Genomic DNA, 56,116 nt, shown 5'->3' on the forward strand with positions numbered 1-56,116 from the left:
CGTGCTACCAGGCCGTCGACGCGGCGAGGGCGGCCTGCATGCTGACCGAACGCGGGCATGCGATGGTCAGCGGCGGCATGGCCGAGACCGTGGTCGCGGCTGTCGGCGCGCTGCCCGCTGGGCTGCGCGACGTGGCGATGGACCAGCTGGAGGGCGAAGCTCGGCAGGTCCTCGGTGACTGGCAGGGCGCGATGGAGTGCTTCGACCGGATCATCGAGCCGGAGGGCGAGATCCCGGTCGCCATCGCCTGGCGGCTGGGCCTGATCCATCACCTGCGTGGCCAGACCGACGTGGCGATCGCGACGTACCAGCGTGGACGGATCGACGGACGGCACCCGACGGACGAGGCGCTCCTGCAAGCCTGGTGGGCTGGTGCGCACTGGCTGCGTGGCGAGTTCGATGAGTGCCGCGCGCTCATCACCGCGGCGTACGAGACCGCCAAGGTTTCCGGCGACGACAGGGCGCTGGCAATCGTGCACACGGTCCTCGCGATGCTGGCAGCGGTGGACAGCGACCCCCGCGGCAACTCCTCCCACTACGTGCGCGCGCTCGAGTATGCGGAGCGTGCGGGCGACCTGCTGCAGGCGATCCGGATCCGAGTGAACCGCTCCTCGCACCACATCTCCGAAGGCGACTACGCACTCGGCCTGAAGGAGCTGGACATCGCGCTGGAGCTCGCAGATCGCGCGGGCTTCGCAGTGTTCCGGGCGCTGGCGTTGAACAACCGAGGCGAGGCACTGCTCAGGCTCGGCCGGCTGGACGAGGCCATCGGCGAGCTGGAGGCGTCCCGCGCGCTGTACCAGAAGCTGGAGTCCAAGCGGGTCGCTCAGCCGCTGTCGGTCCTGGGCGAGGTCTACCGCCAGCGTGGCGACCGCGCCATGGCCAGAGCATGTTTCGAGGAAGCCATCCCGATGGCCGAGGAGACCAGGGACATGCAGTCCCTCGTACCGTCGCTGGCCGGACTGGCCAGGGTTCTGGCTGTGGAGGAACCGGAGCGAGCCGCTGAGCTGGCCGCCCTGGCACGCCAGGCGGTCGACTACGGGCCAGTCCTCGGCCTGTCCGGCGCACTGGTCGCTCTCGGCTGGGTCACCCTGCACGCCGGCAATCAGACCGAGGCGGCGGCGACCGCATCGGAGGCTGCCGCGATCAGCCGCAAGCGCCGCGACCGGGCCGGTCTCGCCGACGCTCTGGAGCTGTACGCCGCAGCAGGCGGTGGCGAGGTCCTGCACGAGGTGCTCAACATCCGCAGTGAGTTGGGCGACCAACTGGGTGAGGCGCGGGCCGAACTGATGCTTGCCGGCCGCACCAATGGTCCAGAACGTCGTGAGCTCGCCCTGCGCGCACACCAGCAATTCCTGGCGGCAGGCGCAACGCGCTACGCGGCAGCCGCGCTCGCGACCAGTGACGCGACCGGTCCGGCTCCGGTCCGCATCGAGTGCCTCGGCGGCTTCCGCGTACTGAGGGCCGGCAAGGCGATCCAGCTCGGGGAGTGGCCGTCGAAGAAGGCACGCGACCTGCTGAAGATCCTGGTTGCCCGCCGCTGCCATCCGGTCGCCCGCGTCCAGTTGCTGGATCTGCTCTGGCCGGACCAGGACGAGGCGGTCGCCTCACCCCGCCTGTCGGTGGCGCTGTCGACCGTCCGTTCGGTGCTGGACCCGAACAAGAGGTACCCGCCGGACGGCTTCGTCGGAGCGGACCGTGCGACGATCTGGCTGGATGGGGAGCAAGCGGCCGTGGACGTGGAGCTGTTCCTGCACGACGCGCGGGAGGGCCTCAACACCGGCGATCTGCGGTTGCTCCGCGCGGCCGAGGCGGCGTACAGCGGGGACTTCCTGGAGGAGGACGTGTTCGCGGACTGGGCCGCGGGGATGCGGGAGGAGGCGCGGGCGCTCTATGTCCGGGTGGCACGGGTGCTGGCCGAGCGCGGGCGGCGTGACCCCGACGCGGCGGCCGGGTATCTGCTGCGGATCCTGCATCGGGACCAGTACGACGAGCGCGCGCATCTGGGCCTGGTGTCGGCGTTCCAGGCGAGTGGTGCGCACGGTGAGGCCCGTCGGGCGTACCGCACCTATGTGCAGCGGATGGCCGAACTCGAAGTCGAGCCTGCGCCCTATCCGGCCGTCCCGGCCCGGCTTTAAGGCTGCCTGAAGGTCCCGCGTCACGATCTGAGGATGGCTGCGCCGGTGCACAACCCTGTGGTGGTCCGCGAGTTCGGGGACGCGGGTCATTCCGGTCGCGACTACCGCACCGAACCCGGTACGGCGGTCAGGGCGACCCTGGCCGGTGTGGTGATCCAGGCCGGTGCCGGTGGGGTCGTGATCGAGTCGAACGCCATCTGGCACGTCTACGACCATCTGGGCGATGTCACGGTCAGCCAGGGGGAGACCGTGGAGACAGGGGACCGGCTGGGGACTGCAGCCGGTACCTACCTGCACTACGAGGAGCGGGCGGCGCCGTACGAGGCGGACGGCCACCGGAGCCCGCAGTTCGACCTGCACACGAATGCGCGGCGCTACGGTTGAGCCGTGATCACGCCCTTCCGGACCGCCCGCCTGGCAATGCTCCCCTTGAAGGTCGAGTACGCCGGGCAGATGGCCAAGGTGCTGGCCGATCCCGCGCTCTACACCTTCATCGGTGGTGAACCGCCGACGGTCGAACGCATCGAGGCCCGCTACCGGCGCCAGCTCGAGGGACCGGGCCGTCCCGATGAGCACTGGCTCAACTGGGTGATCCAGCACGACGACGAGCTCGTCGGCTACGTGCAAGCCACCGTCACCGGCAGTACGGCGGAGATTGCCTGGGTCATCGGCACCCAGTGGCAGGGGCGCGGCTACGCGAAGGAGGCCGCTCACGGCCTGGTCGCCTGGCTGAACGCGCAGGGTATGAAGCGCATCATCGCCCACGTTCACCCGGACCACGCCGCGTCGGCAGCAGTCACCACGGCCGCCGGTCTCACCCGCACGGACGAACTGGACGACGGCGAGTACCTCTGGACCACATGACAGCAGCCCCGGCCGAGGATCGGCCGGGGCTGCTGTGTGCTCAGGTCAGAGCGGGCGGACGTTCTCCGCCTGCGGGCCCTTCGGGCCCTGGGTCAGGTCGAACTCGACCTTCTGGTTCTCGTCCAGCGAGCGGTAGCCGCTCGACGCGATCGCCGAGTAGTGCACGAACACGTCGGCGCCGCCGTCATCCTGGGAGATGAAGCCGAAGCCCTTCTCGCTGTTGAACCACTTCACTGTGCCGCTAGCCATGATCTGTTCCTTCTGTGGGTCCTGATGGGTGTCGGTTGCCGCAACCAGCCCTCCCACACAAGGCCTCGATCAGGCCCGGAATGAGAAAACGCCCGGCGGATCACAAATCCGCGGGCGTCTTGAACGTACGTGGAACTGCAAAACTGCAACCGCTGGAAACCGTAGCACACCTGAGCGTCCGAGGCGTGATCACCAGGAGCCACGGTGGTCGGGCACGAACAGGGTCAGCGGCAGGATCAGCAGCAGTACGACGGCGAAGACGACGAAGCTGTTGGCCTGGGCCAGCCCGCCGTTCTGGGCGTGCGCCAGCAGCGCGGTGGTGATTGAAACCGCGACGATGCCACCCGACTGCCTGAACATCCCGCGCAGCCCGGCGATGGCCGAGATCTGCGCCGGCGCCAGCTGCAGACTGGCGTTGTTCGACGCTGGGATCGACAACCCCATCCCGATGCCGGTGATCCCCGCCGCCAGCGCCAGCCACGCGTACGGCGTCAGTCCGTGCGGGGCCACCGACATCACCGTCATCCCGGCCGCGACCAGCACGAACCCACCGATCATCGGCGTCCGGTACCCGGTCCGGCGCAGCGCGAAGACAGCGAGGCCGGCCACACAGATCATCCCGACGGCCCTTGCCGTGAGCAACGTTCCGGCCTGGAGCGGCTGGATCCCGTAGCGCGATTCGGCATAGAGCGGAACCAGCGCGCCGAAGCCCAGGACGGCGGCGCCGAACAGGAAGTTGATCGCGTTCATCGCCCCGAAGCCGCGACCGCGCAGCAGTGAGATCGGGATGAACGGCGCGGCCCGGCGGTTCGCGTGCCGGACGAACAGGACACCGAGCACGATCGCGATCACCTCGGCGCCGATGAAGAACGGATCGGCGGGCGTCGCGCCGTTCCCGCCGAGCAGCGTGATCCCGTACATCCCGAACAGGATGGTCAGCCCCAGCAGTACGGCGCCGACCCCGTCGACGCGCGCGGCGCGTTGCGGAACACCGCGCGGGATGAACCGCAGACCGAGCACGATCAGCAGAACGCCGATCGGCACGTTGACGATGAAGATCTCCCGCCAGGACCAGTAGGTGACGATGATGCCGCCGATGATCGGGCCGAGGATGCCGCCGATCGGGAAGATCGAGGTGAACATGCCGATCGCCCGGTCCCGTTCGCGCCCGAACTGTTCGGACACGATGCCGGTCGCGGTCGGCATGAAGGCGCCGCCGCCGATCGCCTGCAGGGCGCGGAACACCACCAGCAGGTAGATGCTGTCGGCCAGGCTGCACAGCAGTGAGGCGATGGTGAAGAGCACCGCCGCGCCGAGGAAGATCCGCCGCCGGCCGAACTGGTCACCGAGCCGGCCGGCCAGCGGCATGACGATGATCTGGCCTAGCGCGTAAATGGTGATCGTCCAGCCGCTCCAGGTCAGCTCCGCGTTCAGGTCGCCGCGGATGGCGTTGAGCGCGGTCGCCACTATGGTCTGATCAATCGAGGCCATCAGGAGAGCGATCGAGACGATGCCGAAGACCACCCGCCGGTGGGCCAGTGGTTCGTCCGCGGCCGGTTCGGCGATTTCCTGGGGTGCACTCGACGATTCCATCGATGAACAGATTACATTGCTTGCCGGCAGGCAATAAAGGGGTGACATGACGGACACCGAGACGTTGAGCCGGCTCCGCGGCGTGATCTCCAGGCTCGCGCGGGAGCTCAACGCCACGGCCACCGGCGAAGGCCTGACGCCGACGCAGGCCTCCGTGCTGGGCCTGATCGCGTTCCGCGGTCCGCTCGGCCTGACCGAGCTGGCGCAGCTCGAGGGCGTCAACCCGACGATGCTGTCGCGGGTCGTGGGCCGCCTGACGGAGCTCGACCTGATCCAGCGCGACCCGAACCCGGAGGATCTGCGGGTGATCCAGGTCGAGGCGACCGAGGCCGGGCGGGAGGTGCACGAGCGGGTCAAACTGCTGCGCACCGAGGCGATCGGTGCCTGCCTCGACGAGCTGCCGGACAAGTCGGCCCGGCAGATCATCGACGCGCTGCCGGCGCTGGAGGAGCTCGCCCTGGCCCTCCGCGCGACCCACTCCTAATGCGTGACGAGTAGCCCGTCGATTGCGTCGTACGCGTCGGGTGTCCCGGACCAGGTCTCGGCGCACCCGGAGGTGCCGCACTCGCATGCGAACGGGTACGGCGGCAGCTCCGCCAGCCCGATGTCCGCCTGCCACAGTCGTCCCTGACGACAGGCAGCCGCGTTCTCGAACTGCCGTTGCGCGCTCAACGCCGTACCTGCGGGCAGTCGCGGCAGCTCGCCCAGTGCAGACTCCACACCGCGGGCGATCCCGGCCCAGTCCGGTGTGGCCGGCACCTCGATGAGTGTCCGCCCATGCTCCACCGCCTCACGTCGTACCAGCTCAGCCAGTACGGCGTCCCGCGCCAGCAGACCCTCCAACCGGGCACGCCCCGCCGGATCGTGCGCCCGGGCCAGGCGCTCCTCCCGCGCCTGCCGCGTCTGCTCCGCATCCGGCACCAGCCACACCGCTGCCATGACCGACTCATCGGCCATCGACGGGTACAACTGCGGCCCCTCCACCAGAGCCGGTACGTCGCCCAGCCCGCGCGCCCGCACGTCCTCGGCAACGAGCTCCAGCCGCGTCCGCGCGATCCGCACGAACGCGTCAGCGGCGTACTCCGGCCCCTCGGCCAGATCCTCAGCCAGCGACCGCATCGGTGGCATCCGCCCGACGTGGTCGTACGTCCACAGGTCCACCGGATGCAGCGGCAGGTCCGAGCGCCGCGCAAGGTCCCGCGCGATCGTCGACTTCCCTGCTCCGGGCGCCCCGCCGATCCACACCATCCGCGGCCAGGTCATCGCACCATCCTGCCAACACAATGGTTCAGTGACCGTCGAGACGCGGACGGCGCCGTGCCGGGCCCCGGATTAATCGGGCGAGCGCTTGCCAAGAATGTGATCTGCGTCATGCCTTGACCGGATACAGGCGCCCGCCTACTGTATCCGGTATACCAAGCCCCTCCGGAAGGTGGGACACGCATGGACACCGCACGGTTCGCCGTCAACTGCTCGATCCTGTTCACCGAGCTCCCGCTGCTGGAGCGGCCCGCCGCCGCGCGCGCCGCCGGATTCGCGGCGGTGGAGTTCTGGTGGCCGTTCGACACTCATCTACCGGGTGACGCGGAGGTGGACGCCTTCGAGCGCGCCATCCGCGACGCCGGTGTACAGCTGATCGGACTGAACTTCGCCGCCGGTGACATGCCCGGCGGCGATCGCGGCCTGGTCTCCTGGCCGCAGCGCTCGCTCGAGTTCCGCGACAACATCGCGGTGACTCTCGGCATCGGCGAGCGCCTTGGTTGCCGGGGCTTCAATGCCCCGTACGGCAACCGCATCGAGGGCGTCAGCCCACAGGACCAGGACGACCTCGCGGCCGAGAACCTTGCGCTTGCCGCGACTGCGGCCGGTTCGTTCGGCGGCGTCGTACTGGTCGAGCCGGTCAGCGGCGCCGACCGCTATCCGCTGCGGACGGCGGCCGACGCGGTGGCCGTGATCGAACGGGTGGAACGCGACAGCGGCGTCACCAGCCTCGGCTTGCTCGCGGACCTGTACCACCTGACCGTCAACGGGGACGACGTGACCACGGCGATCTCGGCGTACGCGGACCGGATCGCGCACGTCCAGCTCGCCGACGCACCTGGCCGGAACGAACCCGGCACCGGGAAGATCCCGGTCGGCCAGCACCTCGCCGAGCTCGCCGCAGCGGGGTATGCCGGCTGGATCGCGCTGGAGTACAAGCCCGCCGGCAGGACGGCGGAGAGCTTCGACTGGATCCGCTGACCGCATCCCGCAGTACGAGCTGAGCCGCCCGATTGGAGCAGGTATGCCCCGAATGACCGCAGCCCGCGCCGCCGAGGAGATCCTCCGCCGCGAAGGCGTCACCCACACCAGCCGGCTCGAGGGACTGAGGAGGTAGCCATGAAAGTTGCGGTTCTCGGCGCCGGTGCGATCGGCGCGTACGTCGGCGCGGCCCTGCACCGCGGTGGGACTGAGGTCCACCTGGTTGCCCGCGGCGCCCATCTGGACGCGATCCGAGCCGGCGGCGTGAAGGTGCTCAGTCCGCGCGGCGACTTCGAGGCGCGGACGCCGGCCACCGACGACCCGGCCGAGGTCGGGCCGGTCGACTACGTCTTTCTCGGTTTGAAGGCGAACTCCTACGCGAGCGCCGGACCGCTGGTCGAGCCGTTGCTGCACGACAAGACCGTCGTCATCGCAGCCCAGAACGGCATCCCCTGGTGGTACTTCCACGGCCTGACGGGGCCGTACGAGGGGCGCCGGATCGAGTCCGTCGACCCTGATGGCTCGGTGACAGAGGTGCTGGCGCTCGACCGTGCGGTGGGCTGTGTCGTGTACTGCTCGACCGAGCTCGAGGGACCGGGCGTCGTACGCCATCTGGAAGGCACTCGCTTCTCGATCGGCGAACCCGGCGGCGGTGTCTCGGATCGGTGTACGGCGTTCAGCGAGGCGATGATCGCGGGCGGGTTGAAGTGTCCGGTCGAGGTGGACATCCGCGAGGACATCTGGATCAAGCTGCTCGGCAACGCGGCGTTCAACCCGATCAGCGCGCTGGCGCGGGCGACGATGGTGGAGATCGCCCAGCACCAGGGGACGCGGGCGATGATCCGGTTGATGATGGAGGAGACGCTGGAGATCGCGGCCGCGGTCGGCTGTCACCCGGACATCTCGGTGGACAAGCGAATCAACGGCGCCGAGCGGGTCGGTGAGCACAAGACCTCGATGCTCCAGGACCTGGAGAAGGACAAGCCGCTCGAGCTCGACGTGATCCTCGCCGCCGTCGTCGAACTGGCCGACCTCACCGCTACCAAGGCGCCCACCCTGCGCGCGGTCCACGCCGTCGCCGACCTGCTCGCCAGCAAGATCGGCACCGGCCCGTCGCTGGCCCACGCCCCGACATCAGCCCCCGCCCCGACATCAGCCTCCGCGCCGGCTGCCGCGGCGCCGGTGCGTCCCTGAGCCAGGTGGGTCCGGCCACAGCGACGCCGGACCCACCTGTTCCACCTACAGTTCGAGCGGCCCCAGCGAAGGCCTGGCCACGAAGTGCTCCATCGGCTCGGCCATCACCTCCAGTTCGAGCACGACGAGTTCGGTGCTGCCAGGAAGAAGTACCGGCCCGGGCGCGTACAACGCCTCCTGCGGACCCCGCGGCGTGACGTAATGTGTTGACGTCAACATGTCTAGACTCCAGGCAACGCGAGGGAGGGGTCATGGCAGCGGAGGTTCCATTGGTACGGCGGCGGCGCGGTCCGTCGATGGCCGACGTGGCCCGGCTGGCCGGCGTGTCCGGGCAGACCGTGTCACGGGTCGCGAACGATCGGCACAACGTCGACGCGGTGACCCGGGACCGGGTCCGGGCCGCGATGCGCGAGCTCGGCTACCGCCCGAACGGCGCTGCCCGCGCCCTGCGCAACGGCGAGTTCCGCAGCATCGGCGCGATCGTGTTCGAGCTCTCCAGCTTCGGTACGACGCGCACCCTCGACGCGATCGCGAAAGCGGCGACGATGAGCGGCTACTCGATCAACCTGCTGCCCGTGCTGGACGTCAGCCAGCGCGCGGTGACGAACGCGTTCAGCCGCCTGGGTGAGCAGGCGGTGGACGGCGTGATCATCCTGATCGAGGCGCACACCCTGGACGAGGCCGGCGTACAACTGCCGGACGGACTGCCGGTCGTGGTCGTCGACTCGAGTGCCCACTACGACTACCCGATCGTCGACACCGACCAGGCGCAAGGCGCGCGGCTGGCCACGGAACACCTGCTGGAGCTGGGACACCGAACGGTCTGGCATCTCGGCGGCCCGCCGACGTCGTTCGCGGCCGACCGGCGCCGGCAGTCCTGGGAGCAGACGCTGCTCGATCACGGCTGCGAGGTGCCGCCCGTGCACGACGGCGACTGGACCGCCAGCTCCGGGTACGAGGCCGGGCGGGGTCTGGCTGCCAATGACGACGTGACGGCAGTGTTCGTGGCGAACGACCAGATGGCCCTCGGACTGCTCCGTGCCTTGTACGAGCGTGGCCGCGCCGTGCCTGACGATGTCAGCGTGGTCGGCTTCGACGACATGGAAGAAGCCGCCCACTTCTGGCCGCCGCTGACCACCGTCCGTCAGTCCTTCGCGGAGGTGGGACGGCACAGCGTCGACGCTCTGATCAGCGAGATCCAGGCGGGGGAGCATCACCACAGCCCGGTCTCCGTGGCGACCGAGCTGGTGGTCCGGGGCAGCACAGCACCGCCCCGGACGTGATCAGCGGGGCCGTCAGACGCCGACCTCCTCCACTGCGAGCACTGCGCGCATCAGATCCGCGGTCTCCGTGGGGGTCTTGCCAACGCGTACGCCGGCGGCCTCCAGGGCCTCCTGCTTCGCGGCCGCCGTACCCGAGGATCCGGACACGATCGCACCGGCGTGGCCCATCGTCTTGCCCTCCGGCGCGGTGAAGCCCGCGACGTAGCCGACCACCGGCTTGGTCACGTTCGCCTTGATGAACGCGGCCGCCCGCTCCTCGGCGTCACCACCGATCTCACCGATCATCACGATCGCGTCGGTGTCCGGGTCCTCCTGGAACGCCTGCAGCGCGTCGATGTGCGTCGTCCCGATGATCGGGTCACCACCGATACCGATCGCGGTGGAGAACCCGAAGTCCCGCAGGTCGTACATCATCTGGTACGTCAGCGTGCCCGACTTCGACACCAGACCGATCCGGCCGGGACCCGCGATGTCGGCGGGAATGATGCCGGCGTTGGCACGTCCTGGGCTGATGATCCCCGGGCAGTTCGGGCCGATGACCCGAGTCCCCGCGGCCTGCGCATGCGCGAAGAACGCGGCGGTGTCCTGGACCGGCACGCCCTCGGTGATCACCACGACCAGCGGTATGCCGGCGTCGACGGCCTCGGTCACGGCGCCCAGCGTGAAGCGAGGCGGCACGAACACGACCGACACGTCCGCATCGGTCGACTTCACCGCGTCCGCGCACGAGCCGTACACAGGGATCGAGCGCTTCGCGAAGTCGACCGACTGACCGCCCTTGCCGGGCGTCACGCCACCGACGATGTTGGTGCCGGCGGCAAGCATCCGGCTGGTGTGCTTCTGTCCCTCGGAGCCGGTCATGCCCTGCACGATGACCCGGCTCTTCTCGGTCAGGAAGATCGCCATCTCTGTCCCACCTCTCAGTTCTGCGCCGCGACGGCGGCCAGCTCGGCCGCGCGGGCGGCGGCGCCGTCCATGGTGTTGACCACGGTCACCAGCGGATGGTTGGCCTGGGCAAGGATCTTGCGGCCCTCGTCGACGTTGTTGCCGTCCAGCCGGACGACCAGCGGCTTGTCGGCCTGGTCGCCGAGCAACTCGAGCGCCTGGACGATGCCGTTGGAGACCGCGTCGCAGGCGGTGATCCCGCCGAACACGTTCACGAACACGCTTCTCACCTGCGCGTCGGACAGAATGATGCCGAGTCCGTTCGCCATCACCTCGGCGCTCGCACCACCGCCGATGTCGAGAAAGTTCGCCGGTTTCACACCGCCGTGTGCCTCACCGGCGTATGCGACGACGTCGAGCGTGGACATGACCAGGCCGGCGCCGTTGCCGATGATGCCGACCGAACCGTCGAGCTTGACGTAGTTCAGGCCCTTGGCTTGGGCCGCCGCCTCGAGTGGGTCCGCGGACGCCTTGTCCTCGAAGCCCGCGTGGCCCGGATGCCGGTACGCCGCGTTCTCGTCGAGCGTCACCTTGCCGTCGAGGGCTTCCAGCGTGCCGTCGGCCAGCTTGACGAGCGGGTTCACCTCGACCAGCGAGGCGTCCTCAGCGATGAACACGTCCCATAGCTTGCGCACGACGTACTCAGCGCAGACCGGGAAGCCGGCCGCCGCCACGATCTCGGCGGCCTTGGCGTCGTCGACGCCGACGGCCGGGTCGATGGCGACCTTCGCGATCGCGTCCGGGTTGGTGTGCGCGACGTCTTCGATCTCGACACCGCCTTCGGTGCTCGCGATGCACAGGTAGTTGCGGTTGGCCCGGTCGACCAGGAAGGAGAAGTAGTACTCCTCGGCGATGGCCGCGGCCGGCGCGAGCAGCACCCGGTGCACCGTGTGCCCCTTGATGTCCATGCCGAGGATTTCGCCGGCCTTCGCGACCGCTTCGTCAGGCGTGGCGGCCAGCTTGACACCGCCGGCCTTGCCGCGGCCGCCGGTCTTCACCTGCGCCTTCACCACCACCCGGCCGCCGAGTTCCGCGGCCGCCGCGGCGGCGTCGGCCGGGTCGTCGATCACCCGTCCGAGCGTCACCGGAACGCCGTGCCGGGCGAAGAGTTCTTTGGCTTGGTACTCCATCAGGTCCACGAGGAAGTCCTCCGATCGCTGGCCGGTCGTGTGGCGACTGTATGCTGTATGCATTCTCGTTCACAAGAGCTCCGAGCTCTGGACAACGCCGACGCGGAGGAGTACCACAGATCTCATACGGTATGCAGTAGTCAGGAGGCGATATGAATCACGTGATGCCCTCGCCCCGGGACGTGCGTGACGTCTACGGCCGGCAGTACCGGATCGGCGAGGAGGCCCGGGATCTGACCGGACATTCGCGGCGCTGGCAACTGTGGGCCGCCTGGGCCTGCATGGTTGCCATCAGCCCACTGCAGTACTCCTTCGGCACCGCAGCGCTCGGTCTCGACGCCGACCGCGGTTGGGGTTTCACCCAGACCATGTGGCTGCTGGCGGTCTTCGTCGCCTGCCAGGCCCTCGTCGCCATCCCGGCCGCCTGGGCCCATCGGGTACGCCGAGCCACACCGACGCAACTGGTGATCGTCGGAGGTGTACTCGCGGCCATCGGACTCGCGACCCTCGCCCATGCGGGCAGCTACTTCGTTGTCGTCCTCGGCTACTCACTGCTCGGCGGCAGCGGCGCAGGTCTGGTGTACGCCGCGTGCATCACCACGTCGGCCCGGTGGTTCCCGGATCGGCGTACTGCCACGATCGGCTTCGTCACCGGTGGTTTCGCGGTCGGCGCCGTACCGAGTATCGCGTTGCTGGCGCTGGTCGACTCGCCCGGTGGACGCCGGCTGGTGTTCGATCTGACCGCGATCGTCGCGGTGGCGGTCGTGGTGACCGCGGGTGGGTTGCTGAAGGATCCGCCGCGGCATTGGTGGCCGGCCGACATCGACGCGCAGGCGTGGGCCATCGACCGGAAGCTGAACCGGAGCATCCCGCACAACGCCCCCGCGGTCCGGCACTACCGCCCGGCCGAGGCGATGCGGACGGGTGCACTGCCGCTGATGTGGTTGACCCTCGCTTTGTGTACGGCGCTGTCGTTGTTCGGTATCGCGTTCGTCGTGAGCTACGCGGTGACGGCCGGGCTGGGCATGGCGGTCGCGGGCTTCGCTGCCGGAATGCTTGCCGCAGTCAATGGTCTCGGCAGGTCGTTCGCCGGCAACCTGTCCGACCGGTTCGGCCGGCGCCGGGTGCTGGCCGCCGTACTGATGGTCGAAGGGTTCACCCATGTCGGCCTGGTCGTCGCAGGCGAGGCGGGTGCGGGCTGGGTGTTCGTGCTGTGTGCGATGTTCGCCGGTCTCGGCGGCGGCGCGTTCTACGCGATCATGGCCAACCTGGTGCTCGAGTTCTTCGGCGAGAACAGCCTGCTGCAGAACCAGGCGATCCTGTACTCCGCGAAGGCCGTCGGCGGACTGGTCGGAGTCGGCGTCACCGCGTCCCTGATCGCCGAGATCGGCTACCGGCCCTTGTTCCTCGGCGCCGGGCTGCTCGGCGTGATCACCGCCCTGAGTGTGCGATTGCTGAAACAACCCGGGCGACCGGCACTACCGGTCCGGCCGCAGCTGGGTACGCCGGTCAGCGGAACAGTGCGGTCCGGCGAGTGAACGGCTACGGGAAGGTCGCCCGGCCCGATCCGTGTGTGATGGAGCTGGTGTCGAAGCTGGCCCGTGAGCCCTGGACGGATCGCCCGAGCTGCGTGCATCCGACACTGAGTGCGGTCGCCAGGGCGGTCCACGACCACAGCAGTTCGGCTGGGCGCCGTGCGCTGTTGCCGCTGGCGCCGAGCTTCCTCGGCACCGCACAGTCCGGCTTCGAATCGACGGCCCGGCTGGTCTCGCTGTGCGTGTCCACGGCGCTGGTGGGAGGGGAGCTGACGGCGGACGAGGGGAGGAGACTCTCGAGGGCGCATCAGACCGCGGTCCATTTCCTCACCGGGCAGGATGAGCCGGCGGGATCGGCGCGCTGGTGGTTTCCGGTTCTGGATCGGGTTGGCCAGAGCGAGTCGTTCTACCGGACGTTCGTCGCGCCCGAGCATGCCGCCGAAGCCGTGTCCGTGACGGCCCGCGCCGCGGACGACGTACGGCTGCGCGGGTTGCTGAGACAGTGTCTGGCGGTGGCCGGCTCCGCTGTCACCGCCAGCCCGTCGATCGTGGGAGGCGGCCGCGTGCCGGGCTGACCTTTGACGTAGCAACCGGTTGCAGGGTTGACTCGGCCCATGCCCGCACCCCTCCGGCTGGCCGTGATCGGCGCCGCGCACGCCCATGTCAGGTACGCGCTGGACGAGGTGACACTGCGCGAGGACCTCGTGCTGGTCGCCGTCGCTGATCCGGATCCGGCGACGGCGGGCCAGTACGCCGGCGAGTTCGGCGTACCGGCGTACGAGGACCACCGGCGGCTACTCGACGAACTGCGGCCCGAGGTCGTCATGATCGCCGGCATCTACGCGGACCGGGCCGAGGCGATCGTGGATTCGCTCCGCGCCGGTGCGCACGTGCTGGCCGACAAGCCTCTCTGTACGACGCTCGCCGAGCTCGAGGGGATCGAGGCGGCGCAGCGCGAGACCGGTCGCTTCGTCTCCCTGCTGCTGGAGAAGCGGAACTATCCCGAGACCTTGGCGGCTCGCGCGCTGCTGGCCGATGGCTCGCTGGGAGAGTTGGTACAAGTCGCGTCGACCGGTCCGCACAAGCTCAACCGGTCCACTCGGGCGGACTGGTTCCTCACCAGGAAGGCGTACGGCGGGATCCTCGGCGATCTCGCCGTCCACGACATCGACCTCGTCCTGCTGCTGTCCGGAGCGACCGAGGGAACGGTCGCCGGGCTGGCGGACAGCACCGATCCCGAGTTCGCGCTGCACGGATCCCTGCTGCTCGGAGCAGGGACGGTGGTCGCGACGATCGAGGTCAACTGGCTGACGCCCGCGGCATCGCCGTACCACGGTGACTACCGGATGCGACTCACCGGCACCGAGGGTACGGCGGAGTTGTTCTGGGCGCAGAACAAGTTGATCGCGGCAACCACTGACCGCCCGCCCTGGGAAGTGGAGCTGCCGCCCGGCCGGCGCCCGGCGGCCGAGGCGCTCGACTCCCTGTCGGCCGGCCGCGAGCCCGAGACCAGTACGGCGGCAGGGTTCGTGGCGACGCGGGTCGCGCTGCTCGCCCAGCAGAGCGCCGACGCCGGTGGAGTCGTGCTGCCGTGGACCGACGAACAGAGAGGACAGGCCGGATGAAGTTCGCAGTGGTGGGGGCCGGAGTCATCGGTGAGACCCATGCCCGCCTGATCACGTCCCTCCCAGAGGGCTCGGAGCTGGTCGCTGTCGTCGATGTGGAGGCGGATCGAGCCATCGCGCTGAGCGGCAAGTACGGCGGTGAGCCGATGACGGACCTGAAGCAGGCCTGCGCCCGGCCGGACATCGACGCGGTCAGCATCTGCCTGCCCAGCGGATATCACGCCGACGCTGCCATCACCGCGCTCGAGGCGGGGAAGCACGTCATCGTGGAGAAGCCGATCGACGTGACGCTGGCAGCGGCCGACCGGCTCATCGACGCGGAGCAGCAGACCGGGCTGACCGTGGCCGTGATCAGTCAGCGCCGGTTCCAGCACGCCCCGGCTTTCATGCACCAAGCTGTCGCCGACGGCCGGCTCGGCCGGATCACCACGGGTATTGCCGAGTCGGCCTTCTGGCGCTCGCAGGAGTACTACGACTCCGGCGGCTGGCGTGGCACGGTCGCGCTCGACGGTGGCGGAGCGCTGATGAACCAAGGCATCCACGTGGTCGACCTACTGCTGTGGATGCTGGGCGACCCCGTCGAGGTACAGGCGTACAGCGACCGGCTCGCGCATGAGCGGATCGAGGTCGAGGACACGGTGGCGGGGACCGTGCGGTTCCGCAGTGGGGCGATCGGGTCGATCGTGGCCACCACGTCGACCTACCCGGGCCGGCCGGTGCGGCTGTCCGTGTACGGCGACCGCGGCAGCGCGGTGATCGAGAACGACGACCTGATCGTCTTCGACGCCGCCGACGCAGAGTCGACCGCCGAGACCCAGTCTGTCGCGGACGGGCAGCCGGCGGGTGGGGCGAGCGTGACCCAGTCGGTCGCCGACGCGCATCGGAATCAGTACCTCGACTTCATCGAGGCGGTGCGCGATGGCCGCCCGCCGTCGATCGGCACACGGGACGCCAGGCGTGCGCTCGAAGTGGTGCTCGGGATCTACGAATCCGCGCGGACCGGTGCCCCGGTCCAGCTCACCGGGAGAGACTGACGTGCGCATCGGCATCATCGGGACGGAGAACTCCCACGTCGACCACATCATCGACTACCTGAACGTCGAGCGGCGGGCCGGCGAGACCCGCGTCGTCGCCCTCAGTGGCGGCGCGAGCGAACGCAACGAGAAGCTCCGCGTCACCGGGCAACTCGAGCGGCTCGTGGACGCACCGACGGACCTGCTGGGCCTGGTGGACGCCGTGATCATCACCGATCGGCACGGCGGTCTGCACCGGGAGCACGCCGTACCCTTCCTGGCCCAAGGTCTGCCGGTGTTCGTGGACAAGCCGCTCGCCTGTACCGAGGCCGACGCCCGGGCGATCGTTGCCGCCGCGCGCGAACACGACGCACCGTTGACGTCGTCCTCGGCCGTCCGCTGGGTGCCGGACACGGACGCGCTGGCCGAGCAGGCGGCTTCGCTCGGTGCACCGCAGACGGTGATCACGACCGGGCCGGCCGATCCGGACAGTGAGTACGGCGGCATCTACTTCTACGGCATCCACCCGGTCGACGTCGCCCTCAGGCTCGCACCCGGCGCCATCGGCGACGTACGAGTGGAACGGGTCGCCGACACCATCGTCGCCACTGCTGATGTCGGTGGAGTCCGCGTAGTGGTCCAGTTCGTGCTGCCGGAGCCCGACGGTCGGGTGCCGTTCCACGGCTTGGTCGTCGGCCGGCACGGCCTGGCGGCCCGCGAGCTCGTCCTCGGCCCGTCGTACGTCGAACCAGGGCTGCGTGCGTTCCTGGAGATGGCCGAGACGCGGCGGCCGCCGATCGACTACGACGATCTGATCCGGCCCATGCAGTTCCTCGATGCAGTCGTCGAGGCGATTCGCCCACACTGATTCTCGCCGTCACAGATCCGGGCCCCGCAGACACGGTCTGCGGGGCCCGGATTCGTTACGGAGCGCGTCTGCCGGGGGCTCCCACTCCTTCGTGATCGACGTCCCCGCCTCCCCAGAGCCGATTCCTCAACGCCACAAGGGTTTTCTCCAGCGCCAGCACAGCCTGACGGGTCCTGGCGAGTTCGTCGTGAATCGTCATCCCAGCCTCCTGGCGCCGAGCTCTGGACAACCACTATGGGCTGGGGTAAGACTACGACTACACCATACGGTATGCAATCTACAGACGAAGCTGTACCAACAAGCCGCACCCCGGCCCTTCCGAGGAGATGACTGCAGATGGCGCAGACAGTGTCGGAGACCCAACCAGCCGCCGACTCACCGAAGCCGGAGCCGGCGACGATCTCAGGTGGTCACCTGGTCGCCAAGGCGCTGAAGGCCGAGGGCGTCGACGTGATCTTCACCCTGTGTGGCGGTCACATCATCGACATCTACGACGGCTGTGTCGACGAGGGCATCGCCGTCGTCGACGTCCGGCACGAGCAGGTCGCCGCGCACGCCGCGGACGGCTACGCGCGAGTGACAGGTAAGCCCGGCTGCGCGGTCGTCACCGCCGGCCCCGGGACGACCGATGCCGTCACCGGTGTCGCGAACGCCTTCCGCGCCGAGAGCCCGATGCTGTTGATCGGCGGCCAGGGCGCGCTGAACCAGCACAAGATGGGATCCCTGCAGGACCTGCCGCACGTCGACATGATGACGCCGATCACCAAGTTCGCCGCGACCGTGCCGCACACAGCGCGGGCCGCCGACATGGTGTCGATGGCGTTCCGCGAGTGCTACAACGGCGCGCCCGGCCCGTCGTTCCTGGAGATCCCGCGCGACATCCTGGACAACTCGGTCCCGGTCGACTCGGCGACGGTCCCGGAGGCCGGTCACTACCGGGCCTCCACCAAGAGCATCGGCGACCCGGCGAAGGTCGAGGCGCTGGCCGACCTGCTGGCCCGGGCCGAGAAGCCCGTCGTCCTGCTGGGCAGCCAGGTCTGGACCTCCCGCGGCAGCGAGGCCGCGACCGAGTTCGCCCGTACGCTCGACATCCCGGTGTTCATGAACGGCTCGGCCCGCGGCACCCTGCCGCCCGGCGACCCGCACCACTTCCACCTGTCCCGGCGGTACGGGTTCAACAACGCCGACCTGATCCTGATCGTCGGTACGCCGTTCGACTTCCGGATGGGCTACGGCCGCCGGCTGCCGAAGAGCGCGACCGTGGTCCAGATCGACATGGACTACCGCACCGTCGGCAAGAACCGCGACATCGACCTCGGCCTGGTCGGCGACCCGGGCGCGATCCTGGCCGCCGTCACCCAGGCGGCGTCGGGCCGGGTCAGGAAGACCGACCGCAAGGCCTGGTTCGCCGAACTGCGTGCCGAGGAGGACGCGGCGTACCAGAAGCGGCTGCCGCGGCAGCTGTCCGACGCGAACCCGATCCACCCGCTGCGGCTCGCGCACGAGATCAACGAGTTCCTGACCGAGGACTCGATCTACATCGGCGACGGCGGCGACATCGTCACCTTCTCCGGTGGCGTCGTCCAGCCGAAGTCGCCCGGCCACTGGATGGACCCGGGCCCGCTCGGGACCCTCGGTGTCGGCATCCCGTTCGTCCTCGCGGCGAAGTACGCGCGGCCGGACAAGGAAGTGGTCGCACTCTTCGGTGACGGCGCGTTCTCCTTGACCGGCTGGGACTTCGAGACCCTCGTCCGCTTCAAGCTCCCGTTCGTCGGTGTCGTCGGCAACAACTCGTCGATGAACCAGATCCGCTACGGCCAGGAGGCGAAGTACGGCCACGAGCGCGGCCGGATCGGGAACACGCTCGGCGACGTGAAGTACGACGAATTCGCCAAGATGCTCGGCGGGTACGGCGAGGAGGTCCGCGACCCGAAGGAGATCGGGCCGGCCATGCAGCGAGCCCGCGAGTCCGGGCTGCCCTCGCTCATCAACGTGTGGGTCGACCCGGACGCGTATGCGCCCGGAACCATGAATCAGACCATGTACAAGTAGGGGAGGACCAGTATGAGCAAGGCCCTCGACGGGGTTCGCGTACTCGACATGACACACGTGCAGTCCGGACCGTCCTGTACTCAGCTCCTCGCCTGGCTCGGCGCCGATGTGATCAAGCTCGAGGCGCCCACCGGCGACATCACCCGCCAGCAGTTGCGCGACATCCCCGACGTCGACAGCCTCTACTTCACGATGCTCAACTGCAACAAGCGCAGCATCACGCTCAACATGAAGTCCGAGCGGGGCAAAGAGATCTTCACCGACCTGGTCAAGAACGCCGACGTCCTGGTGGAGAACTTCGCCCCCGGCGCGATCGACCGGATGGGCTTCACCTGGGACCGGCTGCAACTGATCAACCCGAAGCTGGTCTACGCCTCGATCAAAGGCTTCGGCCCCGGCCGGTACGAGGACTTCAAGGCCTACGAGGTGGTCGCCCAGGCGATGGGCGGTGCGATGAGCACCACCGGGTTCGAGGACGGCCCGCCGACCGCCACCGGCGCGCAGATCGGCGACTCCGGCACCGGCATCCACCTGGTCGCGGGCATCCTGGCCGCGCTGCTCCAGCGGACCAACACCGGCAAGGGCCAGCGGGTGAGCGTGGCGATGCAGGAGGCCGTGCTCAACCTGACCCGGGTCAAGCTGCGCGACCAGCAGCGGCTCACGCACGGTCCGCTGCCCGAGTACCCGAACGAGAACTTCGAGGACGAGGTGCCGCGGTCCGGCAACGCCTCGGGTGGCGGCCAGCCCGGCTGGGCGCTGCGGTGTGCGCCGGGCGGGCCGAACGACTACATCTACGTGATCGTCCAGCCGCCCGGCTGGGCGCCGATCGCGAACCTGATCGGCAAGCCGGAACTGGCCGACGACCCGGACTGGGCGACGCCGGCCGCGCGGCTGGACAAGCTCGACAAGATGTTCGCGCTGATCGAGCAGTGGACCGAGCAGCACACGAAGTTCGAGGTGATGGACAAGCTCAACGCCCTGAACGTGCCGTGCGGGCCGATCATGTCGACCCGTGAGCTGATCGAGGACGAGACGCTGGCCGAGCTGGGCGCCGTGGTCGAGGTGAAGCACCCGCAGCGCGGCAGCTTCAAGACCGTCGGCTGCCCGCTCAAGCTGTCCGACTCCCCGGTCCAGGTCGAGACCTCGCCGGGTCTCGGTGAGCACAACTCCGTCGTCTACGGATCGCTCGGCATCGACACCGCCGAGCTCGAGGAACTCAAGGCAGCCGGCGTCGTCTGACGCCCGACCTCTCCCCGCATCCCTGAAGGAGCGCAGGCATGACCTATGACAAGGCAGCAGTCCGGACCATCCTCGACCAGGCTCTGGCGGACGGCCGCACCTCCCTGAGCGCGCCCGAGGCCAAGCTGGTCGCGGACGCGTACGGCATCCCGACGCCGGGTGAGGGGCTGGCCACGACTGCCGAGGGAGCCGCCGGACTCGCCGCCGAGATCGGTTTCCCCGTCGTGCTGAAGATCGTCTCGCCGGACATCCTGCACAAGACCGATGCCGGTGGCGTGGTCGTCGGCGTCGACAGTGCCGAGGCAGCCAAGGCGGCGTACGAGAAGATCATCGCCAACGCCAAGGCCTACCAGGCGGACGCGGAGGTCGTCGGTGTACAGGTGCAGAAGATGCTGGTCACCGGCGGTGACGTGCAGGAGGTCATCGTCGGCGCGGTCACCGACCAGACGTTCGGCAAGGTGGTCGCGTTCGGGCTGGGTGGTGTCCTGGTCGAGGTACTCAAGGACGTCACCTTCCGGCTCGCCCCGCTGACCGGTGACGAGGCCCGGGCGATGGTCGACGGGATCGGTGCGCACGAGATGCTGAACGGCGTCCGCGGCGCGAAGCCGGTCGACAAGGATGCCGTCGCGGACCTGATCCAGCGGCTGTCGGACCTGGTCGACGACTTCCCGCAGTTCGCCGAGGTGGACCTGAACCCGGTGCTGGCCGGGCCGGACGGCGCCACCGCGGTCGACTTCCGGATCATCGTGGACGCCGAGGCCGGCAAGCCGGTCGAGCGGTACAGCCAGGAGGAGATCCTGACCGCGATGACGCGGATCATGAAGCCGCGCGCGGTGGCCGTGATCGGGGCGTCGAACGAGACCGGCAAGATCGGCAACTCGGTGATGAAGAACCTGGTCAACGGTGGGTACGCCGGGGACATCTACCCGGTCAATCCCAAGGGTGGCGAGGTCCTCGGGCTGAAGGCGTTCCCGAGCATCACCGACATCCCGGGTGACGTCGACGTCGCGGTGTTCGCGGTCCCGGCCAAGTTCGTCGCCGGTGCGCTCGAGCAGTGCGGCGAGAAGGGCGTCGCGGGCGCGATCCTGATCCCGTCCGGGTTCGCCGAGACCGGCGAGCAGGAACTGCAGGACGAGGTCGTTGCCATCGCCAAGAAACACGGCGTGCGGATTCTCGGCCCGAACATCTACGGCTACTACTACCTGCCGGAGAGCCTCTGCGCGACGTTCTGCACGCCGTACGACGTCCGCGGCAGTGTGGCGCTGTCGTCACAGTCCGGTGGCATCGGGATGGCGATCCTGGGCTTCAGCCGGTCCAGCCGGATGGGCGTCTCCGCGATCGTTGGGGTAGGCAACAAGGCCGACATCGACGAGGATGACCTCCTGACGTTCTTCGAGAGCGACGACAACACCAACCTGATCGCCATGCACCTGGAGGATCTGAAGGACGGCCGGGCGTTCGCCGAGACGGCGGCCCGGGTGTCGAAGAAGAAGCCGGTCGTCGTGCTGAAGGCCGGGCGTACGGACATGGGCGCGCGGGCCGCCAGCTCGCACACCGGCGCACTGGCCGGCAACGACAAGGTGTACGACGACATCCTGCGACAGAGCGGTGTGGTCCGGGCGCCGGGGCTGAACGAGATGCTCCAGTACGCCCGCGGCATCCCGCTGCTGCCGACGCCGAAGGGTGAGAACGTCGTCATCATCACCGGCGCGGGCGGTTCCGGCGTACTGCTCTCGGACGCCTGTGTCGACGCCGGCCTCACCCTGATGGACATCCCGGCCGACCTGGACGCGGCGTTCCGCAAGTTCATCCCGCCGTTCGGTGCCGCCGGCAACCCGGTCGACATCACCGGTGGCGAGCCGCCGTCGACGTACCGCAACACGATCGCGCTCGGGCTCTCCGACGAGCGGATCCACTCGCTCATCCTGGGCTACTGGCACACGATCGTGACGCCGCCGATGGTGTTCGCGAAGCTGGTCGCCGAGGTGGTGGAGGAGTATCGCGCCAAGGGCATCGACAAGCCGGTGGTGGCCTCACTGTCCGGTGACGTCGAGGTCGAGGAAGCAAGTCAGTACCTGTTCGACCACGGAGTGGTCGCCTACCCGTACACCACCGAGACACCGGTCCAGGTGCTCGGTGCGAAGTACCGCTGGGCCCGCAACGCCGGGCCGCTCGGTTCCTGAAAGTCCCCAACCTGTTCGGAGGAAGCCGGTGATGCTGTTGGTCAGGGGGGAGTGCACGGGGGAGCGTCAAGCCAAGCTGGCGTCGATCTAAGGAGTCCGCCTTGGACGTCACAAGCAAGACCTCAGAAGTACCAGAAGAGCCGGCGGCCTCGACGGCCGTCACCGAGAAGGTCTGGAAGGCCGGCCGGCTCGAACCGATGCCGATCCGGAAGCTTCCGGACGCACCGCCGTCCATGCACATCCTCGGTCCGACCGTGTTCCTGGTCGCGCTGGGCGTGGGCATGGGTGAGTCCTACATGTGGCCCCGCCTGGTGCTGGTGTTCGGCCCGGACATCCGCTGGTTGTTCCTGGTCGGCGTCACCCTGCAGGCATTCGTGCTGCTGGAGATGGCCCGGTACGCGATGGCGACCGGGGAGAGCATCTTCTTCGGCGCGGCGCGGGTCTTCAAACCGATGATGTGGTTCTTCTACGTCGCGGCGATCCTGATCTATATGTGGCCCGGGCATCTCTCGGCCGGGGCCGCAGCTTTCGAGGAGATCACCGGCATACCTTGGCAGGTCACCGCGTGCGTGGCTCTGGTGTTCGTCGGTGTGCTGTTCAGCCTGCTGTCGGTGATCTACAACTTCCTCGAGAAACTCCTCGGCCTGCTGATCGGTCTGCTGGTCGTCGGTACGTCGGTGATCGCGGCGATCGTGGGCAACTGGGACGATCTGGGCCAGACCCTGCAGGGCATGTTCGCGTTCGGGTTCTTCCCGGAGAAGGCACTGTCCGAGGCCTGGTTCCCGATCGTGGTCGGTTCGATCGCGTTCGCCGGCCCGTCCGGTATGCAGCAGATGTGGTACACGCTGCAGTTGCGCGACAGCGGTGCGGCGATGGGGTCGCACATCCCGAAGATCCGCGGTCTGCGGTCGGCCGACCAGGCCGAGTCGATGCCGTCGCGGGGCTTCATGTTCGACACCGAGGACCCGGCCGAGATGCAGAAGTGGAAGGGGTGGCGCAAGTGGGTCACCTTCGACGCCCTGCTGCTGTTCTGGGGCATCACCATGCTGGTCACGATCTCGTTCACCGTGCTGGCCATGTCGGCGGCCCGGACGAACCCCGACGTCGCCAGTCTGATCGAGGGCGGTGACCGCGACGCCGCGCTGTCGGCGATGTCGGACGCGTTCGCGTCGGCCGGCAGTCCGATCCTGGGCACGCTGTTCTTCGCCTTCATCGCGCTGATCGGACTGAATGCGACCCTGGGTCTGTTCGACTCGTTCTCCCGCGGTCAGGCCGACATGACGTACTACTTCGTACCGGGGGCCAAACGGTTCTCGATGTCGAAGCTGTACGCCGGGTTCCTGTGGGGCGTGATCACGTTCGGCATCCTGATCCTGCTGTTCGGTCCGGCCGACGGTCCGGCCGGCATCCTGGACATCCTCGCCTTCTTGTCCACGTTCGCGATGGGTGCCTACTGCATCGTGTTGCTCCTGGTGAACAACAAGCTGCTGCCCAAACCGATCCGGCCCGGGCCGGTGCGCAACGTGATCATCGGGTTCGGCGCGGTGTTCTATCTCGGCATGCTGTTCTACAGCCTGATCCGCTTCGGTGTGGTTGTGAGCTGACCATGACTCAGACAGCTGATCTGAAGCAGCTCGCGGAGTTCTCGGTGCCGGCCGTCTCGGTGGGTGCCGCGGCCGGAGTGATCGCCGGAGGGTTGGCCGCGTTCGTCGGCCAGCCCTTCGGCTGGGCGGTGGCGACCGGTCTCGGCCTGGGCGTCCCGCTGATGCTCTTCGGTGCCGGGTACGCCGTTCTGATGGGCATGGGCAAGATCCCCGCCGGGGTGTTCGCACCGGCGGCGGTCTACTGGGTGATCGCCTTCCCGCTCTCCCTGCTGGTGCATTCCGTCGTGACCGAATGGGTGGTGACCGGTACGCCGGGCCTGCCGCCGGAACCGTTGAAGTTCCTCGCGTTCCGGGCCTTGGTCAGTATGGGCTTCGCGATCGGCTTCCTGTGGATGCACGAGCAGATCGGGCGGCACTGGTGGCCGCACATCCTGGAACGCAACATCTATGCGCGGCGGACGGTGGAGCAGTACGCCCACCTCGCCGCCGCTCTCGAGGCACGCAAGGCCGCGACGGGGCGTGGCCGCAACAAGCGTGTTGCCTGATCCCCTCCGGGTCGCCCGCAACCACTCTCCCGTGGTTGCGGGCGACCGCCTGCCTGCGGCCGGCCGCTTGTCGCTAGCCGGCGGTCCGGCGGCGCCGAGTCCGCGGCGCCGCCGTGATCGTGTCCGCGGGAGCGTCGTCCGTCGCGGCACCGGTCTGGAGATCGTGGTAGGCCTTGCGGGTGTGTTCGGTGTGCTCGCGCATGATCTGCGCGGACTTGTCCTCGTCGCCCTCGCTGATCGCCTTCACCAGGCGCGCGTGCTCGCGCCAGGAGGCGCCACCGCGGACGGGCGCGACCGGGGTGTAGTACCAGCGGACCCGGCGATCCACCTGGCCGGCGAAGTCCACCAGGAACCTGTTGCCGGACATCTGGGTGATCAGGCTGTGCAGCTCGCCGTTGGTCCGGACCGCGCCGTCGATGTCGCCGGCGTCCTGGAGCGCCGTACCGACCTTGCACAGGTCCCTGAGCCGGGCCACGTCGTCCTTCGAAGCGTGCCGGGCCGCGAGCCGCGCGGACTCCGACTCCAGGGCGGCACGGGCCGCGAGCAACTGGTCCACCTCGTCCTCGGCGGGCACGTGCACCATCGCGCCGAAGCCCGGCCGGAGGTCCACCCAGCCCTCGTTGTTGAGCCGCTGGAGGGCCTCACGGATCGGCTGCCGGGAAACGCCGAGCATGCCGGCCAGTTCGACCTCGACCAGGTGCCGGCCGCGCTCGAGGGTCCCGTCGATGATCATCTCGGTCAGGGCCTCGTAGACGGACTCACGCAGTGGCGTCGGCCGCTTGACGTGTCGCACACCGGCCGGTTCCGCCCCCGCCCCTGGGCCTGCGCTGATGGTGGTCATGAGGTCCTTCCCGGAACTTGCGCTGACAAAGGCATGGCACTTGGTAGACAGTCTACCAAGTGCCATGCCTTAGCCGGGCCTTCGGCACCGGCGTGGCCATGGGGCCTTCCATGACCTGACATGGCGATCCTTACGCAGCCGACTCGTCGGCGTGCGGGCGGTCGTCGTGAGCGGTGCGAGCCTGGTCGCCGGTGAGCTTCGCGAGCTCGGCATCCAGGTCGACCGGGGTGTCCAGCTCCTGCTGCAGCTCCGGGGCATCCGGGAACTGCGGGCGAGCCGCCAGAGCGCCGAACCTACGGGTGAAGATCATTGGTACCCTTTCCTTGAATTCTGGCTTCTGTATACATTCAACCAGCCGTACTCACCGGATATGCCCGCGTCTCACGTGATCCCGGTTACGTACGAACGTGATGCCGCTTACACGCGGGTCGAGTACGAATGCGCTCCGGCACCGGCCAGTCGCCCACCGTCGACAATCAGGTACTCGTCGCGGATCGGCGTACCGGCGAACCACGACTCCAGGATCTCCCGGGTGCCGGCGGCGTACCGGGTCTGGGCGGACAGGGTCGAGCCGGAGATGTGCGGGGTCATGCCGTGGTGCGGCATGGTCCGCCACGGGTGGTCGGCCGGCGCGGGCTGCGGGAACCAGACGTCGCCGGCGTACCCGGCCAGTCGGCCGCTCTCGAGTGCCTTCACGATGGCGTCCCGGTCGGCGATCTTCGCCCGGGCGGTGTTGATCAGGTACGTGCCGCGCTTCATCGTGCTGAGCAGCTTCTCGCCGAACAGGCCCTCGGTCTCCGGGTGCAGCGGCGCGTTGATGGTGACCACGTCGCAGTGCGGGACCATGTCGGCCGCGCTCGGGTGGAAGGTGAGGTTGAGCTCGCGCTCGACCGACTCCGGCAGCCGGTGCCGGTCGGTGTAGTGCAGGTTCACGTCGAACGGCTTGAGCCGGCGCAGTACGGCGGTGCCGATCCGGCCGGCCGCGACCGTACCGACGTGCATGCCCTCGAGGTCGTACGAGCGGGCCACGCAGTCGGCGATGTTCCAGCCGCCGTCCAGCACCACCTGGTGCGACGGCGGGTAGTTGCGGACCAGCCCGAGGATCATCATCACCACGTGCTCGGCGACGCTGATGCTGTTGCTGTAGGTGACCTCGGCAACGGTCATGCCGTGCTTGATCGCCGCGTCCAGGTCGACATGGTCGGAGCCGATGCCGGCGGTGATCGCGAGCTTGAGATTCGGCGCCTTGGCGATCCGCTCAGGGGTCAGGTACGCCGGCCAGAACGGTTGCGAGATCACCACATCGGCGTCGGCCAGCTCCCGGTCGAGCACCGAGTCCGGGCCATCCTTGTCGGACGTGACGACCAGCGTGTGGCCCTGGCTCTCCAGGAACTCGCGCAGCCCGAGCTCGCCGGACACGCTGCCGAGCAGCTCGCCCGGTGTGAAGTCGATTGCCTTCGGCGTGGGTGCGGTCTGGCCGCCCGGGTAGCCGTTGAGGGTCGGGATGTCGTCCCGTGCGTACGATGTCGGATGGCCGTCGACAGGGTCGTCGTACAGGACGCAGATGATCTTGGCCATGATGTGGAATCTCCTTGTTTGGAAGGGACTTCCACAGTCGCCGCGTCACGGTCCGACGGTCAAAGACTTGCTCGCTATGTCGAGATAGCCAGAACCCATCAAATGCACGTTGAGTAGATCGTCGAGAGCGGTGTGTACGGCGGCCTGCCGCGCGACGTCGAGGAGCGCGCGGGCCAGCACGGGTTCGGGACTGCGGGCCGCGATCACCAGTCCGACCCGCGGCCCGTGCGCAGGACTCTTCAGCGGTACGACGCGCATGCCTTCAGGCACACCGAACATGTGCAGCCAGGCGTGGGAGATCACGGTCGACCAGTGGTTGCCGTGCAGGTGGCTGTAGAGACCGGAGACCGTGTCGCTCTCGATCGCGGGAGAGGCGGTGACGCCGTCGTCGGTGAAGTAGCCGTTCATGATCCGGCGGTTGCGCATGTCGGGGGAGAGCAGGCACAACGGCAGTGCGGCCACCTGCGCCCAGGTTGCCACCGGCAACTCACCCAGCTCGGTGTGCTGCGGGGTGAGGAGCAGGTACCGCTCCTCGTACAGCGGGGTCTTGCGGACCTGGCCCAGCGTGTCGTCGTCGAGGTAGGTCATCGCGACGTCGAGATCGAACTCGGCCAGCTTCTGGGTGATGTCGCGCGACGACAACGACTCGAGCGTGACCCGGGCGCTCGTGTGCCGCTCGCAGAACGGGGTGGTCAGCAATGAGACGACCGGCATCGCGGTCGGGATCGCGCCGAGCCGGAGTGTGCCGGTCAGACCGCCGCGCATCACCGACAACTCGTGCCGGAGCGCATCCTGCTCGGCCAGGATCCGCTGCGCCCACAGCAGCACCCGCTCGCCTTCGGGAGTGAGCCCCTCGAATCGGCGACCGCGCCGGACGATCGGTACGTCGAGCTCCTGCTCGAGCTTGCGGATCGCGGCGGACAGCGACGGCTGGGAGACGTAGCACGCGTCGGCGGCTCGGGCGAAGTGCTTCTCCCGGGCGAGGGCGACGAGGTACTCCAGCTGGCGGAGCAGCATCAGGAACCCATCGTGCGGTGGACCGCATACCAGCCGTCTGTATACATAATCCAACTGTAGTGAGGCGGGTCGGCCGCGGATAGGGCTCATGCCCGCCGCTAGTGTCCTGTGATGTGGATCACAACCGATGGGGTGTCTCTCCACGCTGTCTTCGTTCGACGGATTGGCAGGGATCCCCAACTGAGGAGGGGTGTGGTGATGGAGAAGGTCACCTCTAAGGACGGCACCGAGATCGCGTACGACACCTACGGCAGCGGGCCGGTGCTGGTGCTCGTGGCCGGCGGGTTCACCGACCGCGCGCGGTACGTGCCGGACGCCGAGGCGCTCGCGTCGACGTTCACCGTGGTGAACTACGACCGGCGTGGCCGTGGCGACTCCGGCGATGCACCGACGTACGCCGTTGAGCGCGAGTGGGAGGACCTCGATGCGGTCCGCTCGGCGACCGGGGCGCGGTTCGCCTGCGCCTACTCGTCGGGTTCGATGGTGCTGTTCCAGGCCGGACTGCCGTTCGAGAAGCAGGCGGTGATGGAGCCGCCGTTCCGGGTCGAGGGAGCGCCGCCGGCGCCGGATCGGTACATCGAACGGCTGCAGGAGTACGTCGCGGCCGGAAACCCCGGCGGTGCGGCCGAGTTGTTCATGGTCGAGGCGGTCGGCCAGCCGAAAGAGGTCGTCGATCAGATCCGGGCGACGCCGATGTGGGCCGGGCTCGAGGCGATCGCGCACACGCTCGTGTACGACGGCCTGCAGATGCGGGACAGCGCCGTACCGACCGAGCTGTTGTCGACAATCGAACTGCCGACACTTGCGCTGTACAGCAACGACAGTCCGGTGTGGCTGCAGGACTCGGTCAAGCAGACCGCCGCAGCGCTGCCGAAGGGCACGGTGGAGGGGCGTGACGGCTCGTTCCACACGCTCCCGCCGGAGACGCTGGCGCGGGTCCTGACGGATTACTTCGTGACGGCGTGAGCCGGCTCGCGACGGGCGCCGGGTAGGACGCGCTCGAGCAGCCGCTTGAGGCGGGGCGCCAGCGGTTGCTCGACCCAGTAGTGCAGGGCGGCCGCGCCCCCGACCATCGCGAGCATCGTGGCGGCGACCAGGAGGATGTGGTTCACCTGGTCGCCGAGCCGTTCGAAGACGATGAACCCGATGTGTGCGTGCACCAGGTAGAGCGGGTAGGTGAGAGCGCCGAGCACGGCGAACCACGGCCGTCCGAGCCGATGGGTCCACTTGAGCGCGACGGCCAGCATGACGGCGAAGATCACCACGATGATCGCGACGACCGCCGGCCGGTGGATCTCGGTGTGGTAGCGGATGCCGACGCGGTCGCCGAATCCGATGCCACGGTAGATCGCGTTGCCGAGCGAGACGGCGACGATCAGCAGCGTCTGCGGCGCCGGGCCGTACCGGTGGATCAGGCACAGAGCCATACCGGCGATGAAGTAGTGCGAGAACTGGGTGTTCAGCACCAGGTCGGTTGCGTGCGGCAACAGACCGGCCTGGAAGACGAAGGTGGCGGTCAGCCAGGCCCAGAGGAAGATCGTCACCCGGCGGCGGGTGATGCCGATCCAGGTCAGGAGCAGGATCATCGCGTAGAACCGCACCTCGGCCCACAGCGTCCAGTAGACGACGTCGACGTTCTCGATGTCCGGCAGCGAGTTGAACATCGTCAGGTTGGCCAGGTACTGCGGCAGCGACACGGGGAACCGGCCCTGGCTGAGCGAGACCGAAACGATCGTGGTCAGCGTGACCGCCACCCAGTACGCCGGGTAGAGCCGGACGGCCCGGGAGACGACGAAGGACCGCGGCGTGCGGTCCCAGGCGCTCAGCAGCACCACGAACCCGCTGATCGTGAAGAACAGATCGACACCGAGATAGCCGTACCGGGCCACCACGTCGGCATGGGGGAACTGCATCGCCGACAGGCCGCCGGCGTACGACGAGAACAGGTAGTGGTACGTCATCACCGAGACGGCCGCGAGGATCCGCAGCAGATCGATCTCGTGCAGCCGGGCCTTCGGCGAGTCCACAGGCGTCCTTCCAGGTGGTGGCGCGGGGCACCACCACTAGACCGCATCGACCGCCGCCGATCGTCAGTCCATAGCCTGATCCGGCGTCCTACTTACGGATGATTGCCATCGGCATCCGGTCGCGGCCGGTCGACATCAGGTCGGCAGCCGCATCGGCATCAGGATGTACGCCGAGTCGCCGGTCGGAACCTGATCGGGAGCTCGCAGACCGGTCAGGTTCGCAGGCTTCATCGGCTGGGTGAAGGCGAAATGCGCGATCGGCAGACCCAGTGAGGCGAGCGCATCGAGGAGATAGCCCGCGTTGAACCCGGTGGACACCGGATCACCAGTGACTGTTGCCTCCACCGACTCCGATGCCTGCGCCTCCTCGCCGCTCCCGGCGTCGAGAGTCGCCGTACCGTCCGCGAAGTTGATCCGCACCGGGGTGGTCCGCTCGGCCACCAGCGCGACTCGCTTCACCGCCTCGACCAGCGAGGCTGTGTCCACTTGGACGGTGCTGGTGATCGCGGACTCGGCCGGGATCAGGCTGCGAACCCTCGGGAAGTCGCCGTCGATCAGCCGGCTCGTCGCCCGCCGGCCGCCACCCTCGAACCCGATCAACCCGTCCCCTGTGCGGGTTGAACCGAGCGCGAGAGTGAGATCGTGGCCGGCCATCGCCTTGGCCACGTCGTGGAGCATCCGCGCCGGCACCAGCGCGTTCGCCTCCACGGTCGGGTCGGCCGGCTCCCACTCGATGACGCGGAGCGCCAGCCGGTACCGGTCGGTGGCCAGCAACGAGATGGTCGAACCGCGGAGCTCCACCCGGATGCCGGTGAACACCGGCAGCGTGTCGTCACGGCCGGATGCGCTCACCACCTGGGCGACGGCGCGCGCGAATGCATCTCCATCGACCACGCCGCTCGCGCCGGGCAGCTCGGGCAGCGCCGGGTACTCGTTGAGAGGGAGGGTCTGCAGCGCGAAGCGCGAACTCCCGCTGACCACCTGGACCCGGGACGCGTCGCCGCTCAGATCCACCGAGTCCCTCGGCATGCTGCGGCAGATGTCGGACAGCAGTCGACCCGACACCAGGACCCGCCCGCCGTCCGCCACCTCCGCAGGCACACTCACCTGCGCGGAGCTCTCGTAGTCGAACCCGGACAGCGTCACCTGACCGTCTGCCGCGTCCACCACCATCCCGGCCAAGATCGGCACACTCGGCCGGCTCGGCAGCCCTTTCGCCACCCATCCGACCGCCTCGGCCAGCACCTCACGAGCAACCCGAACCTTCACACCCATTCCTCCCCACGTCGAAGTACGACTCAATCACCCGGCACCGACAGTTCCTGAGACCCTCGACTTACTCTGTACACTTACGATGTAAGTGCCACGGTCGGCGAGAGGATCGGAATGGCGGTACGGCGCGAGCCACTGAACCGGGAGCGGGTCCTGCGGGCCGCGATCACGCTGGCCGACAAGGAGGGCCTGGACGCGCTGACCATGCGTCGGCTCGGCCAGGAGGTCGGCGTGGAGGCGATGTCGCTCTACAACCACGTGAAGAACAAGGACGACATCCTCGACGGCATCGTCGACCTGGTGCTGACCGACATCGACGTACCGCCCGCCGGGACGGACTGGAAGAAGGCGATGCGGCGGCGGTCGATCTCTGCGCACGAGGTGCTGGTCGCCCATCCGTGGGCAGCGATGCAGATCATGTCCCGGTACAGCATCGGTCTGGGCATGACGCGCTACCTGGACGCGACGCTCGGTCGGCTCCGCGAGGGCGGCTTCACGATCGAGGGTGCACTGGATGCCTGGCACACGCTGGACAGTCACCTCTATGGGTTCACCTTGCAGCAGCTCAACCTGCCGTTCGCCGCCGACGACGCGTCGCGGGTGTCGGCCGACGTACTCCCGGGATTGTCCGCCGAGGAGTTTCCGCATGTCGTGGAGGTGATCGGTCACGTGATGCGGTCCGGGCGGGTGGAGGACTTCGAGTACGGGCTGGATCTGATCCTGGACGGTCTGGAGGCCGGCCTCAACGGAAGCTGATCGCTTCGAGCCGGTTCGCCTGGTCGCGATCGAGGACGACGGCGGAAGCCGCGCCGGGGATGAGTTCGGCGGGGTCGGCGACTGCCTGGTCGAGGAGCTGCGGCCACCGACGGCAGTGCGTGGCCATGCTGCCCTTGCGTACGACGCGTCCGCGCGCCTGCTGGCCGTCGCGGGCGAGGTCATCGGGTACGTCGAGCAGGAGCAGGTGCACTGTCCTCCCGGTCTGGCGGGCCCTCCAGCCGATGAGGCGTCGTACCCACGGACGGGTCGCGCAGTCGTGCACGACCAGGGGACCGGTGCGCATCGCGTTCAGCACGATCGCGTAGTACGTGAGATGGAGGAGCGGCCGCCACCAGGGATAGGGGAGGACGCCGAAGACCGGCATCCAGCGATCGCGGAGGCGGCCCGAGTCGTACACGCGGTCAGAGTGTTCGGGGAACAGCCGGTCGAGGAGTGTGCTCTTGCCGGCTCCTGGAATGCCGGCGAGCACGACCACGGAGTCGCTCGGGTACGTCAGCTCCTCGGCCGTCATCGTGTCGGCGGTACCTGTCATGCTGTCGTCCCTTCGCCCGGCGGACTTTCGTCCGTCAACGGAGGTGAGACGGGCAGGGTTCCGCGATCGGCCCGTGATTGCACTGAGAACTTGATAGGAACTTCCTGAGAGGAGCGAGCATGGACTGGTCCACTTGGCATGACGAGTACGACGACCCGGGGTCGGTGCTGTCGCAGCGGTTGAAGGTCGTGCAGACACAGCTCCGGGCCGCTTTGGAGGACTGCCCTGCCGGACCGCTGCGCATCGTCAGCCTGTGCGCCGGCCAAGGCCGCGACGTACTCGAGGTCCTGGCCGACCATCCACGCCGCGGCGACGTCCATGCCCGGCTGGTCGAGCTCGACCCAGAGATCGCCGACGGCGCCGCCTCAGCCGCTCGCGCCCTCGGACTCGATCAAGTGGAGGTCCGGGCCGGCGACGCCGCTCTCGTCGATCAGTACGCCGGTATGGTCCCCGCGGACATCGTGCTGGCCTGCGGAATCTTCGGCAACATCAGCGACGAACACATCCAGCGCACGATCGCCGCCCTCCCGCAGCTGTGTCGCTCCGGAGCTCCCGTGATCTGGACCCGCCACCGCGACGACCCCGACCTGGTGCCGCAGATCTGCTCCTGGTTCGAGTCGCGCGACTTCGAACCCCTCTACCTCTCCGAACCCTCAGCCGGATTCGGCGTCGGCGTCCACCGCTACACCGGCACCCCTGAACCCCTAATCCCCGGCACCCACCTCTTCACCTTCCGCCGCTACGACCACTGACGAGCCGCCCTGACAGAAGCACCGCCTGACCCGGTCCGCTGGGAGTCTGGGCCAGGGGAGGGACTTTGATGGTCGACGGCAGTACCTCGGGGACCAGCACGTCGCGCCTGCGCTGGATCGGCGGCGCCAACCTGCCAACGCTCGGCGGCTGGCGAATCAACGCCTCGGAGTTGTTCGCTGAACTCGTCCTCGACGACAACACGTTGAAGCTCAGCCTTCGTGGGCCCCTACCCCGCCTGATCCGCGCCGAGACCCTCTCCGCCGCCCCGTCCGAGCTTTCCGAGGTCTTTCCCATCCGCTCCAGCTTCCGCTTCCGCGGCATCGGCCTCCGCCGCCCCGACGGCCGTGAGTACTACTTCAAGACAACCCAGACCGACCCAATCCTCCAAGCCCTCCAAGCCCGCGCTTTCCCGGTCTCCCCGATCGTCCGGCGACCCGCGAAGCTCTGGACGCTGAAGGCCTGAGGAGGACGGCTCGCAGATCTGTCCTGCCGTCTAATTCGCCGGCTCGAGCGGGTGCTAATGTGAACGAAACGGTTTCGTTCACTTTGGGGGTGTGGGGTGACTGGCGAGGACGGGCGTCGGGGGAGGGGTGAGGTGCGGGAGGAGGCGATTCTCGGGGCGACGTTGGGGTTGCTGGCCGAGGTCGGGTACGACCGGATGAGCATGGATGCGATCGCACTGCGCGCCCGCGCGAGCAAGGCCACCATTTATCGCCGTTGGTCGGGTAAGGCCGAACTGGTCGTGACCGCGGTCGAGCGGCATACCGGGCAGCGGATGGCCGAGCGGCCGGATCCGGGGAATCTCCGTGCTGACCTGCTGGGCACGCTGCAGGCGATGCGCGACGGATTGACCGAGCAGGACGCCGGACTGCTGCTCGGTCTGCTGACGGCGATGCATCACGACGAGGAACTGGCGCGGACCGTACGAGCGCGGATGGTCGACGACAAACGGCAAGCGTTCGACCCCGCCATCGACCGAGCGGTGGCCAGAGGTGAGTTGCCGGCCGCAATCAATCGCGCGCTGCTCGCGGAGCTCAGTTCGGCGATGCTCTTCTCGCGTGCGTTCGTCACCGGTGAGCCGCTGGACGACACGTTCCTGACCGGCCTCGTCGACGACGTACTGCTCCCACTCCTTCGCCACCAGGCAGGTGACGTCTGATGGTGACGACGGTCCTCCTCGCGCTCGTGGCCGGCTTCTTCGTCGGCAACGGGCTTCCTTACTACATGCTCGGCAGTACCGGAAAGACCAACCCGACGCCGTTCGGCCAGTCCGCAGCGGTGAACGTCGTGGTGGGTTGGGTGGCGTTCGTGGTCGCAGCGATCTGCTGGCGATATGCCCACGTGTCCGGGCACCCACTGGCCGGGTACGCCGCCGCGGCCGCCGGCCTGCTGGCCGTCGGCCTCATCCACGCGCGGAACTGGCACAACAACCCATGGCGCAATCGCCCCCTGTTCCACCGAAGAAACGCCAGCTTGATGCTGACCACCATCCTGCGAACATCGTTGTCGGACGGGGATGTTCGTCGTCACGGTGATCTGCTGGCACCTCGTCCACGTGTCCAGCCACAAGGTGTCCGGTTACGCCGCCATTGGTGTACTGGCTGTCGGTCTCATCCACGCCAGGCTCTGGCGCAACAGCGCCTGGCTCTGGCGTAAGTCTTCAGTCGAACGATGGAACCTGTTCAGCTCACCGCCCTGACCTCTCTATGGCGATTGGCCCGCATGACTCGTTCGTAGGCCTCCGAGAGATCGCGTTGCCTCATGGCACTGTCAGGTTCTTGGGTGACAAGTCGTCTCGCGATGTGCAGCCCCTTGCGGTACTGGCGCGCCGCTTCACGGTGACGCCCCTCACGGAGGGAAATGTCACCGAGACGAAGGACGCAGGTCATCAGGTCCCGCCGTGCGGGAAGATTGTCCGGCTCGCTGGCAGTCAGATCACGTGCAACCTCGTAAGCTCGGCGATAGTAGGCCTGGGCATCAGGAACCTCAGATGAACTCATCGCCAGTTCGCCTAGTTTGCTGTAAGCATCAATGAGATCACGTTGGAGAGTCGCATTCTTCGGCTCCTCAGATGCTAGGTTCACAGCAATTCGCAGAACCGTTCGGTAGTGGTCGCCCGCCTCGGTAAGGTGATCCGTCCGCGCGGCCAGGTCTCCGAGGTTCTGATAGGAGACCGAGATGTTTCGCTGACATGGTGTGCTTTCGGGTTCGTGCTCGACGAGATCCTCGACGATCCGCAAGGCCTGCCGATATCGGTTCCCCGCGTCCGGCCATTCATGTAACTCGACCGCCAGATCACCCAGGTTGTTGTATGAGTTCCACAGGTCGATTTGATAGACACTGTTTCCTGGTTCACGTGGACTAAGGGACAGTGCAATCGCCAGCGCTTTGAGGTATGGCTCTTTCGCGTCATCAGGGCGGTCGTCATTGACAGCCAGATCGCCCAGATTGTTGTAGGCATTTGAAAGGTCGCGCTGATAGATCGAATTCTCGGCATCACGGTCGATCAGCCGGAGAGCGATGTCCAATGCCTGGTTGTAGCGTCGTCTCGCCTCGTCATTGCGGCCCTCTTTGAATGCCAGATCGCCGAGGTTGTTGTAGCAGTTCGACAGCTCGTGGCCGTAGATGCTTCCGGTCGGATGTGCCCCGACGATCGCTTCGGCGATCCGCAAGGCCTCGTGATAGTTGTCGCGGGCGTCGTCATAGTCCTCCTTCTGTACCGCTAGGTCGCCAAGGCGGTTGTAGGAGTCGGACAACGCGAACTGATAGGCCTGGTTATCGGGATGGAGGTTCGCAAGCTCTCGTCGAGTCTTCAAGCTGTGGTAATAGTAGGTTTCGGCCTCGGTGGTGCGTCCGGCTTCGGCATGAAGAACGCCGAGATTGTCGTAGGAGTTTGCCAGATCGCTGCGGTAGACGAGGTTGCCGGGATCTTGGTCAACCCTCCGCTGGCACAGGTCGTGGTACTGAGTGGTGAGAACGGCCGCGTCCTTGCTTCGTGCGAACTGCCCGGCCAGGCCTCGAACCATGTCGAGGCCGGCTGCCAATGCGTCCATCTCCCGGACCGTGAGACGAGGTAAGTCTCCATTCCCGATGACAGCCAGATGAAGGCGCACCAGACCATCGAGCAGGCCAGTCGCACCCACGCGGTCTTTTGAGCCCCGCGTCTGACGTTGGCAGCGTCTTGCCAAGGTACCGTAGCGGGCTATCAATGGCGGCCTCAGGTCGTTCGCCCAGACCTTGTCGATCGTCAATCGGGCGAGCACCTCGAGCGCACGCTCGACTTGTCGATCCGACCTGAGTCGAAGAATCTTCCGGACTACATGCTTAAAACGTAACGACTCCTCGCGGAGTGACTGCGCAATCAGGACCTCGCCAAGCCGGTCAGGTTTGAGAGGATTCCAGTGGTCGTCGCCGGGATAGAGTGCGGCCAGCCAGATGTCGACTGCTCGTCGAGCAGGTCCTTTGCCAACCTCGGGTACAAGGGAGAGCAACGCGCGAGCTTCGGCGTTGTCCCTGGCGCCAGCCAAGGTAGCGAAAGCGACACATCGGCGAGCAAGATCTCCGCCGACAGGTGCCGAACCGGTCCGCCAGTACCTCTCTTCGTGGTTCAGGACGCGTTCCACCGCTGGGCGTGTGCCGTCGTGTCCGCCGTGGTCGGTCAGCGCCGTATCGAAGGCCTCGAACAGAACGTCGAGCGGCTGGGCGAAATGGTCGTCGCTGAGGTCAGGGCTTTCCTGATCGGTGGGTCTCCAAGTCTCGCCGGCGGCGCCGTGACCGAACCGAGGGAGGGCCTCCGCGAACAGCACGCTTCTCTGATCCGTCGTGAGGGCCGAGACAGGATCGGCGAGTTCGACAGATTTCTCCAACGCGCGCAACAAAGCGCCGACGGCAAGTGGTTGTTGCGCCACCGCATCGATGGCGGCGTGCAGGCCGGCTCCTCGGGTTGGCCGGCTCAGCAGAAGAACACGGACTGGGCTCATCTGATTTGCGGAGTTGCACAGGGAACTGAGCTCAGTCACGAGGTCCAGCGCTCCGCTCTCCTCGACGTAGTCGACCGCGATCAGACGCGGAAGTGGAACTGAGCTCACACCTCGGGGCTCGCGAGGCAACATGCCGGTGATCCATCCCTTCAGCGCCACGCGACGGCAGAGCTCAATGGCAAAGCGTGTCTTCCCGGCTCCGCCGGCCGCCTCGATGTAGCGAATCGAGAAACGATCCGGAGTTTCACACCATTCCAGAGCTCGTTTGAGCCCGTCATCCCGAAACATGTATGGGACGACGCCGAACTCGGCTCGAAGCATCGTCGAAGGGTGATCGAAGCGGTCATCAGGCTCGAGTCCTTCCCACGGATGGTCAAGGCATCCCTCGGAGTCAGTTACTGGCAGCGCCCTGTTCCAGAGCGCTCGATGCACCCAACTGTTCGACCGATTCTCTGCAACGACTGTCTCGGCGATGCTTCGGCCGCCGTCAACGTCAGGTATGGAAGGGAGTGCTGACACTGGTCCGGCCCACCCACCTCTTGCCGCCCCCGGGTCGCGCGTCGCAGTCATGATGCCGACCACCGCCCGCTGGATCGGGCAGACAAGCGGTGATCCGCTGAGCCCAGGTGTGGCCTCACCTGCCGACAACGACAGGAATCCGTCGCCGTCCTCGCCGGCAAGGGTGTATGTCGACGCGGATCCGACAGACGCAACGCCTTCCTCGCGCAGGCCGTAACCCCACGCGTGTGGCAGGCAGTCGCCGGTAGGTACCTTCCCACTGAGCACTGCAAAGGAATGATCCGTCCAGTCCGGCGTCCGCACGAGCGCTAGATCCGGGAATGGCCACAAGGCTGACGGTGAGGAAGGATCCCGAGAGTCCGATCTCGCCATGGTGAGACCAGTCACCTTCGCAGGAGGCTCCGCACCGTCGCGCGTCAGCGCCCCTCGATCTGGCACGACGACGACGCGATCGCGACCCCCGAGCACGTGGGCGGCGGTCAACACCCAGCCTGAGGCGACCAGAACGCCTGAGCCGAGAGTCTCCGTCTGGTCCGCTGATTCGATCCGCACCACGAACGCGCGCAGCACAGAATCGGAGAACGTGGTGGTTGCCATGGATGTTCACCCCGGTTCTGCTTGATCGCCGGCCTTCCATGTCAGCGAGATCGAGAGTGTGGCCTCGCCGCCCCCATCCACGATCAGACCGGTCAGCTTGCCGGACTTCGCTATGAGTTTGAGACCGAAGTCGACGGTCGCCTCAGCTGGCTTCACCTTGTCCCAGATCTGACCAAGTTCGGTTGCCACCGCCAGAATGGTGTCGCGAACCCCGTCGAGACTGAGTGGCTCGTGATTCGATCCGATCGTCTGTGGGCCGCCGATGTTCACCACCTCGACGTAGAAATCCGCACCCCCGGCACTGACGAGTTGTGATGACATGGTCCCCTCCCGAGTGGTCCACGCCGGGGGCCAAACATTCATTTGAATTCGTTGCGATCAAAATGGAGTCTGTTTGCCGCCCGGCATTTCACAGTACAGCCGCTGGAGCCACATACGTACGCTGAGAAGGCCGCGCGGCCCGCTTGCCGATTCGACTGTTGCACGCAGTCAATCGGTCGACTGCGTGGCGTCGAGCCGGACTACTCTCCAGACGCCGGGATCCTGCTCACAGCTTCCTGCGCCGGTGGAGGCTAGAGCGGGCGGGAGTTGTGGTGGGCCCAGACGAGGGGGCGCTCGTCCTCGGGGACTTGGTGGAGTTCGCGTACCAGGGCGTCGATCTGTGGGGTCATCGTGACGAGGATGGTTGCCGCTAGGTCGCCGACGGTCGCGAAGGTGTGTGGGGTGCCGGCAGATACCACGAGGAACTCGCCGGCGCCCAGGCGCCGTACGTCGGCTCCGAGCGTCACATCGAGCTCGCCGGTGAGGACGACGAAGCCCTCGTCCCCGCGGTCGTGGACATGCAGCGGAGCCTGTGGGAAGGGGTGTGGCGTCAGGTCCCAGCGTCGTATGACGAAGTCGGCCATGGCCAGACGCTATCGGCTCCGAGGGGCCTCGACTGCTACTGCTGCCATTCGTGGGCGAGGAGGCCGTAGAGCACGAGGTCGCGTCGTTCGTTGGGGAAGACTGCGGCCTCGCGCAGTACGCCTTCCTGGGTGAAGCCCATGCGCTCGGCCACGTTCCGGCTGCGGGTGTTGTCGACGGTGGTGCACAGCCCGACTCGGAGCAGGCCGAGCGGCCCGAAGGCGTGATCGAGTACGGCGGTGACGGTCCGGCTGACGAGTCCACGGCCGACGAAGTCCGTGTCGAGCCAGTAGCCGATCTCGGCCGACCGAGCCTGACGGTTGATCTCGAGTTGCGCCCAGCCGACCAGGCGCCAGCCGTTGTCCGCCTTCACCGCGATGGACAGCGGCAACAACGATCCGTCCAGCCAGCCCCGCCCAGCCTCCTCCAGGTTCGCGCGGGTCTCCTCGAGCACCGGTGGTTCCTGGTACGCGTCCCCGAACCACTGCGCCAGGCGTTGATAGTTGGCCTCGACCAGAGCGAAATGCGCCTCCGCGATCGCGGCCGTGCGTGGGATCAGTACGGCGTCGTCGCCTAGCGGCCAGGTGAATTCCGCAGCGGTAACAGTGGACACAGCTGCTCCGATCGCAGGGTTTGGTGGGGTGCCCGGCAGGATTCGAATCGGCGATCATGCTCGCATATGTAGGCCTGTTGTTGGGGTTACGCTGCTGCGGTGCTGGTGGGGCGGGCAGTTGAGCGGGCTTCGGTGGAGCGGGTGCTCGCCGAGGCCCTTGACGGCCGGTGTGGGTCGTTGGTGGTGCGGGGTGAGGCCGGGATCGGCAAGACCGCGCTGCTCGATCACGCGGCGGCTGCTGCTGACGGCATGCGAGTACTGCGGGTTGTCGGTATCGAATCCGAGGCGGAGCTTCCGTTCGCCGGTCTCCAGTTGATGCTCGCCCGTTTCGCCGATCGCTTCGACGCGTTGCCCGGCCGCCAAGGTCAGGCACTGCGGACCGCGTTCGGCGCGAGCACCTTGCCGGGTGGGCCGCCGGCCGTCGGCGCGGCTGTGTTGACGTTGCTCTCCGACCTGGCCGAGGAGCAGCCACTGCTGTGCCTGGTCGACGATGCGCACTGGTTCGACCGGTCCTCGATCGACGCGCTGCTGTTCGCCGTACGGCGCCTGCACACCGACCCAGTCGCGATGATCTTTGCCGCGCGGGACGGCGACCGACCGTTCCCTGCGGCAGGGCTGCACAGCATCGCCCTCCAGCGACTGGGTCAGCCGGACTCGACTCGGCTGCTGGCCAGTGTTCGTACGTTGCCTCGGGAGGCAGCCGAGCGCGTACTCGCGGAATCCGAAGGGAACCCGCTGGCCATCCTGGAGTTGGCGGCGAGCGATCGCGCAGATCGTCCGTCCGCGCCAGTCACCCCACTGCCGGCCAGCGGACGCTTGGAGGAGCACTTCCGTCTGCAGGTTCGCGCACTGCCGGAGAACGCGCAGCGAGCGTTGTTGCTTGCCGCCGCCGACCACACCTCAGAGCTCCAAGCGTTCTCGGCCGCCGCCGCGTCCCTGGGTCTGGCCGCCGCGGACCTCGAGCCGGCCGAGCAAGAGCGACTCGTCCGGGTGACCTCCGACTCCGTCGAGTTCCGGCACCCGTTGATCCGGTCGGCGGTCTACCAGGACGCGCCGTTCGCCCAGCGAGTGGCCGCGCACGAAGCGCTGGCCGACTCGTTCTCGGACCCACGTTATGCCGACCGGCGCGCCTGGCACCTCGCCGCCGCGGCCGGTGGCACCGACGATCTGGCCGCGGCGGAACTCGAACGCGCCGCGCTCCGTGCGGTCGGGCGCGGCGGCCCGGCGTGCGCGGCGCGAGCGCTGGAGCGGGCCGCACAGCTCAGCAACGACCGCGCCGACCGCGCCAGGCGTCTTGTCGGAGCCGCCCGAGCGACGTACGACGCGGGTGGGCTCGATCATGCGGCAGAGTTGGCCGCGGCCGGCGGCACGCTGACCAGACAACCCAGCGAACAGGCCGAAGCCGCTTGGATTCGAGCCCAGGTGGCGTACGAGCGCGTCTCTCCCGCTGAGGCGAGTGCGCTGTCTCTCGCCGCCGCAGTACCGATCCTGTCGACCGATCCGGACCGTGCTGTCTCCATCCTTGCCGAAGCGACGTGGTGCGCGCGCGACGCGGCCGATCCCGTCCTGCTTGGTCGTTGCGCTGAGCAACTACAGTCGATCCACGGTGGCCTGGCCGAGGCGTTGATCGGCTTCACCGACCTGTTGCTCGGAAACATCAAGCCCGCGGTCGCATCGATGCGGACGCTGCTGCCCGCTGCGCTCGAGCTGGACGCCACGCTCGACCGGCTGACAGCTGGGTACATGGCCGTGCTCATCGGCGAGGACACCTTGGCGCTCAAGCTCCTCGAGAGCCACGTCGCCGCATTGCGCCTCGACGGTGCGCTCGGCTGGCTCCCCTATGCGCAGGAGCCACTCGCGCTCGCGCAGTTGGTGACCGGCCGCTTCCAGGACGCGGAAGCGACGGTGACCGAAGCGATCGAGCTGGCGACCGACCTCGGTCAGGACCTACAGGTCGTCGTACTGACCTCGATCTCGGCCTGGCTTGCCGCAGTTCGCGGTGACGCCTCAGCCGGCGCGCAGGCAGACCTGGTCCTCGCCGATACCAGGCAGCACCGGATGTCGGCAGCCCTGGTGACCTGGGCCCGTGCGTTGGTCGATCTCATGGCTGGTCAGCCCGCTGACGCCCTCGACCGGCTGGAGCGAGTCTGCGACGGCCCATCCGGACGGGACGTGGCCGTGCGCGCAATCCCCGATCATGTCGAGGCCGCCGTACGGGCGGGTGAGACCGATCGCGCGCAGCGGTACCTCCCGGCGCTGATCGAGTGGGCGACAGAATCGGGCAACCCCGCGGCACAAGCGCTCGTACTGCGGTGCGAGGCGTTACTCAGCGAGGGACCCCAGGCACAGCAGGCGTTCGAGGCGGCGCTCCGTCTCGAAGGGTGCGGACCGTACGACCGGGCGCGCACTTCCCTTGCGTACGGCGAATGGCTGCGACGCAATCGCCGTCGTACGGCGGCCCGGGCCCAACTGACGGAGGCGCTCGGTACGTTCGAGCGGATCGCGGCGTACGGCTGGGAACGACGCGTCCGCACGGAGCTCACCGCGCTCGGCGACACCGCTCCGGAGCCGGTGGCCGGTCTCGGTGGTGTCAGCCAGCTCACCCCGCAGGAGTTGCAGGTCGTACGCCGAGCCGCGCAGGGCATGAGCAACCGGGAGATCGCGGCCGAGTTGTTCCTCAGCCCTCGCACCGTCGGTCATCACCTGTACAAGGCGTATCCCAAGCTGGGTGTCAGCAGACGCTCGCAGCTCGCCGGACTGACGCCGTGACTCATCGGCACCGACCGTCGCGTGCGCCAGCACCAGTCATCTGACTGATTCGGAGCGGGCGGTCCTGCTCCTAACGTCAGGTCCAGTACCTGCACACCAGGGAGGATCTGATGGCTAGAACGATCATGGGAGCGATTGTCTCCTTGGATGGCTACATGGCCGACGACAGCGACGGAGTCGGTCCGCTGTTCGACTGGCTGGGCAACGGGGACGTGAGTTGGTCGTTCGAAGGCAGCGACGACACGGTCAGCACCACCCAGGCGTCGGCCGACTTCACGCGCAACCAGTACAAGGACATCGCGTGCGTCATCATGGGCCGGCGCCTCTTCGACCTCACCAACGGCTGGAACGGCGTACCGGCCGCCGGCGAGCACGTTTTCGTGGTCACGCACGAACCACCGAAGGACTGGGAGCATGCCGGTACGGCGCCGTTCACCTTCGTCGGCAGCGTCGAGGAAGGCATCAAGGCCGGGCGGGAGTACGCCGGTGAGGACCGCATCGTCGACGTCGCCGCCGGCCAGATCGGCGGACAGGCGTTGCGGCTCGGCCTGATCGACCAGGTCGTCGTCAACCTCGTCCCCGTGGTGTTCGGCTCGGGCCGCCCGTTCTGGGCGACCGGTCCGCTGTCCGAGCCGCTCATGCTCGACAACCCGTCGCAGATCGTCCAAGGCGACCGCGTCACACACCTCGTGTACGACGTACCGAAGCGCTGAGGTCCACACGGCCAGGCCGGCGGCCTGGAGGGGTGGACCCGGAGACCAGCCGGGACGCGATCACCGAGAAGCTCTCGGCCAACTGACGATCAGGTCGAACGCAGAGAACCGCATCCAGCCGGGGGGGAGGGGCTGGCCAGTCGCGGTCACTGTCCGGTCAGTTCGGCGACGACAGGAGCGAGTGCGTCAACGGCGTTCGCGCCGATGACGATATATGAGAAGCCGCCCTCCTCACGTCGTCGCAGGATTTCTTCGGTGGCTGCCGTCGGGTCACTTGGCAGCACCAACAGCGAGTCCGCTGCGCGCAACGCGGCGGGATCCGTGTCTGGGGGTGCCATGAACGGGGAGACCTCGTCGCCGACCACCGCCACGTGGTGCGCCAGTTCGAGGTCTCCGAGTGCGCGAAACTCGGTCGCCAATCGCACTATGTCGGCCCGAGAGTCGCCCGGCATTGTGGCGAAGGTGACCGTGTCCGCCAGGTCGGCCGCCAGCGCTTGCGCCTTCGGGCCACGCACGGCCATCACCACCGGCGTACGGAGATCCGGGCCGTCGAGTTCTCTGAGCGACGTGACGGCGTCGCGCACCTGAGACAACCGCTGGCCCGGTGTCACCACCGGAAGGCCCAACTCACGCAGTTCGTCCTCGATCCCGGGCCTGCCGACGCCGATGCCCATCTCGAAGCGACCTTCAGTAAGCACCGACAGTGAGTGCGCCTCCCAGGCCAAGCTCCAGGGCGTGCGCAGCGGAGAGGCATACACCCACGTACCCACCCGCAGGTCGGCGAGAGTTGCCGCGACAGCCAGCGTGGGACCGGGCGCCGGCTGCCACTGCTGAACGTCGGGCATCAGGAGTGTCGAGAAACCGCTGTCGGCAATACGGCGCACCTGGTCTCGCCACGCCGGCAGCTCAGTTCTGATCGGAGCAAGAACACCGAATCGGAATTTTCTCGCTCCGCCGGTCGCCCTGTCGTCGGTCATCGTCGCTGTCCTCTCGATTCATGTCGGCCGAGCCCTGTGCCCGGTCTCTACATCACATCGAACGGGCTCGGGCAGATCCGACAACCACACGCCGCCAATCTCGCGCGGCGCGCTCACGAGGCTCAGGGTGGTCGGCGGCGAGTTGTTGACTGGAGATCCCGTTTGTGAATCGGATCACAAATTCGTTTCCCCGGTTGATGCATTGCTGCGAGGATCTGCGCATGGCCAGCGGCGGTGCACGGCAGCGGAGGTGGCGGACGGCTGCTGTTCGCGAGTGGCTGGACAGGATGACCGAGACATGGATCCCGCCGGCGCACCGTGATCTGACCAGCCCCTGGCGCTTCCTCTTCTGGCTTACTCGATCGCAGCCGCGGCGGGTCGCGACGGGTGCGATGTTGGGCACCGTCTGGATGGTCGGCTTGGCGGTGCCACCGTGGGTGCTGTCCCGTGCGGTGGATGACGGACTTGTCGCCGGCGATACTGCCGCCCTCGTCGAGTGGGCTCTGGTCCTGCTCGTGGTCACCGTGCTGAACGCGCTCTTGGGGATCGCTCGGCATCGCACGATGACCAAGATCCGGATGGACGCATCGTTTCGCTCGGTCCGGGCAACGGTGTGGCACACGTCCCGCTTGGGTGCCTCGCTGACGCGTCGCGTGAGTGCTGGGGAGGTGGTGACGGTCGGCATCGCCGACGTGTACACGGTTGCGATGGCACTGACCGTCACGGGTCCCGGCGTTGGCGCGGTGGTGGCGTACGCCGTCGTCGCCGTCGTACTGTTCACGATTTCGCCGTTGCTGGCCGCGGTGGTCCTCGCCGGAGTTCCGTTGCTCGCTGTCGCAGTGGGCCCGTTCCTGCAGCGCATCGAGCGCACCGGCGGCGAGTATCGCGTGCACCAGGGGCAGCTGACGACCCGCCTGGTCGATGTCCTGGCCGGGCTACGAGTGCTCAACGGCCTTGGCGGGAAGGGGGTTGTCGCCGAGCGGTACGGACAGCAGTCGCAGGGACTGGTGCATCGTGGCTACCGGGTCGCCGGGCCCTCGAGTTGGGTCGGCGCATTGTCGACAGGACTGCCCGCGCTGTTCCTGGCCGCGGTGGTGTGGCTCTCGGCGCGAATGGCTGCGACCGGCGACATCAGCATCGGAGATGTTGTCGCCGTCTACGGCTACGTTGCCGTTCTGGTCGTGCCGGTGTCCGCCTTCATCGAGGGCGGAGGTGACATCGCCCGTGCGCGGGTGGCCGGTCAACGAATCATCGACCTGCTCAACCTGCCGGTGACACGCGACAACGACCGCGACGCGGCGATCATCCCCCCTGACGGTGGGCCGTTGGCCGATCCACAATCGGGGGTCGTGATCTATCCCGGACGGTTCACCGCGCTGGTCGCTGCCCGCCCCGCGGAGGCAGTCGCCGTGGTCGAAAGGCTTGGGCAACTGAGCACCTATCCCGAGGCCGGTGCGACCTGGGCCGACGTACGGATCGATGATGTTGCTCGCAGCGAGTTCAGGCGCCGGCTGGTTGTCGCCGACAACCACGCCGAGGTGTTCGCCGGCACGGTCCGCGACATCGTTGCGGGACGCCTCGAGCCTGACGACGACCGAATCCAGGCGGCCCTGCACACCGCCGTGGCCGAGGACGTCGTGGACGCGTTGTCCGGCGGTCTGGACGCGTCGATCGCTGCCGGCGGGAGTGACCTTTCTGGTGGCCAACGGCAACGGATTCAACTCGCCCGCGCCATCTATGCCGCACCCGAAGTCCTGCTCGCCGTCGAACCCACCTCCGCGGTCGACGCCAACACCGAAGCAGCCATGATCGACCGGCTCCGCGAAGCCAGACGCGACTCGACCACGGTGATCACCACGACGTCACCGCTGGTTCTGGACCGTGCCGACGTAGTCATCGTCCTGGTCGATGGTCAGACGTCGTCAGTCGGGACACACGCCGAACTCCTGCGCAGCGATCGCGGCTATCGAGACTTGGTATCCCGTGCACAGGGCGATCAGGAGAGCCATGAGTAGGCAGCTGCCGATCGCAGGCACCCCCGAGGTCCGTGCAGCGGCGCTCCGCGACCTGCGCGCAGACCGGGGTGCCGTGGTCGGGATCGTCTGTGTCAACGGGCTTGCCGCCGCAGCTGGGCTGGTAGGTCCGTGGCTGCTCGGCCGAATCATCGACACGATCCAAGCCGGCGGCAGTGATGTGCTCAGCCGGGTGGACCGCCTCGCCTTCGGCGCATTGGTGTTCACGATCGTGCAGACAACCCTGACCTGGTGGGCGCTCAAGATCGGCTACCGGTTCGGCGAACGCACAGCGGCACGGGTTCGAGAACGATTCTTGAAACGCACCCTGGCATTACCACCACGAGTCGCAGACCATCTGCCTACCGGCGACCTGATCGCCCGCGGAAGCACAGACGCATCCGTGGTGGCCATGACCTTGCGGTACGCCGTACCCGAGGTCCTCGTCGCCCTCGTCCACGCCCTGTTCCTCGTCGTCGCCGTTGTCGTCCTGGATCCATTGCTCGGACTGTGTGGGCTCGCCTGCCTGATCGGCGTCGCAGGGGCGGTGCGCTGGTATCTGCGACGCGCCAGACCGGTCTATCTAGCGGTCGCAGCGACCGGAGCAGAACTGGCCGACGTCGTCGCCAGCACCGCCAAAGGCGCCCGAACGATCGAACTGCTCGGTCTGGAGCAGCGCCGAGCACAGGCCACTGAGTCAGCCGTCACTCAAGCCCGGTCCGCACGCCTAGGGGCACTTTGGCTGCGAACGGTGCTGTTTCCGTGGGCGGACGTCTCACTGGCACTGCCAGTGGTCGGAGTCCTCCTGGTCGGCGGTGCACTGGAGGCCGACGGTGTGGTCAGCCTCGGCGTGGTGGTGACGGCGACGGTGTATCTACGCCAGCTCGTCGGCCCGCTCGACACCCTGATGCTCTGGATCGAACAACTACAAGGCGCTGGCGCCTCCTACGCCCGCGTCGAAGGGCTGGCCGACGTTCCCGACGAGGAACGCAAGCCAACCACGCACGTCGGCGCCGCCGAGGACGGCGACCGGATCCAGGTGACCAACGCTCGCTACAGCTACACCGACGATCGCGACGTGCTGCACGGAATTGATCTGTCCGTGCAGCCCGGAGAACGGTTGGCCATCGTCGGCACCTCCGGAGCAGGGAAATCGACGCTCGCCCGTCTCCTTGCCGGCCTCGACCGTCCGCACACCGGGTCGGTGACCATCGGCGGTACACCCGTTGCCGACCTGCCACCCGACGAGCTGCGCGAACACGTCGTACTCATCACCCAGGATCATCACGTCTTCCACGACACCGTGCGCGACAACCTGCGCATCGCCCGACCGGACGCGACCGACGAGGAGCTGTACGCCGCCTTGGACGCCGTCGGAGCCGCGTGGCTGAACGACCTACCCCACGGGCTGGACACCGAGATCGGCGACGACACCACCCTCGACGGCGCCAGCGCCCAGCAACTCTCGCTGGCACGAGTCGTCCTCGCCGATCCGCACACGCTGATCCTGGACGAAGCCACCGCACAACTCGACCCCAGAACAGCACGCCGAACAGAACAATCGCTGGCCGCCGTACTCCGGGGTCGTACCGTGATCGCGATCGCCCATCGCCTTCAGACCGCGCACGACGCCGACAGGATCGCCGTCATGGAAGCCGGTGAGCTCGTCGAGCTCGGTACTCACAGCGAACTCGTCAGCGCAGGACGCGTCTACGGCAAACTCTGGAAGTCATGGCACGCAGAATCCGACGGCCAGCCTGGTCTCTAGGTGGTGGTTCGCGTCCAGTCGGGTCGGTTCAGTTCCACGGTGAGGTCGTCGAAGGCGACTCGGTCGCTGTCGCTTCCGGTGTGTGGCCTGTTGAACCAGTCCGCGTACTGCGCCAGCTCCTCCAGTCGCCACTCCAGGTCGAACAGCTCGATCATTTCCCAGTTCGGAGCGGCCAGTTCGGCGTACCCGGAGCCGACCAGAGTGCCCAGGTCACGCTCCCGCGGTGCTCGGGCCAGCGATTCCCAGTCGACGAAGACAATCCCCTCGTCGGTGACGACCTGGTTGGCGGTGTGCGGTTCTCCGTGCGTCGGCACCCACGGATGTTCTGCGGCCCGGCGAGCCAGTTCGTGGTAGCTCTCGGTCCAGCGCCGAATCGCGTCGATCCGCCGAGCCAGAGCGGTCTGGGCACGCTCGCCGTACGGACCGGTCTGCCATGGGCTGCGCAGCAGGTCGGCCAACGAGTCGCCGAAATCCTCTCCGACCCGGGGTCGCCAGCTCGGGATGCCCGCGGGCGGGGTGGTGGCGTGCAGGCGCGCGAGCGCTTCGGCGTTCTGCCGAGCCAGGCGGTCGCTGTCGATGGCGCCCGAACCAGCCGGCTCCCCGTCCAGCCATGGCACACAGCTCAGACTGCCGCCGGCCAGGGGAGCCGTGGAGCGACCCTGGCGATTGCGTATGGATGCCGCGACGAACTCGAGCCCGCCCCCGGCCAGCTCGCCCGCCGCGGTATAGGCAGCCTCGAGCGACTCCGCGGAATGGCGTCGGCCGAGGCTGTCGAGCGTGACGAACAGGCGCGGCATCCCGGCGTACGAGACCCGCCAATGGTGCGCGCCGAAACCGACCGGCAGATGTTCAATCGCGTCGACGTCAATCGCCCAGCCCGTTCGCACAGCATCGAGCACCGCCTCGACCGAAACGACGTCCGGCGCCTCACGCATGAGTTCCATCCCTCAATGGGTGCCACCAGCAACGTGGCTTGACCTCGATTCGCACCACATCCCCACGCTCCAACCCACCTCGCCTGTCGCGGCCAGATCGTCACGTGGCGGAGGTGATTGATCAGGTCAGGAGTCTATTGAGGTCCAGAAGGCGCACTGGTGTTCCTGGGCCAGGTCGGCTGAGGCGATTCTTGCCGGGGCGAGTGACTGGACGTGGTCTTTGTTCTGGAATGGCTGCCACCGTGGCTGACCCGGACCGTTCGGGTTCCCGGTGCGTGCGAACTGCGTCCAGTAGCGCATCATCGTCGCGGAGAGTTGATCCTGCGCGGGTGTGCTCAGGCCCGGGAGTTGCTCGTCGGTGAAGAGGTACTGCAGTTCGGCGCCGTGGAACGCGCCAGTCGGGAAGTTGGGTTTCGGGAGCGTGCTGAACCACGGAGCAGTCTCGTCGGCAAACTCGTACGCATACAGCGGTGTCTGCGCGGCGAGTGCGCGATCTCGATCGAGGACCGGGCAGCCCCACGCCCAGTCGGTGACGACGGCCGACAGTGCCTCGCCGGCCAAATGGAACTGTTCGACGGGATAGCGGGCCAGGATCCGGGCGGCGTCCGACTGGTCGAACAGCGTGTGGATTTCTTCGCTGTAGCTTGCCGGGGTCGTCACCTGACCGGTTGCTGTTTCGATTGCCGCGGTGAACAGGCGGTGCTCGTCCCGCGTCGTCCCCTGGATGATCGGTACGTGGGTGAAGCGGCCGGTTGCAAAGGCGCGATCCGGGCTGACAGGCAGTACGCCACCACCAACGGTGGGTCCTGATCCGACCCCGTCGTCAGACCACTTGCTGAGCTCGTCCGTAGGTTTGGCCCGCAGGCAGGCCGCAGCGGTCCCCGGGGCGGAGCAGCCGACCTTGGCCGCGACATCGAGGCCGTGCTGCTCGCGCTCGGAGCGTGGCAGCGGAAACCAGGTCGGCGGTCCGGGCGACCACTTCTGCCCGGTGCATTCAGCGCTCTGCAGGATCGCCTTCTGGAACAGCCCTGTGGATCCCGGCGCGACCAGATGAGAACAGACGCTGGTGCCTCCAGCGGACTCACCGAAGATCGTGACATTGCCCGGATCGCCTCCGAACGACGCCGCGTTGCGCTTGACCCACCACAACGCAGCCTGCTGATCTTCGAGGCCGAAGTTCCCCGAGAGCTGCCGAGCTCCGCCGTGGTCCAGCGCCGGATGGGCGAGGAAGCCGAAGATGCCCAGCCGGTAGTTGGGGCTGACCACGACGACCTGGCCGCTGTTCGCCAACTGCTGTGCGTCGTACAGGCTGCCGGCCCCACTGATGAAGCCGTTGCCGTGGATCCACACCATGACCGGCAGCTTGTCTGCGCCGCTGTCGCGTGGTGTGGTGACGTTGAGGTAGAGACAGTCCTCGGTAGTGCTGGCCTCGTCGATCAGCCCTTCGGCCTGGGCACAGCGATTCCCGGCCTTGGTGGCGTCCCGGATGCCACGCCATGACGCGGCCCGTTGCGGCGATGCCCAGCGGAGCTCGCCGACCGGCGGGGCGGCGTAGGGAATTCCTTGGAAGAGCCGGGCATCCGCGGTGAGCGTGCCGCGTACTGCGCCGGCGTCCGTCGAGACCACGGTGTTCGCGGGAGTCTCCGGCGTACCACGGCTGTTCGTCGTGGCTTCGGCCGTGCCCCCACAGGCCGCCGCCGAGCTCGAGAGCAATGCCGCGGTCAGCAGCAATCCGAGCCGGCGAGAAAGGTCGAACCGCGGTCGTCGCCGACCCGGTCCGTCGTGGTGATCCTGCTGTCCCATATCGCATCCTCAGGTGTATTCGTGTGTGGGCCCCACTAATATAAAGTGTAAGGTGCACACGAAGTCAAACACCGAGTTTCGCGGGCGTGGGGAGCCGACCTGATGCCGTTGACCGACGATGCGCACCTGCCACCGGGGCTCGTGCTGGCGTGGGGCCTGCCCGCCAAGTCGAACAAACTCGGCCGGAAGCCGACGCAGAGCGTCGAGCGGATCGTCGACGCAGCCCTCGAGTTGGCCGATGCCGACGGGTTCGCCGCGTTGTCGATGCCCAAGATCGCCCAGAAGCTCGGGCTGACCGCCAACGCGATCTACAGGTACGTCAGGTCCCGCGACGAGCTGCTGGTGCTGCTCGGTGACGCAGCCTGGGGTCCGGCACCGGACCGGGTCGCCGACGCACGGGACTGGCGAGCCGCAGCGACCGTCTGGACGCAGGCGATGGTCGACCGGTGCGACGTCCACCCATGGCTCTGCGATCTCCCCATCCGCGGAGCGCCGGTGACGCCGAACCTGCTCGGCTGGGCAGAGGCGATCCTGAAGGTGCTGACCGGTGCCGGGCTGAGTCCCACCGAAAGCCTGTCGTGCGCGTTGCTGCTGGACGGCTATGCCCGGCGGATCGCCAGCGCGCGTCGCGATCTGCGCGACAGCACCACGACGTCCGTCCAGCCGGCAGCGGTGTCACGATTCCTGGAACCTCGGCTGCACGAACTCGGATACTCGATCCTGGCCACCCTGATGACCGGCAACCAGTACACCGACGAGATCCACGACGCCGACGTGAGCTTCGGCCTCGACCGAATCCTGGACGGCATCGACGTACTGATCGCACAGAAGGCGTCGACGCGCCGGCACCAGAGATCCACGGACCGCGCGACGTAGCGGCAGCCTCAGAGGCTGGCGGATCGGTTCTTGGATTTCGAGCTCCGGCAGCATCCGCCGGAAGCTGGTCGGACGGGCCGCGTCGAGGTAGAGGTCCGGAAGAGGCTAAGCCCGGCGCGCTGCAGAATCCTCGACAACGGCGGGCGAGTGCAGCAACCACCAGCGTGTTGCGCCGCGACGGCGACGGCGACGGCGGCGGTGATGGTGGATCGTTGGCCCTCTCTGCTCATGCAATGGCGTCCGTGTCGTCACTCATCGGCCCGTCCCCTCACCGTGCGTCGCAGTCCCCGTCCGCCGGGCAGCACGCTGGGAGACGCAGCTTGAGCCTGGCGAAGGTCGAGAAGCGTGGGCTAGGTGGCTGCCAACCGTGGTCTAACGGTCACCGTGACCGGGATCGCCCGTTGGGGGTGAGGCGGTACGCCTGGCCGGTGGACTAGAACGGGAATGTCGCGGATCTGCGACATGCCACCTATAGAGGAAATCCCATGGGAAACAAGATCGTTGTGTTGGCAGTATTCGCGAACGAGGGCGCGGCGGATTCCGCGGCGCAGAGCCTCAAGGACTCCGGGCTCGCCAGCCATGATGCGATCGGCGTTCTCGTCCTCAACGAGAAAGGTGAGGTCAAGACCGAGAAGGTTGGCAAACGCAGCACTGGCAAGGGGGCCGGCATCGGTCTGGCGCTGGCCTTGTTCACCCCGGTCGGCCTCGCTGTCGGAGTGGTCGGCGGTGGACTTGTCGGCGCGCTGCACCACAAGGGCCTCGGCCTGGACAAGGCCGACCGTGAACGCCTCGGATCCGCGCTCACCGATGGCAAGGCCGCCGTCGGGGTGCTGGCGCCGGTGAGCGAAGCGGACGCCGTCTCGACCAAGCTGACAGATCTGGGCGGCACGACGGAGTCACACACAGTGTCCGACGACGATCTCGAGGAAGCCCACCAAGCCGCCACCGCCCCCACTCCCTAGTCCCGTTGCCGCCGTCCTCTGACGCCGACCATCCAGCCGCATCCTCAAAGACAGCATCAGGGCCACCCGCAAGCTCACTCGCCTGGTCGACGGCGAGCACCAGATGATCAGCTCGCCGCTACTGGTCGTCCCGGTGCCGTACGCCGGTGAGCGCACCCGAGCGTCTAGCTTCAGCACGTCCATGTCGCGAGGGAATACGGTCGGTTGCCGCGCGCACGCAGGCACGGCGCGGCACCTTCGGGGTCCAGTTTCATGAACTCTGCTGCGCGAACCTGCGCCCTAACGGCCACCGTGGTCGGGGCCGCGAAGGACGCGGCAACCTGGGTCGCTGGGTCGCGAGGTCGTCCTGGTCGGTGACTGTCCAGCAGTCGGCAACGGCTACCGGTCGCGCCGGTCTTCGCGCTGGTCTTGACGGTCGTCGCCGCGGTCGTCGCGCCGGTCGTCGCGCCGGTCGTGCCGGCGGTTCATACCGTGCGCTACCACGACGGCACCGCCGACGGCGGCGACAGTCCTGCGCCTGCGTCGGGCTGCGAGTGGCATCTCATTCTCCTTCGTCGGATTCTTCGGCGTCGGCCTCGATGGCGGCGATGACCGCCTGGATCGGGATCCGCCCACTGGCGACAAGCTGACCACCCGCGTGGCGTACTGCCGTGCCGAACGGAGCGGCCCACAGGTTCTCCCACACCAGCACGGCGGCCGAGCTGCCCGGCTCGACGGTCTCGACGAGATCTTCAACGTCCTGCTCGCTGAGCAGCATGGCCAGCTGGGTCTCGAACCGGCGGAGCTCGCCGACCTCGCTGTCGTCGAGATCGGTTGCCTCGAACACCTCGTAGCCGCCGTCCTCGTCCCGCTTGACGAACAGCAGGTCCAGGACCCGGATCAAGCCCCGGTCGACAAAGTCGTGCAGGATCGGCGCGATCTCGCCAGTCAGTTTGCTGCCGGGGAACTCGACCACGATCCAGTCGACCGGGCCCAGTTCGTCGATGTTGACAGTCATGCGCCACCTCCGTTGTTCGACTCCAGAGTCAACGATTGGTCCTAGGAAGCCACCCTCCTCCCGATCGATGGGGTTCTCATTACCCGTTGTGGGTAAAGCGCCGCGACCCCGGGCGAGTCACATCGCCCGCTGGCGTCAAGCACATGTGAGGATCTCGCGAGTAGGCTGGCGCTGGTCGTTGCCCGGGCGCGGGCGGATCCGACCGCCGTGGGCCGTGGGACGTCGATCTTCGCCCCAAGGCAGGTCCGCCGGCCGTCCTGAGGGATGATTTCACCAGACCCCGCGGGCTGGCATGTTGACGAGCGGAACAGGCGGCGTTGACGCTCGCCCACGCAGTAGTGGTTCGCGGAGGAGCTGTGGTGGCGGCTCAGCGGGCCGCGGCGGGCGGCAGCCGTCGTCGAGGGGGTGGGCCGGTTGATCGTTGATCCGTTTCCGTTGGCGGTTGCAGTCGCACTCAGCCCGGTTCCGATCATCGCGACACTGTTGATGCTCCTGGCCCGGCGTTCGACAGACACCGGGCTGGGGTTCCTGCTTGGCTGGACAGCGGGAATTGCCGGAGTGACGATGGTGTCCGCGCTGGTCGCCTCTACATCCCGGTCCGAAGCACGATCGGATACGTCTCCGCCGGCGACCGACTGGATTCTCTTGTGGTTGGGTCTACTCCTACTGCTCCTGGGGATTCGCGGGTGGTTGCGGCGGGCGAGGTCGCCTGCCGTGACGACACGTCCCCGTTGGATGGACGCGCTCGACTCCTTGTCCCGGGTCAGGGCCGCTGGCCTGGGAGTGGTGCTCTCGGCGTTGAATCCGAAGAACCTGGCAATCTGTGCGGTCGCCGGGGCAATGATCGGCGGCACGTCGGGGGAGACCGTTGAGCAGGCTGCTGCGATCGCCGTCTTCATCGTCATCGGGACCAGCACCGTGGCCATCCCCGTGCTCTCCTACTTGGTCGCGAGGGACCGGCTGAGACCCTCGTTGGATCGCCTACGGGAGTGGCTGGAGCAGAACAGCAGGGCCGTGGTGAGCGCACTGTTCGTGGTGATCGGTCTGGTGCTTGTCGCCCAGGCTCTCATCAGCCTCGCGGGCTGAGCGTGGGTGCATGCCCTTACTCGATTTGGCCTAGTCCGGCTCCAGTCCTGCCTTGCCAGAGAGCGGTCACGGCGTGTTCGGGACGTCCAGGGCGAGCGCGATTACCCCTTGAGGACGAGGCGCCCAGCCTGCTCCGACCGCAGGCTTGACCCACGTTCTCGGAGGGGGAGGTCAACCATGACGAACTCGTCCGATGTCGATGCAACCTATTCGGCCGACGCTCAGGTCGGCCGGATGTGGGCCTGCATCGTCGCTGTCCTGGCCGCGCCGGTCAGTGCTGTGGTCAACGTCGCCTTCCTGGCAGCGTTTCCGGTGTGGTCCAGCCTCATGGTGCTCCTCGACATCGTCGTCATCTGGGCCGTCATCGTGCACGGCCGCGAGATGAAGTCCGACTACTGACGAAGACTGCCGCGCCGCGCGCGGCGGCACCTTGCGGCAGTCGCACCGATCGATCCGATGGCCCGGGCCCACCAGCTGGGCCGGGCCGCCACAGTTTTCCAGTTCGAGGAGGAGAGGTCGATGACCACGATAAGAGACAGGTCGATGACCGCGCAGATCGAGCATCCGAGCGTCGACGATCGCCGCGCCCTGGGCAAGGACGCCGGCCACCGGACGCCTCCGTCCAGCCATGCGGGATGGGAGCCGGCGGCGCACCGCCCTGACCCGGTCGCTCTGCTGGAGGACCAGAACCTGACGCGTGAGCAGGACCTGGTGCCGGTGCGCCACGGCCGGATGATGGTGTCGCCGTTCACGTTCTACCGTGGCGCCGCCAAAATCATGGCAGCCGACCTGAAGGACACGCCGAGGGCCGGGTTGAGCGTCCAGCTGTGCGGCGATGCTCACCTGTCGAACTTCGGAGGGTTCGCTTCTCCCGAGCGCCGGCTGATGTTCGACGTCAACGACTTCGACGAGACGCTGCCGGGACCGTTCGAGTACGACGTGAAGCGGATGGCGGCGAGCTTCACCATCGCAGCCCGCAACAACGGCTTCCGGAAGACGGAGGTCCGGGATGTGACCACCGCGTCGGTGGCGGCGTATCGCGAGGCGATGGCCGACTTCGCGCAGATGCGCACCCTGGACATCTGGTACGCGCACCTCGACGAAGAGGACATCCTCGCGTCCGCGCGCTCGCAGGATAAGGGCAAGAAGTCGAAGAAGGACGTCAAGCGCGCCAAGAAGACCTTCGGCAAGGCCCGGACCCGGGACAGCTTGCAGGCGTTGTCCAAGCTCGCCGAGCTGGTCGACGGGAAGTACCGGATCGTCAGCCGGCCGCCGATCGTGGTGCCGCTGCGCGACCTGGCCGCCACCGACTACGGGCTGGCGCCGGAGCAAGTAGGCAAGGCGCTCCATGACCAGTTCCGCGCCTACCGGCAAACCTTGCAGAACGACCGACGTCAGCTGCTGGAGCGATACGAGTTGGTCGATCTGGCCCGGAAGGTCGTCGGCGTCGGCAGTGTCGGGACCCGGGCGTTTATCGGACTGCTCCAGGGCAGGGACGGACAAGACCC

At 67.7% G+C, this 56,116-nt stretch carries 54 protein-coding genes and 1 pseudogene (2 of these 55 running past the window's edge); 32 read left to right on the top strand and 23 right to left on the bottom strand.

The features are described 5' to 3' along the window. The 3 genes in view from ACIBG5_RS41530 to ACIBG5_RS41540 are tightly spaced (at most 33 nt apart) and all read left to right on the top strand, a layout consistent with a single transcriptional unit that may run on beyond the window. Window positions 1-2,138, top strand: the 3' portion of a protein-coding gene (locus ACIBG5_RS41530) for a tetratricopeptide repeat protein (protein WP_396397596.1). 1,060 nt of this gene lie to the left of the window's left edge; 2,138 of the gene's 3,198 nt are visible here — the last part of the coding sequence; its start codon lies beyond the left edge, outside the window; its stop codon occupies window positions 2,136-2,138. Between the two features lie 33 nt (window positions 2,139-2,171). After that, window positions 2,172-2,522, top strand: coding sequence for a peptidoglycan DD-metalloendopeptidase family protein (locus ACIBG5_RS41535; protein WP_396397597.1), 351 nt, complete (start codon window positions 2,172-2,174; stop codon window positions 2,520-2,522). A gap of 3 nt (window positions 2,523-2,525) precedes the next feature. Beyond that, window positions 2,526-3,002, top strand: coding sequence for a GNAT family N-acetyltransferase (locus ACIBG5_RS41540; RefSeq protein WP_396397598.1), 477 nt, complete (start codon window positions 2,526-2,528; stop codon window positions 3,000-3,002). Between the two features lie 45 nt (window positions 3,003-3,047). Here the strand turns inward: ACIBG5_RS41540 and ACIBG5_RS41545 are convergent, their stop codons facing one another. Together ACIBG5_RS41545 and ACIBG5_RS41550 are read right to left on the bottom strand one after the other, a co-directional pair. Next, the gene (locus ACIBG5_RS41545) at window positions 3,048-3,251 is read right to left on the bottom strand and encodes a cold-shock protein (RefSeq protein WP_131364121.1); all 204 of its coding nucleotides are present in this window, start codon (window positions 3,249-3,251) and stop codon (window positions 3,048-3,050) included. Window positions 3,252-3,440: 189 nt separating this feature from the next. Continuing rightward, window positions 3,441-4,844, bottom strand: a complete 1,404-nt coding sequence (locus ACIBG5_RS41550; protein ID WP_396397599.1) for an MFS transporter — start codon at window positions 4,842-4,844, stop codon at window positions 3,441-3,443. Between the two features lie 46 nt (window positions 4,845-4,890). Here ACIBG5_RS41550 and ACIBG5_RS41555 point away from each other — a divergent pair, with 46 nt between their 5' ends. Then, the gene (locus ACIBG5_RS41555; protein WP_131364116.1) at window positions 4,891-5,328 is read left to right on the top strand and encodes a MarR family winged helix-turn-helix transcriptional regulator; all 438 of its coding nucleotides are present in this window, start codon (window positions 4,891-4,893) and stop codon (window positions 5,326-5,328) included. Here the strand turns inward: ACIBG5_RS41555 and ACIBG5_RS41560 are convergent. Further along, window positions 5,325-6,107: a hypothetical protein gene (locus ACIBG5_RS41560; protein ID WP_396397600.1), complete on the bottom strand. Its 783-nt coding sequence runs from the start codon at window positions 6,105-6,107 to the stop codon at window positions 5,325-5,327. The genes ACIBG5_RS41555 and ACIBG5_RS41560 overlap by 4 nt on opposite strands. Window positions 6,108-6,287: 180 nt before the next feature. On the opposite strand from ACIBG5_RS41560, the gene ACIBG5_RS41565 reads away from it, so the two are divergent. Next, the gene (locus tag ACIBG5_RS41565; RefSeq protein ID WP_396397601.1) at window positions 6,288-7,085 is read left to right on the top strand and encodes a hydroxypyruvate isomerase family protein; all 798 of its coding nucleotides are present in this window, start codon (window positions 6,288-6,290) and stop codon (window positions 7,083-7,085) included. A 138-nt stretch (window positions 7,086-7,223) separates the two neighbouring features. Next, on the top strand, window positions 7,224-8,279 hold the full coding sequence (locus tag ACIBG5_RS41570) for a 2-dehydropantoate 2-reductase (protein ID WP_396397602.1): 1,056 nt from the start codon (window positions 7,224-7,226) through the stop codon (window positions 8,277-8,279). Between the two features lie 45 nt (window positions 8,280-8,324). Here ACIBG5_RS41570 and ACIBG5_RS41575 read toward each other — a convergent pair whose 3' ends face one another. Then, complete coding sequence (locus ACIBG5_RS41575) at window positions 8,325-8,498, bottom strand: hypothetical protein (RefSeq protein WP_396397604.1); 174 nt, start codon at window positions 8,496-8,498, stop codon at window positions 8,325-8,327. 32 nt (window positions 8,499-8,530) lie between these two features. Between ACIBG5_RS41575 and ACIBG5_RS41580 the strand changes: the two genes are divergently transcribed. Beyond that, on the top strand, window positions 8,531-9,562 hold the full coding sequence (locus tag ACIBG5_RS41580; protein WP_396397606.1) for a LacI family DNA-binding transcriptional regulator: 1,032 nt from the start codon (window positions 8,531-8,533) through the stop codon (window positions 9,560-9,562). Between the two features lie 12 nt (window positions 9,563-9,574). Here the strand turns inward: ACIBG5_RS41580 and sucD are convergent, their stop codons facing one another. Together sucD and sucC are read right to left on the bottom strand one after the other, a co-directional pair. Beyond that, window positions 9,575-10,468 carry a succinate--CoA ligase subunit alpha gene (gene sucD / locus ACIBG5_RS41585; protein WP_396397608.1) on the bottom strand — a complete coding sequence of 298 codons (894 nt, stop codon included), beginning with the start codon at window positions 10,466-10,468 and terminating at the stop codon, window positions 9,575-9,577. A gap of 14 nt (window positions 10,469-10,482) precedes the next feature. Further along, window positions 10,483-11,646, bottom strand: a complete 1,164-nt coding sequence (sucC, locus tag ACIBG5_RS41590) for an ADP-forming succinate--CoA ligase subunit beta (protein WP_396397609.1) — start codon at window positions 11,644-11,646, stop codon at window positions 10,483-10,485. Between the two features lie 143 nt (window positions 11,647-11,789). Between sucC and ACIBG5_RS41595 the strand changes: the two genes are divergently transcribed. The 10 genes from ACIBG5_RS41595 to ACIBG5_RS41640 all read left to right on the top strand — a co-directional run bounded on the left by ACIBG5_RS41595 (window position 11,790) and on the right by ACIBG5_RS41640 (window position 24,301). Then, on the top strand, window positions 11,790-13,175 hold the full coding sequence (locus ACIBG5_RS41595; protein WP_396397610.1) for an OFA family MFS transporter: 1,386 nt from the start codon (window positions 11,790-11,792) through the stop codon (window positions 13,173-13,175). Continuing rightward, window positions 13,172-13,747 carry a hypothetical protein gene (locus ACIBG5_RS41600; protein WP_396397611.1) on the top strand — a complete coding sequence of 192 codons (576 nt, stop codon included), beginning with the start codon at window positions 13,172-13,174 and terminating at the stop codon, window positions 13,745-13,747. Before ACIBG5_RS41595 ends, ACIBG5_RS41600 begins: the two co-directional genes overlap by 4 nt. A 39-nt stretch (window positions 13,748-13,786) precedes the next feature. Then, on the top strand, window positions 13,787-14,797 hold the full coding sequence (locus ACIBG5_RS41605) for a Gfo/Idh/MocA family protein (protein WP_396397612.1): 1,011 nt from the start codon (window positions 13,787-13,789) through the stop codon (window positions 14,795-14,797). Further along, complete coding sequence (locus tag ACIBG5_RS41610; protein ID WP_396397613.1) at window positions 14,794-15,831, top strand: Gfo/Idh/MocA family protein; 1,038 nt, start codon at window positions 14,794-14,796, stop codon at window positions 15,829-15,831. Before ACIBG5_RS41605 ends, ACIBG5_RS41610 begins: the two co-directional genes overlap by 4 nt. A 1-nt stretch (window position 15,832) precedes the next feature. Continuing rightward, entirely contained in the window at window positions 15,833-16,678 is an 846-nt protein-coding gene (locus tag ACIBG5_RS41615; RefSeq protein WP_396397614.1) for a Gfo/Idh/MocA family protein, read from the top strand. 336 nt (window positions 16,679-17,014) lie between these two features. Continuing rightward, window positions 17,015-18,730, top strand: coding sequence for a thiamine pyrophosphate-binding protein (locus ACIBG5_RS41620; RefSeq protein ID WP_396397615.1), 1,716 nt, complete (start codon window positions 17,015-17,017; stop codon window positions 18,728-18,730). Between the two features lie 12 nt (window positions 18,731-18,742). Further along, entirely contained in the window at window positions 18,743-19,969 is a 1,227-nt protein-coding gene (frc, locus tag ACIBG5_RS41625) for a formyl-CoA transferase (RefSeq protein WP_396397616.1), read from the top strand. Window positions 19,970-20,007: 38 nt separating this feature from the next. Continuing rightward, window positions 20,008-22,152, top strand: a complete 2,145-nt coding sequence (locus ACIBG5_RS41630; RefSeq protein WP_396397617.1) for an acetate--CoA ligase family protein — start codon at window positions 20,008-20,010, stop codon at window positions 22,150-22,152. A gap of 101 nt (window positions 22,153-22,253) precedes the next feature. Then, a complete protein-coding gene (locus ACIBG5_RS41635) occupies window positions 22,254-23,756 on the top strand; it encodes an Nramp family divalent metal transporter (RefSeq protein ID WP_360451863.1) in 1,503 nt (500 codons plus the stop codon). Between the two features lie 2 nt (window positions 23,757-23,758). Then, window positions 23,759-24,301: a hypothetical protein gene (locus ACIBG5_RS41640; RefSeq protein ID WP_396397618.1), complete on the top strand. Its 543-nt coding sequence runs from the start codon at window positions 23,759-23,761 to the stop codon at window positions 24,299-24,301. 73 nt (window positions 24,302-24,374) lie between these two features. Here the strand turns inward: ACIBG5_RS41640 and ACIBG5_RS41645 are convergent, their stop codons facing one another. The 4 genes from ACIBG5_RS41645 to ACIBG5_RS41660 form a co-directional block, all read right to left on the bottom strand. Beyond that, window positions 24,375-25,142 carry a GntR family transcriptional regulator gene (locus ACIBG5_RS41645; protein ID WP_396397619.1) on the bottom strand — a complete coding sequence of 256 codons (768 nt, stop codon included), beginning with the start codon at window positions 25,140-25,142 and terminating at the stop codon, window positions 24,375-24,377. Window positions 25,143-25,272: 130 nt separating this feature from the next. Continuing rightward, the gene (locus ACIBG5_RS41650; protein ID WP_396397620.1) at window positions 25,273-25,452 is read right to left on the bottom strand and encodes a hypothetical protein; all 180 of its coding nucleotides are present in this window, start codon (window positions 25,450-25,452) and stop codon (window positions 25,273-25,275) included. Window positions 25,453-25,559: 107 nt separating this feature from the next. Next, window positions 25,560-26,720, bottom strand: a complete 1,161-nt coding sequence (locus tag ACIBG5_RS41655; RefSeq protein WP_396397621.1) for an NAD-dependent formate dehydrogenase — start codon at window positions 26,718-26,720, stop codon at window positions 25,560-25,562. A gap of 45 nt (window positions 26,721-26,765) precedes the next feature. Next, entirely contained in the window at window positions 26,766-27,737 is a 972-nt protein-coding gene (locus tag ACIBG5_RS41660; protein WP_360456696.1) for a LysR family transcriptional regulator, read from the bottom strand. Window positions 27,738-27,935: 198 nt separating this feature from the next. On the opposite strand from ACIBG5_RS41660, the gene ACIBG5_RS41665 reads away from it, so the two are divergent. Beyond that, complete coding sequence (locus tag ACIBG5_RS41665) at window positions 27,936-28,703, top strand: alpha/beta fold hydrolase (RefSeq protein WP_396397622.1); 768 nt, start codon at window positions 27,936-27,938, stop codon at window positions 28,701-28,703. Here the strand turns inward: ACIBG5_RS41665 and ACIBG5_RS41670 are convergent. Then, entirely contained in the window at window positions 28,685-29,764 is a 1,080-nt protein-coding gene (locus ACIBG5_RS41670) for an acyltransferase family protein (RefSeq protein ID WP_396397623.1), read from the bottom strand. The two genes, ACIBG5_RS41665 and ACIBG5_RS41670, sit on opposite strands and share 19 nt — an antisense overlap. Before the next feature lie 135 nt (window positions 29,765-29,899). Next, a complete protein-coding gene (gene dnaN / locus ACIBG5_RS41675; protein WP_396397624.1) occupies window positions 29,900-31,033 on the bottom strand; it encodes a DNA polymerase III subunit beta in 1,134 nt (377 codons plus the stop codon). Between the two features lie 117 nt (window positions 31,034-31,150). Between dnaN and ACIBG5_RS41680 the strand changes: the two genes are divergently transcribed. Next, a complete protein-coding gene (locus ACIBG5_RS41680; protein WP_396397625.1) occupies window positions 31,151-31,792 on the top strand; it encodes a TetR/AcrR family transcriptional regulator C-terminal domain-containing protein in 642 nt (213 codons plus the stop codon). On the opposite strand, the gene ACIBG5_RS41685 is transcribed toward ACIBG5_RS41680, so the two are convergent. Then, window positions 31,779-32,345: an AAA family ATPase gene (locus ACIBG5_RS41685; RefSeq protein WP_396397626.1), complete on the bottom strand. Its 567-nt coding sequence runs from the start codon at window positions 32,343-32,345 to the stop codon at window positions 31,779-31,781. The genes ACIBG5_RS41680 and ACIBG5_RS41685 overlap by 14 nt on opposite strands. Before the next feature lie 119 nt (window positions 32,346-32,464). Here ACIBG5_RS41685 and ACIBG5_RS41690 point away from each other — a divergent pair, with 119 nt between their 5' ends. From ACIBG5_RS41690 to ACIBG5_RS41705, 4 genes are all read left to right on the top strand, one after another. Then, window positions 32,465-33,097: a class I SAM-dependent methyltransferase family protein gene (locus ACIBG5_RS41690; RefSeq protein ID WP_396397627.1), complete on the top strand. Its 633-nt coding sequence runs from the start codon at window positions 32,465-32,467 to the stop codon at window positions 33,095-33,097. A gap of 68 nt (window positions 33,098-33,165) precedes the next feature. After that, a complete protein-coding gene (locus ACIBG5_RS41695) occupies window positions 33,166-33,561 on the top strand; it encodes a hypothetical protein (protein ID WP_396397628.1) in 396 nt (131 codons plus the stop codon). 132 nt (window positions 33,562-33,693) lie between these two features. Beyond that, window positions 33,694-34,257: a TetR/AcrR family transcriptional regulator gene (locus ACIBG5_RS41700; RefSeq protein ID WP_396397630.1), complete on the top strand. Its 564-nt coding sequence runs from the start codon at window positions 33,694-33,696 to the stop codon at window positions 34,255-34,257. Continuing rightward, window positions 34,257-34,754, top strand: coding sequence for a hypothetical protein (locus ACIBG5_RS41705; protein WP_396397631.1), 498 nt, complete (start codon window positions 34,257-34,259; stop codon window positions 34,752-34,754). The genes ACIBG5_RS41700 and ACIBG5_RS41705 overlap by 1 nt, the downstream gene beginning before the upstream one ends. Before the next feature lie 26 nt (window positions 34,755-34,780). Here ACIBG5_RS41705 and ACIBG5_RS41710 read toward each other — a convergent pair whose 3' ends face one another. The 5 genes and pseudogenes from ACIBG5_RS41710 to ACIBG5_RS41730 all read right to left on the bottom strand — a co-directional run bounded on the left by ACIBG5_RS41710 (window position 34,781) and on the right by ACIBG5_RS41730 (window position 39,710). Next, window positions 34,781-37,399, bottom strand: coding sequence for a tetratricopeptide repeat protein (locus ACIBG5_RS41710; RefSeq protein WP_396397668.1), 2,619 nt, complete (start codon window positions 37,397-37,399; stop codon window positions 34,781-34,783). A gap of 234 nt (window positions 37,400-37,633) precedes the next feature. Continuing rightward, window positions 37,634-38,194 (bottom strand): annotated as a pseudogene (locus ACIBG5_RS41715) (serine protease); the annotation flags it as partial. A gap of 6 nt (window positions 38,195-38,200) precedes the next feature. Beyond that, window positions 38,201-38,515, bottom strand: coding sequence for a CU044_2847 family protein (locus ACIBG5_RS41720; RefSeq protein WP_396397633.1), 315 nt, complete (start codon window positions 38,513-38,515; stop codon window positions 38,201-38,203). A gap of 251 nt (window positions 38,516-38,766) precedes the next feature. Beyond that, window positions 38,767-39,099, bottom strand: a complete 333-nt coding sequence (locus tag ACIBG5_RS41725; protein WP_396397635.1) for a cupin domain-containing protein — start codon at window positions 39,097-39,099, stop codon at window positions 38,767-38,769. A gap of 35 nt (window positions 39,100-39,134) precedes the next feature. Beyond that, on the bottom strand, window positions 39,135-39,710 hold the full coding sequence (locus tag ACIBG5_RS41730; protein WP_396397636.1) for a GNAT family N-acetyltransferase: 576 nt from the start codon (window positions 39,708-39,710) through the stop codon (window positions 39,135-39,137). A gap of 99 nt (window positions 39,711-39,809) precedes the next feature. Between ACIBG5_RS41730 and ACIBG5_RS41735 the strand changes: the two genes are divergently transcribed. Both ACIBG5_RS41735 and ACIBG5_RS41740 read left to right on the top strand, forming a co-directional pair. Further along, window positions 39,810-42,479, top strand: a complete 2,670-nt coding sequence (locus ACIBG5_RS41735; protein ID WP_396397637.1) for an AAA family ATPase — start codon at window positions 39,810-39,812, stop codon at window positions 42,477-42,479. A gap of 110 nt (window positions 42,480-42,589) precedes the next feature. Then, a complete protein-coding gene (locus ACIBG5_RS41740) occupies window positions 42,590-43,192 on the top strand; it encodes a dihydrofolate reductase family protein (RefSeq protein ID WP_396397639.1) in 603 nt (200 codons plus the stop codon). Window positions 43,193-43,338: 146 nt separating this feature from the next. Here ACIBG5_RS41740 and ACIBG5_RS41745 read toward each other — a convergent pair whose 3' ends face one another. After that, entirely contained in the window at window positions 43,339-44,169 is an 831-nt protein-coding gene (locus ACIBG5_RS41745; RefSeq protein ID WP_396397640.1) for an LLM class flavin-dependent oxidoreductase, read from the bottom strand. A gap of 287 nt (window positions 44,170-44,456) precedes the next feature. Between ACIBG5_RS41745 and ACIBG5_RS41750 the strand changes: the two genes are divergently transcribed. Both ACIBG5_RS41750 and ACIBG5_RS41755 read left to right on the top strand, forming a co-directional pair. After that, window positions 44,457-46,184: an ABC transporter transmembrane domain-containing protein gene (locus ACIBG5_RS41750; RefSeq protein WP_396397641.1), complete on the top strand. Its 1,728-nt coding sequence runs from the start codon at window positions 44,457-44,459 to the stop codon at window positions 46,182-46,184. After that, the gene (locus tag ACIBG5_RS41755) at window positions 46,177-47,949 is read left to right on the top strand and encodes an ABC transporter ATP-binding protein (RefSeq protein WP_396397642.1); all 1,773 of its coding nucleotides are present in this window, start codon (window positions 46,177-46,179) and stop codon (window positions 47,947-47,949) included. Before ACIBG5_RS41750 ends, ACIBG5_RS41755 begins: the two co-directional genes overlap by 8 nt. On the opposite strand, the gene ACIBG5_RS41760 is transcribed toward ACIBG5_RS41755, so the two are convergent. After that, on the bottom strand, window positions 47,946-48,884 hold the full coding sequence (locus ACIBG5_RS41760; protein ID WP_396397643.1) for a phosphotransferase: 939 nt from the start codon (window positions 48,882-48,884) through the stop codon (window positions 47,946-47,948). The genes ACIBG5_RS41755 and ACIBG5_RS41760 overlap by 4 nt on opposite strands. A 126-nt stretch (window positions 48,885-49,010) precedes the next feature. Further along, the gene (locus tag ACIBG5_RS41765) at window positions 49,011-50,687 is read right to left on the bottom strand and encodes a carboxylesterase/lipase family protein (protein WP_396397644.1); all 1,677 of its coding nucleotides are present in this window, start codon (window positions 50,685-50,687) and stop codon (window positions 49,011-49,013) included. A 102-nt stretch (window positions 50,688-50,789) separates the two neighbouring features. On the opposite strand from ACIBG5_RS41765, the gene ACIBG5_RS41770 reads away from it, so the two are divergent. Beyond that, on the top strand, window positions 50,790-51,563 hold the full coding sequence (locus tag ACIBG5_RS41770; protein ID WP_396397645.1) for a TetR/AcrR family transcriptional regulator: 774 nt from the start codon (window positions 50,790-50,792) through the stop codon (window positions 51,561-51,563). 485 nt (window positions 51,564-52,048) lie between these two features. After that, entirely contained in the window at window positions 52,049-52,525 is a 477-nt protein-coding gene (locus ACIBG5_RS41775) for a DUF1269 domain-containing protein (RefSeq protein ID WP_396397646.1), read from the top strand. 378 nt (window positions 52,526-52,903) lie between these two features. On the opposite strand, the gene ACIBG5_RS41780 is transcribed toward ACIBG5_RS41775, so the two are convergent. Together ACIBG5_RS41780 and ACIBG5_RS41785 are read right to left on the bottom strand one after the other, a co-directional pair. Beyond that, a complete protein-coding gene (locus ACIBG5_RS41780) occupies window positions 52,904-53,065 on the bottom strand; it encodes a hypothetical protein (protein ID WP_396397647.1) in 162 nt (53 codons plus the stop codon). Window position 53,066: 1 nt separating this feature from the next. Next, complete coding sequence (locus ACIBG5_RS41785) at window positions 53,067-53,522, bottom strand: DUF6325 family protein (protein ID WP_396397648.1); 456 nt, start codon at window positions 53,520-53,522, stop codon at window positions 53,067-53,069. Window positions 53,523-53,927: 405 nt separating this feature from the next. Here ACIBG5_RS41785 and ACIBG5_RS41790 point away from each other — a divergent pair, with 405 nt between their 5' ends. The 3 genes from ACIBG5_RS41790 to ACIBG5_RS41800 form a co-directional block, all read left to right on the top strand. Next, window positions 53,928-54,608 (top strand): GAP family protein, encoded by a 681-nt coding sequence (locus ACIBG5_RS41790; RefSeq protein WP_396397649.1) that lies wholly within the window; start codon window positions 53,928-53,930, stop codon window positions 54,606-54,608. Window positions 54,609-54,785: 177 nt separating this feature from the next. After that, entirely contained in the window at window positions 54,786-55,007 is a 222-nt protein-coding gene (locus ACIBG5_RS41795) for a hypothetical protein (protein ID WP_396397650.1), read from the top strand. A 120-nt stretch (window positions 55,008-55,127) separates the two neighbouring features. Further along, window positions 55,128-56,116: the 5' portion of a DUF2252 domain-containing protein gene (locus ACIBG5_RS41800; RefSeq protein WP_396397651.1), read on the top strand. It continues 451 nt past the right edge of the window; only the first 989 of its 1,440 coding nucleotides appear in the window; it begins with the start codon at window positions 55,128-55,130; the stop codon falls past the right edge of the window.

Source organism: Kribbella sp. NPDC050241 (genome assembly GCF_044459685.1).
Taxonomy (GTDB): Bacteria; Actinomycetota; Actinomycetes; order Propionibacteriales; family Kribbellaceae; genus Kribbella.

Coding starts and splice junctions, on each gene's coding strand:
- ACIBG5_RS41705 (WP_396397631.1), top strand. CDS start 34,257: ATGGTGACGACGGTCCTCCTCGCGCTCGTGGCCGGCTTCTTCGTCGGC.
- ACIBG5_RS41650 (WP_396397620.1), bottom strand. CDS start 25,452: ATGATCTTCACCCGTAGGTTCGGCGCTCTGGCGGCTCGCCCGCAGTTC.
- ACIBG5_RS41655 (WP_396397621.1), bottom strand. CDS start 26,720: ATGGCCAAGATCATCTGCGTCCTGTACGACGACCCTGTCGACGGCCAT.
- ACIBG5_RS41780 (WP_396397647.1), bottom strand. CDS start 53,065: ATGCCACTCGCAGCCCGACGCAGGCGCAGGACTGTCGCCGCCGTCGGC.
- ACIBG5_RS41795 (WP_396397650.1), top strand. CDS start 54,786: ATGACGAACTCGTCCGATGTCGATGCAACCTATTCGGCCGACGCTCAG.
- ACIBG5_RS41785 (WP_396397648.1), bottom strand. CDS start 53,522: ATGACTGTCAACATCGACGAACTGGGCCCGGTCGACTGGATCGTGGTC.
- ACIBG5_RS41755 (WP_396397642.1), top strand. CDS start 46,177: ATGAGTAGGCAGCTGCCGATCGCAGGCACCCCCGAGGTCCGTGCAGCG.
- ACIBG5_RS41535 (WP_396397597.1), top strand. CDS start 2,172: ATGGCTGCGCCGGTGCACAACCCTGTGGTGGTCCGCGAGTTCGGGGAC.
- ACIBG5_RS41745 (WP_396397640.1), bottom strand. CDS start 44,169: ATGACCGACGACAGGGCGACCGGCGGAGCGAGAAAATTCCGATTCGGT.
- ACIBG5_RS41690 (WP_396397627.1), top strand. CDS start 32,465: ATGGACTGGTCCACTTGGCATGACGAGTACGACGACCCGGGGTCGGTG.
- ACIBG5_RS41580 (WP_396397606.1), top strand. CDS start 8,531: ATGGCAGCGGAGGTTCCATTGGTACGGCGGCGGCGCGGTCCGTCGATG.
- ACIBG5_RS41595 (WP_396397610.1), top strand. CDS start 11,790: ATGAATCACGTGATGCCCTCGCCCCGGGACGTGCGTGACGTCTACGGC.
- ACIBG5_RS41620 (WP_396397615.1), top strand. CDS start 17,015: ATGGCGCAGACAGTGTCGGAGACCCAACCAGCCGCCGACTCACCGAAG.
- ACIBG5_RS41660 (WP_360456696.1), bottom strand. CDS start 27,737: ATGCTGCTCCGCCAGCTGGAGTACCTCGTCGCCCTCGCCCGGGAGAAG.
- ACIBG5_RS41610 (WP_396397613.1), top strand. CDS start 14,794: ATGAAGTTCGCAGTGGTGGGGGCCGGAGTCATCGGTGAGACCCATGCC.
- ACIBG5_RS41555 (WP_131364116.1), top strand. CDS start 4,891: ATGACGGACACCGAGACGTTGAGCCGGCTCCGCGGCGTGATCTCCAGG.
- ACIBG5_RS41545 (WP_131364121.1), bottom strand. CDS start 3,251: ATGGCTAGCGGCACAGTGAAGTGGTTCAACAGCGAGAAGGGCTTCGGC.
- ACIBG5_RS41740 (WP_396397639.1), top strand. CDS start 42,590: ATGGCTAGAACGATCATGGGAGCGATTGTCTCCTTGGATGGCTACATG.
- ACIBG5_RS41710 (WP_396397668.1), bottom strand. CDS start 37,399: ATGCTTCGAGCCGAGTTCGGCGTCGTCCCATACATGTTTCGGGATGAC.
- ACIBG5_RS41640 (WP_396397618.1), top strand. CDS start 23,759: ATGACTCAGACAGCTGATCTGAAGCAGCTCGCGGAGTTCTCGGTGCCG.
- ACIBG5_RS41565 (WP_396397601.1), top strand. CDS start 6,288: ATGGACACCGCACGGTTCGCCGTCAACTGCTCGATCCTGTTCACCGAG.
- ACIBG5_RS41685 (WP_396397626.1), bottom strand. CDS start 32,345: ATGACAGGTACCGCCGACACGATGACGGCCGAGGAGCTGACGTACCCG.
- ACIBG5_RS41680 (WP_396397625.1), top strand. CDS start 31,151: ATGGCGGTACGGCGCGAGCCACTGAACCGGGAGCGGGTCCTGCGGGCC.
- ACIBG5_RS41645 (WP_396397619.1), bottom strand. CDS start 25,142: ATGACCACCATCAGCGCAGGCCCAGGGGCGGGGGCGGAACCGGCCGGT.
- ACIBG5_RS41550 (WP_396397599.1), bottom strand. CDS start 4,844: ATGGAATCGTCGAGTGCACCCCAGGAAATCGCCGAACCGGCCGCGGAC.
- ACIBG5_RS41770 (WP_396397645.1), top strand. CDS start 50,790: ATGCCGTTGACCGACGATGCGCACCTGCCACCGGGGCTCGTGCTGGCG.
- ACIBG5_RS41575 (WP_396397604.1), bottom strand. CDS start 8,498: ATGTTGACGTCAACACATTACGTCACGCCGCGGGGTCCGCAGGAGGCG.
- ACIBG5_RS41725 (WP_396397635.1), bottom strand. CDS start 39,099: ATGGCCGACTTCGTCATACGACGCTGGGACCTGACGCCACACCCCTTC.
- ACIBG5_RS41765 (WP_396397644.1), bottom strand. CDS start 50,687: ATGGGACAGCAGGATCACCACGACGGACCGGGTCGGCGACGACCGCGG.
- ACIBG5_RS41630 (WP_396397617.1), top strand. CDS start 20,008: ATGACCTATGACAAGGCAGCAGTCCGGACCATCCTCGACCAGGCTCTG.
- sucD (WP_396397608.1), bottom strand. CDS start 10,468: ATGGCGATCTTCCTGACCGAGAAGAGCCGGGTCATCGTGCAGGGCATG.
- ACIBG5_RS41720 (WP_396397633.1), bottom strand. CDS start 38,515: ATGTCATCACAACTCGTCAGTGCCGGGGGTGCGGATTTCTACGTCGAG.
- ACIBG5_RS41605 (WP_396397612.1), top strand. CDS start 13,787: ATGCCCGCACCCCTCCGGCTGGCCGTGATCGGCGCCGCGCACGCCCAT.
- ACIBG5_RS41750 (WP_396397641.1), top strand. CDS start 44,457: ATGACCGAGACATGGATCCCGCCGGCGCACCGTGATCTGACCAGCCCC.
- ACIBG5_RS41560 (WP_396397600.1), bottom strand. CDS start 6,107: ATGACCTGGCCGCGGATGGTGTGGATCGGCGGGGCGCCCGGAGCAGGG.
- ACIBG5_RS41760 (WP_396397643.1), bottom strand. CDS start 48,884: ATGCGTGAGGCGCCGGACGTCGTTTCGGTCGAGGCGGTGCTCGATGCT.
- ACIBG5_RS41665 (WP_396397622.1), top strand. CDS start 27,936: ATGGAGAAGGTCACCTCTAAGGACGGCACCGAGATCGCGTACGACACC.
- frc (WP_396397616.1), top strand. CDS start 18,743: ATGAGCAAGGCCCTCGACGGGGTTCGCGTACTCGACATGACACACGTG.
- ACIBG5_RS41775 (WP_396397646.1), top strand. CDS start 52,049: ATGGGAAACAAGATCGTTGTGTTGGCAGTATTCGCGAACGAGGGCGCG.
- ACIBG5_RS41570 (WP_396397602.1), top strand. CDS start 7,224: ATGAAAGTTGCGGTTCTCGGCGCCGGTGCGATCGGCGCGTACGTCGGC.
- ACIBG5_RS41695 (WP_396397628.1), top strand. CDS start 33,166: ATGGTCGACGGCAGTACCTCGGGGACCAGCACGTCGCGCCTGCGCTGG.